The following is a 56095-nucleotide window of genomic DNA, read 5'->3' as shown; positions in this document are numbered from 1 at the left end:
ACGCGCGCTGCGACTGCTGCGCCGGGCCGATGAGGACGACGCGTGGCGACTGCTGCGCGCCGACAACGCGCCGTTCGCGGTCGCGCTCCTCGCGGAGCACCTCGGCGGTGACGATCGGCGAGTGGATGCCGACGAACTGGCCGAGGCGATCGACTCCGACCTCGATGAACTCCGCTCCTACGGGCATGAGCTGCCACTGAGCGCCCGTGGCTACCTGACGGCGTGGCGCACGTCCGGGCTGATCGCCCGCCGCCCGTCGGAGGGCGTTCGCGGCGAGACCTACGAGCTGACTGTCGACGCGCTGGCCGCACTCCGCTTCCTCGACGCTCGCGAGTCTCCGCGGCACGCGGCCACGGAATCCCGCCTGGCCAGCCTGTCGATGCAGCTCACCCAGCTCGCCATCGACACCGATCCGCAGGCGGCCCGGCGCCTGGATCGTCTGCGTGCGGAGCGCGACCGGATCGTCGCTCAGATCGAGGCCATCGAGAGCGGGGAATCCGACGATGTGCTCACCGGGCCGCGTGCCGTCGAGCGGCTGCGGGAGCTGTTGTCGCAGGCATCCGAGGTTCCGGACGACTTCACCCGGGTGCGAGGCGTGTTCGAGGAGCTCAGCTCCACGCTGCGCGCCAGCATCCTCGAATCCGACGCCACACAGCGGGCCGTGCTCGATGAGGTCTTCCGCGGGGTCGACCTGATCGGCGACTCGGATGCCGGCCGCAGCTTCTCCGCGTTCTCGTCGCTCGTGCTCGACCCCGCACTGGGCACGGCGTTCGAGGAGGACATCCGCCAGGTGCTCGATCGCGACTTCGCGCGGGAGCTCACCATCACCCAGCGTCGGCGCCTTCGGAGCTTCCTCGACGAGCTGAAGACCCGCACCGCCGAGATCCATGACGTCATCACCGTGTTCGCACGCGGCCTGCGACGATACGTGCAGTCGCAGGACTACCAGCGCGACCGGGTGCTGCGCGGCAAACTGCTCACCGCGATGTCGACGGCTCACGCGGCCGCACAGGTCACAAAGCCGTACGCGTCCGTCGGCATCGACCTCGAGCTCAGCTCGGTCGTGATCTCCAGCGCCGGCGCCGTGCACCTTCACGACCCATCCGAGTACGACGCCGCGACCGAGATCGTCACGCACGGGGCGGCGGCAGTCGATTGGGAGGTCCTCCGCGCCCTCGCACGCGAGACCGAGATCGACTTCACCGAACTCAGCGCGAACGTCAACGACGTCCTGACGGGCATGCCGGAACCCACCGTCGGCGACGTCCTGCAGGCGCATCCGGCATCGCAGGGCGTCGCCAGCGTCGTCGGCCTGCTCAGCCTGGCAGGCGACTACGGGCGGGTAGAAGACGGAACCGAGCGTCTCGCATGGACCACGCCCCGCGGCATCCGCAGTTCCGCGCTGGTGGCGACCCACCGATTCACCGAGAGGATCCCATGACCGACGATGAGCCGCAGGTCGAGAACCGCGATGCCGAGCACGAGCTCTGGCGCGGTGACACCGGCACCCTGCACGAGCGCTCTCGCCGTGCGCTACTGGAACTCGTGCGCGGGCCGTACCTGTCGCGATCGCGCTCGCCGCAGAACTGGTCATCCCTGCTGGCCGATGAGACCGTCATCCGGTCGCGGCTCAACGACCTCTTCCTCGAACTGGTGCTCGACCGCGACAGCGAGTTCGCTTTCGTCCGCAACGCGGAGTCGGCCGAGATACAGGTGCCGCGTGCCGTGCGGTCGGAGTCGCTGACCTTCATCGACACCGCCATGCTGCTCGCCCTGCGCCACACGCTGCTGAATGAAGAGGGGCGCGGACGCGTGATCGTCGGGCAGGACGAGCTGTATGAGACCCTCGACGTGTACCGCACGGCGGACCGCGACCAGGCCGACTTCCGCAAACGGCTCAACGCGGCCTGGTCGAAGATGGTCAACAAGCTGCGGGTGCTGCATCCGATCGGCGACGACCGTGCCGAGATCTCGCCGGTGGTGCGGATGCTGATCGACGCCGACCAGGTGGACGCGCTGCAGGCCGTGTACAACGGGCTCGCGACGGGGTCGCAGAGAGCGGATGCCGGCGGCGCGGCCTCTCTGGACGAGGAGACGGTCGGATGACGCTTCTGGACGGACTCGAGGCGATCGATCCCCGGCATCCCGGACAGTGGCGGCTGAGCCGCGTCGAACTGCTCAACTGGGGCACGTTCCACGGCCACCACGTGGTGCCCATCGCCCGCCAGGGTCATCTGATCACGGGCGCTTCCGGGTCGGGCAAGTCGTCGTTGCTCGACGCGATCGCCGTGGTGCTCACGCCCGACAAGTGGCTGAAGTTCAACGCCGCGGCGCTCGACGGCTCGTCCCGCACCGGCGACCGCAACAAGGTCAGCTACGTGCGCGGCGCGTGGAGTAAAGAAGCGGATGCCGCGTACGACCGCGCCGTGAGCACCTACCTGCGCAGGGCTGCCACCTGGAGCGGCATCCTGTTGCGCTTCGACGACGACCACAGCGACCCGGTCGTGCTCGTGCGCCTGTTCCACCTGAGGGGGACGACCACCGACCCTGCCGACCTCAAGGACACCTGCATCATCCTCCGACACGACGTGTCGCTGCCGGATCTCGCACCGTTCGCCGCGCACGGCCTCGACGTGCGGCGGCTGAAGGCGGAGGTGGAGCCGGTCGTCGCCACCTCCGGGGCGCACGGACCGTTCTACACGCGCATGCGCAGTCTGCTGGGCATCGGCAGCGACAACGCTCTCAACCTGCTGCACAAGACACAGGCCGCCAAGAACCTCGGCAGCCTCGACGCGCTGTTCCGCACGTTCATGCTCGACACTCCGAACACCTTCAAACGAGTCGAGAACGCCGTCGACCAGTTCCGCGAGCTCAACGAGTCGCACAGCCATGTCGTGGATCTGCGCAACCAGGCCGAAGCGCTGGGTGTCATCGACGAGGCCGCCGTGCGGTTCGACGCGGCCGAAGCCGACGCGGGCGCCGCCAGGCGGCTGGGCGACTGCGCCCTGCCGTTCACCGCGCAGTGGAAGCTGCGGCTCGCCGAGACCGAGTTGCACGATGCGAGGCAGGAGCATGCTCGCGCCCAACGCGCGGCCGACGCCGCACGGCTCGCGAGCGACGAGGCCGAGGGCCTGCATCTTGCGGCCGGGCAGCGCCTCGACCAGCATGGCGGCGCCGAGCTGAACCACCTGCGTGCGCGCATCGAGGAGGCGCGCTCTCGTGTCGACGAGGTCTCCGCGGCGCGCACGCTGCTCGGAGACCGACTCGAGCGCGTCGGCGTGCCGATGCTGTCATCCGCAGAAGAACTCGACGAGCTCGTCGCCGCGGCGCAGGACGAAGTGGCGAAGCAGGCTCCGGATGCCATCGACTTCGCCGTCAACGATGCACTGTCCCAGGCACAGGCTGAGGTGCGCAGACTCCAGAGCGAGATCGACGCACTGCGGGGGCGGAGCACCAACATCCCGGCCGACCTGCTCGCCGCTCGGCGCGCGATCGTCAGCAGGCTCGACCTGCCCGAGCAGGCGCTCCCGTTCGCCGGGGAGCTGATCGACGTGCGCGGGGAATTCGCCGAATGGAACGGGGCGATCGAGCGGGTGCTGTCTCCCGTCTCGACTGCGCTTCTCGTGCGTGACAACCTGCTGGCGCGCGTGCGGCGCGTCGTCGACGGCATCCATCTCGAGACGCGGCTGGTGCTCGACGCGGTGGCGCTGCAGGTGGACGCTCCCGCACCGGTCCGCGATGAACGCAGTGTGGTGCACCGCGTCCGCGTCGCCGACGGACCGTTCGCCGCCTATCTGAACCGGCGCCTCAGCGACGAGTTCGACTACGCCTGCGTTGACGACCCCGACGACCTCGATGACGTGGAACGCGGCGTGACGATCACAGGGCTGCTCAAGCGCTCCCGCCGCCGGTACGAGAAGAACGACCGGTTCCGCGTCGATGACCGTCGACGATGGGTGCTCGGAACTGACAACGCCGACAAGCTCGAGCATCTGCTCACGGCTCTGGGCACCGCGAAACGGGCGGAGCAGGGAGCGCGCGGGCGCTTCGAGCAGGCGCAGGGAGCCCGTGACGCGGTCATCAGGCGTCGTGAGGTGTTCGCCGACATCGCGCGCGTCACTTGGGCGGGTATCGACATCGAGTCCGCAGGCCGGCGGGTGGCCGGTCTGGAGGAGGAGTTGCGCATCCGCACCGCACCCGACAGCGAGATGGCCGAGGCCGTCAAGGCGGAGCAGCAGGCGCGGCATGAGGCCGACCGGCTGCGGCAGGAGCGCACGGATGCCGAAGTCGCAGCGCGACTGGCCTCTGCGAAGCAGCGACGCATCAGCGGCCTGATCGACGAACTGCACGGCCAGTCGACCACCCTGGTCGACGAAGCCGACGCGGATGAGCTGGAGAGGCGCTTCCGGGAGGTGCGCCGCTCGATCGCGCTGGCGAACATCGACGAGGTCAGCGCCCGGGTGCTGCGTCGGCTGAACGACCAGGTGCAGGAGGCCGACGCGCGTGCGCGCGAGGCGCAGGCCGATTTCGTCGGCCGTGTGACGCACTTCGTGGGCACATGGGAAGCGGCATCCGTCGAGCTCACCCCGACCATCGAGGACCGTGCGGGCTTCCGTGCGCTCCGTGACGGCATCCTGGCACGCGGACTGCCGGAGTACGAGGCGCAGTTCCTCGCGCTGCTGAAGGACCGCTCCCGCGACATGATCATCCACCTGCGCGACGAGCTGCTGTCTGCTCCGCGCCGGGTGGCCGAGCGCATCGACCCGGTCAACGAGTCGCTCGGGCGCTCCCCGTACGATCGTGGGCGGTTCCTGGACATCTTGGTCAAGACGCGGCGCAGCGGCGAGGTCGACGAGTTCCTGAACGATCTCAAGCGCATCGTCGAGGGCGACTGGGTGGACGAGGATCTCGCCGGCGCCGAGCAGCGCTTCGCCGTGCTCTCGAAAGTGATGCACCGTCTGGACTCCAGCGACAGTGCCGACCGAGCCTGGCGCTCTCGCGTGCTGGACACTCGCGAGCACGTCTCCTTCCTCGCGCAGGAGAAGGATGCCTCCGGGCGCGTGGTGGCCGTTCACGATTCCAGCGCGGGGCTGTCGGGCGGGCAACGGCAGAAGCTCGTGATCTTCTGCCTGGCGGCCGCGCTGCGGTTCCAGCTCGCAGACCGGGATGACCTCGTGCCCTCGTACGGCACCGTCGTGCTCGACGAGGCCTTCGACAAGGCCGACGCGCAGTACACGCGCATGGCCATGGACATCTTCCGCGAGTTCGGATTCCACATGATCTTGGCCACGCCGCAGAAGCTGCTGCAGACCCTGGAGCCGTACGTCGGTGCGGTCACCAGCGTGTCCAACCCCACCAGGGACCAGTCGATGCTCGCCAACGTCGTCATCGAGCGCGATTCATGACGGTGTCTCCTGCGGATCTCGGCGCGCGGGCGCGCCGGATGTATGAGCGCTCGGCACGGCTGTGGGTGGTGGATCCGGGTGTCGAGGTCGTGATGGACGTTCCGCTGCATCCGCCCACGGAGCGGGAGGCGCTCGCTGACCTGGACGGGGCGCGCGCCTGGGCGCACTCCTGGCGCCGTGCCGAGGCCGAGCTGCCGGTGCACGTAGTGTGGGAGGAGCGCAACTGGTCCCGGATCGGTCGGCAGAGCCTGCCGGTGCGGGTCCGCGTCGAGGGATCGGACGCCGTCGCCGCGGCCGCCGCGAAGAGCCGTGAGTGGCGGGCGTGGGTGCGTCGGGTCAGGACGCTTCAGGATGCGGTGCTGGGCGCTGCCCATGCGGGTTCGGACGCCCGCGCGAGGACGGATGCCGCGCTGCGCACGCACTCGCGCGCGATCGCACAGCTGGATGCCGCCGATGCCCGGATTCTGCAGGACATGACGGTCTGGCTCATCCAGCATCCGGCGTCGGGCCTGCGCGTGCGGCAGGTGTCCGTGCGCGGCATCCACACGAAGTGGCTTGAACGGCACCGCTCGATCGTCGAGGCGCTCGTCACCGCGGTGACGGGTGTCGATGGACTGGGACTGGTGGCGGGGCCGGAGCGACTGCGGATCAGCATCCTGGATCCTGCGCTGCGGCCGGCGGGCGTTCGCGACCTGGCCGCCCCCCTTGCCGAGCTCGCCGCGCTGCCCTTCGGCGAGCGGCTCGAGGTCGTGGTCATCGTGGAGAACCTCGAGACGCTGCTGGCGCTGCCGGATGCCGAGGGCGTCGTCGCGATCCACGGCAGCGGCTACATCGGCCACCTCGTCGCGCAGCTGGCCTGGGTGATGTCGCGGCCCGTGCTCTACTGGGGCGACCTCGACTCGCACGGGTTCGCGATCCTCAACCGTGTGCGGGCGGCCGGGGTGGAGGCGCAGAGCGTGCTGATGAATCGGAGCACTCTCGAGGAGTTCCGCGACCTGTGGGTGGACGAGCCCACGCCGTTCCGCGGAGAGCTGTCGCGGCTCACGGATGACGAACGTTCGACGTTCGTCCTGTTGCGCGAGTACGGCGATGTACGACTGGAGCAGGAGCGCATCGCGTGGCCGTACGCGTGGGAGGTGCTCTGGAAGGCGATCGAGGCTGTGCGCTGAGAGCTGGAATCATCGAGATCGACGGGCATGTTATCCACATGCCCGTCGGATGACGGTGGTCGATGCGATGATGGGACGCATGGCGGTCTCGATGCTCGATCGGAAGATCTACTCCTTTACGGACGTGGATCGCCTTGTCGGCCTGTCTTCGGGCACGACCCGCAGATGGCTGGAGGGACACACCCGTGCGGGGAGGTTCTACGAGCCGGTCCTCAGGGAACAGCCCACGGGCGATGAGGCCGTCACATGGGGAGAGATGGTTGAGGCGCGGCTGCTGGCCGAGTTCCGCAGCAAGCATGTATCGGTGCAGCGTCTGCGCCCGGCGATCGATCTGCTTCGCGAAGAGTTCGGACGGTACCCGCTGGCGCAGGCTCGGCCGTTTCTGGATGTGGAGGGGCGTGAGCTCGTTCGCGTGCTTCAGGAACAGGTGGGACTCGAGCGTCCGCTTCAGCTCGTCGTCGTGCGTAACGGGAAGAGCATGGTCGGTGCGGCGACCGCGCGGTTCCAGAACGCCGTCGAATACTCCGGCGGGGTGGTGGGCAGTTTCCGACCCGATGTGCGGACGCCTGCCGTCCTGATGAATCCGTCCCGATCCTTCGGGCAGCCGTCGGTGAGGAATGTGCGAACCGAGGTGCTCGCGGAGGGCTATCGCGCCGGCAGCAGTCGCGAAGAGCTCGCCGACCTGTACGACTTGTCCGCAGCGCAGGTGGACGAGGCCATTCGGTTCGAACTCATCGCGGGGACCGACCGGGCGGCGTGATGAACGGCGCATTCTCACCGGTGTACTTCGCCGACGAGAACGCGCTGGGAATGGCCAAGATTCTGCGACAGATCGGTCGCGACGACGTGCTGCATCCGGGCCATGAAGACCTCCCCGAGGTGCCGCTCGGTGCGTTGGATCTGGAATGGATGCCGATCGTCGGGCGCCTCGGGCTCATAGTGGTGACACGGGATCGGCGCATTCGTACTCGTCCGGCGGAGCTCGAGGCATACCGCGAGTACGGAATCCGTTCGATCTGGATCGGGACCAAGCGAGACCTCAGACCGCAGGAGCAGGCTGAGCTCTTCTTGAAGCACGAGGATCGGGTCCGACGCCAGATCATCAAGCTGGGCAGCGGGCCGTGGGCGTTGGCAATGTCGCAGTCGGGGGTGCGGCCGTTATGGCTGGTGGAGTGAGTCGACCCGTCGACATGACACCTGTCGTCTAGGTGGCTGCCGCGCTGGTGATCGTCCATGGCTTTTCGCGGGTCGACGCCGCGTCCCTACGAGACCTACCGGGGAAGCTCACCGTCGGATTCGAAGGATCCCAGAAATCATTATGCTGAGTTATAAGTATGGTCTGTATGTTTTCTGCATGTCTATTCACATCAATGGCTTGTCACTGTAATCTCAGATTTTGAGTGAGATCGGTGTCGGGCGGATACTCGACCCGGTATGAAAACCCCCTCCGAACCCTTCGACACGACCGTCACCATCATCGGTGCCGGCCGTCTCGGCGGCGTGCTCGCCCGCGCCCTGAAGAGCGTCGGATTCGCGGTCACCGGACCGCTGCACCGGGAAGAAGAGGTCCCGGCATCCGACATCGTCTTCCTCTGCGTTCCGGATGCCGAGATCGCGGCCGCAGCGCTGACAGCCCGCCCGCATGCTCGACTGCTCGGCCACGTCTCCGGGGCCACCGGCTTGGACGACGTGGACTTCAGCATCCACCCGCTGCAGACCTTCACGGGCGGGGAGACACCTGACGTGTTCCACGGGATCGGAGCGGCCGTCGCCGGCCGCACCGCAGAGGCGGAGAAGACAGCCGTGCACCTCGCCGAAGCCCTCGGCGCCCGCCCGTTCCACGTCGACGACGCGCACCGCGCGGGCTACCACGCCGCCGCGTCCATCGCGTCGAACCTGCTGCTGGTCGTGCTGGATGCGGCCGAGCAGGCAGCCGTCGCCGCCGGCATCCGCTCCGACCAGGCCCGTGAGCTGCTGGCCCCGCTCGTCACCCGCACCGTCGAGAACTGGGTCGCGAAGGGTGCGCACGACGCGCTCACCGGGCCCATTGCCCGCGGCGACGAGCAGACCGTCCGTCGCCAGCGCGACGCGATCTCCCAGCAGAACCCTGCGCTTCTCCCGCTGTTCGACCAGCTCGCCGACGGCGCCCGCGCACTCGCGCGAGCGCAGAATTGAAGACGGAGAGTCGCATGAAGATCATCCGCACCGTGGACGGCATCCGACAGTCCGTCCGTGAATCCCGAGCGCAGGGAAGCACCGTCGGCCTCGTGCCGACCATGGGCGCCTTCCACGCCGGGCACCTCTCTCTCATGCAGGCCGCTCGCGAGGCGAACGACCTCGTCATCGTCTCGCTGTTCGTCAACCCCACCCAGTTCGGGCCCGCCGAGGATCTGGACGCCTACCCGCGCGACGAGGCCCGCGACGCGGAGCTCGCCGAGAAGCAGGGCGTCGACATCCTCTTCGCCCCCGAGCCTGCCGAGATCTACCCCGACGGCTTCGCCACCAGCATCCATGTCGCAGGGCTCACCGACGTGCTCGACGGTGCTTCCCGCGGCGCATTCCACTTCGACGGCGTCGCCACCGTCGTCACCAAGCTGTTCGGCATCGTCGCACCCGACGACGCGTACTTCGGGCAGAAGGACGCGCAGCAGGTGCTGGTCATCCGCCGCGTCGTGCGCGACCTGAACCTGCCGGTGCGCATCCACGCCTGCCCCATCGTGCGCGAGCCCGACGGCCTGGCCATGAGCTCGCGCAACGTCTACCTCGACGCGGATGCCCGTCAGCGGGCCACCGCGCTGAACCGGGCGCTCGACGCGGCGGCATCCGTGTACGAGGCGGGGGAGCGGGATGCCGCGACCATCGTCGCTGCCGCCGAGCAGGTGCTCGCGGATGCCGGCATCCGCCCCGACTATCTCGAGCTGCGCTCGAATGACGATCTGCACGCGCTCGAGACCGTCGACGGCGATGCGCTGCTGGCGGTCGCCGCTCGCGTCGGCGCCGCACGACTCATCGACAACCACGTCCTGAAGGGAACCCGCTGATGCGACGCACCATGCTGAAGTCCAAGATCCACCGCGCGACCATCACCGGAAGCGACCTGAACTACGTCGGCTCGATCACCATCGACGCCGACCTGCTCGACGCCTCCGACATCCTCGAGCACGAGCAGGTGAGCGTCGTCGACGTGAACAACGGCTCGCGCTTCGAGACGTACACGATCGCGGGAGAGCGCGGCACCGGCACCATCCAGGTCAACGGCGCGGCCGCCCGCCTGGTGCACTCCGGCGACACGATCATCATCATCTCCTACGGCGAGTACTCGGCGAAGGACCTCACCGTCTACGAGCCCACCGTCGTGCACGTGTCGCGGACGAACGAGATCATCAGGATCGACGACGCCGTGGACCAGTTGCTGACCGAGGCCGTCGGATGAGTGTCGCGGGCGTGCCCCGCCCGCTGACCCTGGGCGACCTGGCGGCGAAGAAAGATGCCGGTGAGCCCATCGTCATGGTCACCGCCTACGACCACCCCAGCGCGCAGATCGCCGACGAGGCCGGCGTCGACATGGTGCTGGTCGGCGACTCCGCCGCCATGACCGTGCTGGGGTATTCGTCCACGGTGCCGGTCACCATGGACGAGATGCTCATGCTCACCCGCGCGGTGCGGCGCGGGCTGACGCGGGCACTGCTGGTCGGCGATCTGCCGTTCGGCTCGTACGAGGCATCCGACTCTCTGGCGGTGCAGACCGCACAGCGCTTCGTGAAGGAGGCCGGCTGCGACCTGGTCAAGCTCGAGCGCGGCGGTACGACCGTCGATCGCGCGCGGGCCATCGTCGCCGCGGGCATCCCCGTGGTCGGGCACGTCGGCCTGACTCCGCAGAGCGCCACGGCTTTGGGTGGCTACCGTGCGCAGGGCAGGACAGCGGATGCCGCGCTGGCCGTCATCGACGACGCGCTGGCGCTGCAGGATGCCGGCTGCTCGCTGATCGTGCTCGAGGCGATCCCCTCCGAGGTGACCTCTCTTCTTCAGGAGCGGCTGACGATCCCGACGATCGGGATCGGCGCAGGGGCGGATGCCGACGGCCAAGTGCTGGTGTGGCACGACCTGCTGGGGATCTACGACGGGCCCGCGGCCAAGTTCGTCAAGCGGTTCGCGGAGGTGCGTTCGGCGTCTGTGGCCGGTGTCTCGGAATATGCGCGCGAGGTGCGGGCGCGGGAGTACCCGGCGCCCGAGCACGCGTACGGGATGCCTGCCGACGAGGCCTCGCGGCTGAAGGAGCTGCTCGCGCAGTGGTGAGGCATCGGCGTCCGCCAGCGCGCTCGATGCCCGATGCTCAGGGCGAGACGACCTCGATCGCGCAGTGCTTCTTCGCGGCCTTCGCGAGGTGCTCGTCATAGGTGAGCAGCGGGCATCCGAACGTCTCGGCGAGAGCGACGTAACTCGCGTCGTAGGCGGAGAAGTTGTGACGGAGCGCCATGGCTCTCGGTATCAGCGAGAGCGACGGATGCAGATCCACGCGGAGCAGTCGGAGGAAGCTGACGGCATCGCTGAGGTCCCTGTCGGCGAGCTTTCCACCGAGATTCATGCCGCGCAGGCCGGATGCCACCTCGACGGGAAGAAAGTCCGGCGCGAGCAGCCGGTCGCCGGACAGTCGATCACGCAGAGGGTTCCTCCGCCCGATGTCGGCGATGAGATCGATGACCGCTGACGCGTCTGCGACTATCACCGGCCCTTCCTGCCCTCGTGGATCGCGCGGACGATGTCCTGAGGGTCGATCCTCGGCCGTGGCGGTCGAGCCTCTATCTCCGCGAACAGTTCGGCCAGGGTCGGCTTCGCGGCGAGCTCCGTAAGTTCTTCGGTGAGGTACTGCTGCAGTGACTGACCGCGCGCCTCGGCCCGTGCGGTGAGCACGGAGTGCACCTCGGGGTCCAGGTTCCGGATCAGTACGTTCGGCATGCTTACAGTATGCATGCGCGATCTTCGTTTCGATAGTGGGCGTAGCTCATAGCATCCAGCGTGCAGTGGGCCACCGACCTCGGGGAGAGGGGATTCCAGCAAGTGTGGAGAGCTCACGGGAATGTCGAGATGTGCAGGAACAGGTGTGTCTCTTCTGCACATCGGGTGCTCACCCGCGACTTCTTCACAGCCACCGTGATCGGCGGGCTCTGGCGTCGGCACCCGCTCTTAGCGTTGCCGGCATGAACTACAGATCTCACATGAGGACCCCGTCTGCGGTGCGCGTCGACGTGACCGTCGCGGATCACCCCGAGTACGACCGCACGCTCGAGCTGCCGTCGGATGCTCCGCGCTCCTGGCTTGCGGAGGCGTACCTGATGAGCGTCGGCTACGAGCCGCCGTCAGAGATGGAGTCGGGCGATGAGGAGCGCTGGGCGTATCCGGAGGCCCGATGGGATCCCTATGGCCAGGTCACGCGTCAGACGGAGGAGGAGCGTCGGCTGCATCTGCCGTCGTTCCCGCATGAGGCCGTCATGCGGAAGGGGTACCCGTACGATGCAACGCTGGGCGATCAGTCCGTGGCCGTGCTGGATGCCGAACGCGGGACCGCTCTGGGGCAACCTGCGAGCGCGGAGTGGCAGACGGCTGCGCCGCCGTTCCGCATCGATCGGGTGAACGAGGAACTCGCCCGCAAGTATGGGATCGTACTGCCGTACTTCAGCAGATCCTCTCTCGACGGGGTCGAGCGCGGCATCCGCCCCTCGTCGCTGATCCGGTCGCTGTTCTCCAGGCTGACACCGGTGCGCAGACTGGCGCTGCACGCGCACCTGGAAGACGGCGGGATGCTCGACAACGTCGCACTCGCACAAGCGGATGCTCTGTCGGCCACCGAAGCGGTGCGCACACTGCTGCACCGCGTCGGTGACGGGGTGGCGCAGGACGCCGAGAGCGGTTGGCTTCCGACGGCGTTCACGGCAGATCTCGCAGGGGACCTCGGCTGGAAGGCTGCTGATGTCGACGCGCTGGTGTCGTTGGTGCGGGAGGCCAGGATGCTGCGCCGTCTGCGCGGCGAGGTCATCGTGACCGCACTGGGGAAGAAGCTGCTCACGGAGCCGGCGCGTGGGGCGAGCGCGGTAACCGACTTCGTCGCCATGGGCAACAGGCGCTCGTACTCGTACACGAGCAGGGCGCTGCCGCACTTCGAGACTGCCGCAGCGCTGCTGGCCATCGCCGACGGCTCGGCACTCACTCTCGCGGATCTGCCTGGGCTGGTCGCAGCCGTCTCGAGCAGGGAGGACCGCGATCGTGAGGATCGCTGGGACGGGTGCATGTTCGGCGGGGCATCGGATGCGGGCACCATCGACGCGCAGATGGAGATCCTGGCCGAACGGCTCCGGATGCTGTCCGCGCCCGGGGCCTACGGCGAGATCAGCCCAGCGATGCGCGCCGTGGCGCGGGCAGCCCTGATGTGAGCGGGGAAGCCCAGCGTCAGCCCCTCTGCCGGGCCTTCTTCGCCCGCCGCAGGGCGTGCAGGATCGGCTCGGTATAGCCGCTGGGCTGGGTCGCGCCCTCCATGATCAGCCGACGTGCGGCGGTGTAGGCGATGCCGGGCTCGCCGTCGCCGAAAGCGAGCGGCTCGTAGGCGGCATCCGCTGCGTTCTGCGCGTCGACGACCGGCGCGAGGCGGCGCAGGGCGTCGTCGACCTGGTGCCCCGTGATCACGCCGTGCAGCAGCCAGTTCGCCAGCAGCTGGCTGGAGATGCGCAGCGTCGCGCGGTCCTCCATGAGCGCGACGCCGTGGATGTCGGGCACCTTCGAGCATCCGATGCCCTGGTCGATCCAGCGCACCACGTACCCCAGGATCGACTGCACGTTGTTGTCGAGCTCCGTGGTCACGACGTCGTCGGTCAGCTCGCCGGGAGCGGCCAGCGGCGGCTGCAGCAGCACGTCGAGCGATGCGGAGTCGTACTCGGGCAGCGATGGCCGCACGGCGAACGGATCGACCTGATGGTAGTGAAGCGCGTGCAGGGTCGCGGCGGTCGGCGACGGCACCCACGCCGTGGAGGCGCCCGAGCGCACGTGCCCGATCTTCTGCTCGAGCATGTCGTGCATGAGGTCGGGCATGGCCCACATGCCCTTGCCGATCTGCGCACGTCCGTCCAGTCCGGCGGCGAGGCCGATCTGCACGTTGCGGTCCTCGTAGGTCTGCATGAACGGCTGCGCCTTGATGCGCCCCTTCGGCAGGAATGGGCCGGCGTGCAGAGAGGTGTGGATCTCGTCGCCGGTGCGGTCCAGGAATCCGGTGTTGATGAACACCACCCGATCGGATGCCGCGGCGATCGACGCCGCGAGGTTGGCCGACGTGCGGCGCTCCTCGTCCATGATCCCGACCTTGAGCGTGCACGCGGGCAGGCCCAGCAGCTGCTCCACCCGGGCGAACAGTTCTGCGGCGAACGTCGCCTCGGTCGGGCCGTGCATCTTGGGCTTGACGATGTACATCGAGCCGGTGCGGCTGTTCGCACCGCGGTTCGCGCCGACGAGCTCCGGCAGTGCGCCGAGGGCGGTCATGATCGCGTCCAGGATGCCCTCGAAGACCTCCTCGCCGTCGCGGTCGAGCACGGCATCCGTCGTCATCAGATGCCCGACGTTGCGGATGAACAGCACCGAACGGCCCGGCAGCGTCAGGTCCTTGCCGTCGCGGCCCGTGTAGACGCGGTCGGCGGCCAGGCGACGGATGAAGGTGCGTCCGCCCTTGCTCACCTCCTCGGTGAGCGTGCCGTCCATCAGCCCGCGCCAGTTGGCGTAGCCGAGCGCCTTGTCCTCGGCATCCACCGCCGCGACGGAGTCCTCCAGGTCGACGATGGTCGTGATCGCCGACTCCAGCACGATGTCCTGCACGCCCGCGGCATCCGTCTGCCCGATCGCGCCGCCGCGGTCGATGGCGATCTCCAGGTGCAGGCCGTTGTGCACGAGCAGGATGACGGTGGGTGCGTCGGCGTCGCCGGTATGTCCCACGAAGACGGCCGGGCTCGACAGACGACGGATGCCGGTGGCGGTCTCCACGGCCAGCCCCTCGGCGTCCACGCGGTAGGCGGTGGCGTCGGCATGCGAGCCCTCGGAGAGTGGGGCGACCTGGTCGAGCAGCGCGCGACCGCGGGCGATGACCTCGGCACCGCGCACGGCGTTGTAGCCGCGACCGGGGGCGAGCTCGCCGGTCTGGTCGATGGCGTCGGTGCCGTACAGCGCGTCGTACAGCGAGCCCCACCGGGCGTTCGCGGCGTTCAGCGCGAAGCGGGCGTTCAGCAGCGGCACCACCAGCTGCGGGCCCGCCATGGTGGCGATCTCGGGGTCGACGTTCTCGGTCGTGATCTTTGTGATCGGCTGCGGGTCGGGCGTCAGGTACCCGATCTCGGTGAGCAGCACGCGGTACTTCTCCGGATCAGGCTGCCCGGGGTTCTCGCGGTGGAACGCGTCGATGCGCGCCTGCAGCTCGGTGCGCGTCTCGAGAAGCGAGGCGTTGCGCGGGCCGAGGTCGTGCACGATGCCGGAGACGCCTGTCCAGAACGCGTCGGCGTCGATTCCGGCATCCGTCAGCGAGGTCTCGGCGAACTCGACGATCTCGTGAGCGACCTTCAGATCTGCCCGGTCGAGGTAGGTGGTGGTCGAGGTCATGGTGGCTCCTTCGGATCGGGTGGCGCACTGATCACGGTAGAGAACGCGTCGAATTCTGGAGCGTGGTTTCCGTATGGTGGAAGCCATGACCACTGCACCCGTGCAATCCGTCGCCCGTGCCTTCGCCCTGCTCGAGGCGCTCGCCGCATCCGGTGGTGAGGCTGCGCTGGCATCCCTTGCCTCGCAGACCGATCTCGCCGTGCCGACAGCGCACCGGCTGCTGGGAACCCTGCACCACCTGGGATATGTGCGGCAGCTGGAGGATCGCCGCTACGCGCTCGGTGCCGGGCTGATCGGCCTGGGAAGGCAGGCGGTGCCGCAGGTCGCGGAGGCCGCGATCCCGCTGCTGACCGGGCTGGAGGAGGCGTTCCACGAGACCGCGAACCTCGCCGTGCTCGACGGCGACCTGGTGCTGTACGCCGGGCAGGTGGCGTCGCGGCAGCGCATGCGCATGTTCACCGAGGTCGGCCGCCGGGTGCTGCCGCACTCGACCGGCGTCGGCAAGGCCATGCTCTCGACCATGCCCGAGCCGCACGTGCGCGCGCTCATCGAGCGCACCGGCCTGCCGCGATTCACGCCGCAGACCCTGGTCGATCCGGACGCGTTCATCGCCGACCTGCGCCGGTCGCGCGCCCGCGGCTTCGCCGCCGACGACAGCGAGCAGGAGGTCGGCGTGCGGTGCATCGCCGTCGCGGTGCCGGGCCTCGGGCAGCCCACCGCGCTCTCGGTCTCGGGGCCGGCCGCGCGGATCACGGATGCCGTGGTGCCCGACGTCGTGGCCGCGCTGACCGCCGCTGCCGCGGAGCTCGCCGTCGCCGGGCGCTGACGGTTCGACCCACGAACGGAGCCCTGCTGCAGATTCAGCGTCAGATCGTGTGGCCGTTCCGGTGCCCGCTCGGCGGCGTCTGAGAAGCCGCATGCTCGACCGGTCGTGAGTCCGCTAGCGACCGGGTCGGGAGGTTGCAACCCCCTCCCTGCCCGGCACTCGACTGGTTACTGTCGGCGCGTGGACGGCACCAGGATGAAGGCCATCACGTGCGTGGAGATCGACGGACGACCGTTCCTCCTGCGCGGGGACCGCGCACTGGGCGAGGTGATGGCCGACATCGAGGCAGCCGCAAGCGGAGACGATCCGAAGTTCGTGCAACTCATCGGCGGGGAAGACGCAGTGAGTGTGCTCGTATCCTCCCGCACCAGGGTCATCGTCACAGTGCGGCATGACAGGGTCGACCACATCGCGCCCGATGAGTCGACGCATCTGCAGACCGAGGACTGGGACCTCTGAGGCGAAGCGCGACTCAGGTCAGCTGATCCAGCACCAGCTCACCGCGGGAGTTGAGCAGTTCCATCATGCGCTTGAGTCGCTCGGCGTCGACGGCAGGTGCTTCCTTGCCGTCGAAGGCGATGATCAGGGGGATGCTCGGATTCATCCAGATGGTGAGGCGACCCGTGCCGGCGTCGGTATCCGGCACCCACGTCATCATGAAGCTCTCATGGCGCCGCAGCTTCGTGCCGATGATGATCTTGAGGTGCGCCAGAGTGGAGTCGTCCACGTCGATCGGCGGACGCGAACTGTTGTACTCGAGGGTTCCCATGACAGAACACTAAGCCCGTCGAAGCCTCGCGGATCGGCGACTTCGCGTCTGGTGTTCGGAGCGGCACTCCGTACCGGAGCAGCCCTTTGCTGAAGCTTCAGAAACGTCTTGCTCAACGATGCCTACCGACATATCGTTAAGCATCGTTCACGTCTGAGGAGGCATCATGAACGGATCATTCCCGCAGGGTGGATTCGGGTTCGGATCGGGCGACCGATCGGGTGGCCCGCTGGGCGGCATCTGGGAGGCCATGGATCAGCTGCGCACGCAATTCGAGCAGCGCACCGGCAGCCCTCGCATGGCGCGCGGCGATGTGCGCGCGGCGGTCATCAGCCTGCTCGCCGAGCGGCCCATGCACGGCTACCAGATCATCACCGAGATCGCCGACCGGTCCGGCGGTGCATGGAAGCCCAGCGCGGGGTCGGTGTACCCCACGCTGCAGCAGCTCGCCGATGAGGGCCTGATCACGGCCGAGGAGCAGGGCGGGCGCAAGACCTACTCCCTCACGGATGCCGGCATCACAGCATCCGAGGAGGCCGCCGCCAAGCCGGCGCCCTGGGAGTCCGCCGGCGCACGCCCGACCAGCCATGTCGGCGCTCTGCCCAAGGCGGGGATGGAGCTCGCCAGCGCCACCGCGCAGCTGGCCCGCACCGGCAGCCCCGAGCAGGTCGAGGCCGGTGTCGAGATCCTCGAAGACGCCCGGCGTAGGCTGTACGCCATCCTCGCCGAGGGGTGACTGATCGAGAAGAGGGCGCCATGACGGATGCGGCCCTTCACGAGGCTCAGGGGCCCGGCGGGGGAAGCCCTCACCGCGCCCGCTACCGCCGCATCCTCGCGTTTGCGGCGCGGGCGTTCCTGCAGACCTGGTGGTTCGAGCTGTTCCTGCCGCGTCTGGGACTGGGGAGCGTCGCCGAGCGCGGCCGCGGCCAGCGGACGCTTCGCCTCGTGCGCAGGTTCCGCGACCTGGCGGTGGACCTCGGCGGCCTGATGATCAAGGTCGGGCAGTTCATGTCCTCGCGCCTGGACGTGCTGCCGCCCGAGATCACCGACGAACTCGCGGGCCTGCAGGACGAGGTGCCTGCGGTGCCGTTCGCGCAGATCCGATCCTCCGCCGAGGCCGAGCTCGGCATGCCGCTGGAGAGGGCGTTCGCGTCGTTCGACGAGGAGCCGCTGGCTGCGGCATCCCTCGGCCAGGCGCATCGCGCGACCCTGTCCGAGGCGGATGCCGCCGACACCGGCCTGCGCGACGTCGTCGTCAAGGTGCAGCGCCCCGGCATCGACGAGATCGTCGCGATCGACCTGTCGGCCCTGCGTAGGGTGGCCCGCTGGGCGGCGCGCGTGCGCGTGGTGCGCGATCGCGTGGACGCCCCCGCGCTGGTCGAGGAGTTCGCGCAGACCTGTCACGAGGAGATCGACTACCTGCATGAGGCCGCCAGCGCCGAGCGCTTCGCGGCGTGCTTCGCCGACGACGACCGGGTGGCGGCCCCCGCGGTCGTGTGGGAGCGCACCACCCCGCGCGTGCTGACGCTCGAGGACGTCACGGCCATCAAGATCAACGATGTCGGGGCGCTGCGGGATGCCGGCATCGACCCCGCCGAGGTCGCCGCGGTGTTCGGGGACGTGATGCTCGACCAGGTCTTCACGCACTCGTTCGTGCACGCCGACCCGCATCCGGGGAACATCTTCGTGACGCCGATCTCCGGCGATCCCGGGCCGGGCGGCCGGAAGTGGCGCCTGACGTTCATCGACTTCGGCATGATGGCGGAGGTGCCCGACGGCATCCGCACAGGTCTTCGCACCTTGGTGATCGCCGTCGCCTCGCGTGACAGCCACGGACTGGTCACGGCCGCCCAGCAGATCGGCATCCTGCTGCCGTCAGCGCGCACCACCGAGCTCGAGCGCGCGCTGACCGTGCTGTTCGCCCGCTTCGGCGGCATGGGATTCAACGAGCTGCGCGACGTCGACCCGCGTGAGCTCGCCGACTTCGGCACCGAGTTCGGCGAGACCATGCGGTCGCTGCCGGTGCAGTTCCCCGAGCGGATGCTGCTGCTGATCCGCGCCGTGTCGCTGACCTCCGGGCTGTGCAGCGCGCTGGACCCGGCGTTCAACATCTGGGAGCCCGTCGAGCCGTATGCGGACCGGCTGATCAAGGACCAGAGCGCAGGGCTGCTGGCCGACCTCGGCACGCAGACGGTTTCGAACATCGGTGCGCTGTGGCGGCTGCCGGCGCGCGTGGATTCCACGCTCGACAAGCTGGATGCCGGCGCCCTGACCTTCGACGTCTCGACGCTCGAGAACCGTCTCGACCGCATCATCCGCGTCGCGTACCGGGCGGTGTCGGCGGTGCTGTTCGGCGGGTTGCTGATCGGCGGCGCACTGCTGCTGGCATCCGCTCCTCCGCTGGGGATCGTGCTGATGTGCGTCTCGGTGGTGCCGCTGCTGCACGCCGTGTTCGGGCGGCGGTGACGGCGGGCGCTACGGTGTCCACTCAGAGGGGCGCAGCGCATAGCGGTGCAGGGTGACGCCGTCGGCGTACTCCGCCTGCTCGATCAGCTCGAGGTCCATCGGCGCGGGCATCCCGTCGAAGAGCGGGCGCCCGCGGCCGAGGATGACGGGGTGCGTGAACAGCATGATCTCGTCGAGCAGGCCGGCATCGCGCAGCTGCGTCGCAAGCGTCGCGCCGCCGACTCCGATGTCTCCGGAGGCTTCGCTGCGCACGCGGGCGAGCTCGTCGATGGCGCCGTCGCCCACGATGCGGGTGCCGTGCGATGCCGTCGTCCGCGTGCGGGAGACGAGGATCTTCGGCATCGATGTCCAGATCTCGCCGTACTCCTGCAGGTAGGCGGGTAACGCGGGGTCCTGCGCGGCCGCCGGCCAGAACGACTCCATGATCTCGTAGGTCGTGCGCCCTTCGATCGACATCGTCATGGCTCGGGCTCGCGCGTTGAATTCGCGGTGCAGCGGCTCGCCGATGCGCATCCAGTCGCCGCCGCCGTTCTCGCCCGGCTCGGACTCGATCATGAGATCGAGCGATACGTTCATCCAGTACACGAACCGTGCTGCCATGGCGGGGACACTACTCCTCGGGCTTCTGCGCTGCCAGCGCGGCCTGAACCATCGCGGGTGCTCTTGACACGGGCATTCGCCGCGCATAACGTACAACCAAATGGTTGTACAAGGTGAACTCAGCGAAGCGGAGATCGACCGTGTGTTCCACGCACTGGCGACGGCGACCCGGCGCGACATCCTGCGCCGGACCATCGAGCGCGAGCAGTCGGTCTCGGCCCTGGCCCGCGACTACGAGATGTCGTTCGCCGCGGTGCAGAAGCACGTCTCCGTGCTCGAGGAGGCGCACCTCATCGTCAAGCGCGCCGAAGGACGCGAGCGGCTCGTCCGCGCGGATCCTCAGATGATCGCCCGCGCGCGGGCGCTCCTCGCCCGCTACGAAGAGCTGTGGCGTGCGCGCGTCGCCCGGCTCGACGATCTGCTGGCTGCCGACGCCTCGAGCGAGGCGACGCCGCCGGCATCCGACTCTTTCCCAGCTTCAGAAAGTCAAGGAGACTGACATGCCCGTCATCGACATCGACGCCGACACCGAGAACCTCACGCTCACGGTCACGGCCGAGTTCGCCGCACCGATCGAGCGCGTCTGGGCCGCCTACAGCGACCCGCGCCAGCTCGAGCGGTTCTGGGGCCCTCCCGGGTGGCCCGCCACCTTCTTCACCTGGGATCACACGGTCGGCGGCCGCGCCGACTACGGCATGACCGGACCGCACGGCGAAAGCCATCGCGCGTACTGGGAGTTCCTCGAGATCGACGAGCCGCGTGCGTTCAGCGTGCTCGACGGCTTCAGCGACGAGGACGGCAATCCGAACCCGGGTATGCCCGCCATGCGCATGGACTTCACGTTCGCGTCGACCGACGGTGGAACCCGGATGGTCACCTCCAGCCGCTTCGACTCGATCGAGGCGCTGCAGACCGTGCTCGACATGGGCGTCGTCGAGGGCACCCGCATGGCCATGTCGCAGATCGACGCGGTGCTGCGCGACCTGCGCGAGTACGCCGAGGGCAAGGGCACGCAGGTCGAGCTCCTGGACGACACGCACGTGCGGATCACCCGGCTCGTGAACGGCCCGCGCGACCTGGTGTGGCGCGCGTACACCGAACCCGACCTGATCCGGCAGTGGATGCTGGGCCCCGACGGCTGGGAGATGACGGAGTGCGAGGTCGGGCTCGAGGCCGGCGACCACTACCGCACCTCGTGGGCTCCGGTGGGCGACACCGAGGGCGAGCCGTTCGGATTCGAGGGCGAGATGCTTGTCGTCGACGCTCCTCGCCGGGCCGTGCAGCTGGAGCGGATGCAGGGCACCGACGGCCCCGACGTCCTCGACGACGTGAGCTTCTACGAGGAGGACGGCGCCACCCTCATCACGGTGCTCATGGAATTCCCCGACCTGGAGACCCGCGATGCGATCCTCGCCACCGGCATGGCCGACGGCATGGAGGAGTCGTACAAGCGCCTGGAGTCGACAGTGCTTGCCTGAGCCCGACCGTGCTCGCCTGAGCCGCGTCCATAACTCCGGAGAACCCGGACTATTCGCCGCCGAATAATCCGGGTTCCGCACTCTCGCGCGCGGATCTCCGGAGTTATGAACGGCGAAGGTCCACCTGCTCAGTCATCGCTGGAGCTGAGGCCGCGATGCGCGGAGAGCAGCGTGATCTCGGGATGCTGGTCCACCAGCATCCGCTCCGCCTGATCCAGCACCTCGTGCACGTGACCGGCGTGCGCGGCCACCACGGAGATGCCGATGCGCGTGCGGCGATGCAGATCCTGCGCGCCGACTTCGGCCGCGGCCGCCTCGGTGCGCCGACTGAGGTCGGCGATGATCGGCCTGATCACGCCGCGCTTCTCCTTGAGGGAGCGCACGTCACCGAGCAGGATGTCGAACTCGACCCAGCCGATCCACATGCGGTCAGTCTGGCACCGTTCAGATCAGCCGGCGCAGCGCCTCCGCGAGCGAGATGTTCTGCGCCTCGGCGCGGTCGCGCAGGCGGGCGTGCTCCGCGCCGGTCAGGGAGACGGTCAGGTCGATGGGTTCGGGCGTTGGCTGCTCATCGAGTCCGTCGAGCAGATCGGATGCCGCGGCCCAGAGCTGTGTGGAGTTCTGCGGTGCGGGTGCCTGAGGTACGGAGGTGGGAGCAACAGCGGCGGCGTCAGGTGTCGGCGCGGCCTCCGCAGCCACGGTCATCGCGCCCGCAAGGGCCGCGCCGCCGTCCGCGACCGTCGCGTATCCCGGCCCGCGCTTCGGTTCCTGCCTGTTCTTGTACGCCGTCGCCGCCGCGTTCGCGCGCTCGTCGGCGGCCTCGTTCAGCGGATGTCCGGCATGCCCCTTCACCCAGGAGAACTCCACATCCCGCCCCTGCATGGCATCGTCGATGCCCTGCAGCAGATCGCGGTTCAGCACGGGGGCCCCGTCGGACTTGCGCCAGCCGCGCCGCTTCCAGCCCGGCATCCACTTGGTGACCGAGTCGATCACGTACCGGCTGTCGCAGTGGATCAGCAGCTTCTCGTCGGTGCCGGCGGTGGCGCGCAGCAACTCCAGCACGGCCTGCAGCTCGCCCTGGTTGTTGGTGCCGTGCGGGGATCCGCCGGCCGCCCAGTGCTGGTCGTCGATGTACCAGGCCCAACCGTTCGGGCCGGGATTCCCGAGGGCGGAGCCGTCTGCGGCGGCGGTGATCGTCATCCCTCCACAGTAGGGCGTCGGCCCGACACCGCCCGCCAGTCGGTATCGTCGAGGGGTGTCCGGGTTCGTCGCCAAAGCCGTGATCATCGCGATCGTGATCGCGCTGATCCTCGTGGTCGTCGCCCGGTTCTTCCGCCGCGTGACACCTGCGAAGCAGGTGGTGAGGCGACAGCGGATGCCGTTGCTGGTCGTGCTGGCGGGCGCTGTGCTGCTGGTCGCCGGAACCGTGCTGGGCGTGGTGACGTTCGCCACCCGCTTCACCGCAGAGCTGCTGCCGGCGCGCATCGCCTCGGTCGCGGTGGGGCTGATCGGCCTGGGCCTGATCGTCGCGTACCGCAACTGGTATCTCGAGGTGAGGGCGGATGCCGTGCGCTTCCGCACCGTGCTCGGGCGGGAGAAGCGCATCGCCTATCGGGACATCGCCTCGTTCCGCACGGTGAACTCAGGACTGCGCACTCGCGTGCGCGTGCGTTCGAACGACGGCGTGAAGCTGTCGGTCGACACCGGCCGCTACGCCCTGGGGCCGCTCATCGAGGCCGGCCGCAGCGCGGCATCCTGAGACCACACTCCCGTCGTTGCCTCGACTGCTTGGCGCGCCACGAATCGTTCGGCGTTGCGCAGATCTGCACTGTGATGTATCTGGTCATGGGTGACGGTTTTGGATCAGGACTTCGGTGACGGTTGGTGTCTCAGGACTGAACCGTCCCAGGTTCTGTGCCGCTTCTATGCGGGGAGCGGCTCTGGTGTGAGTGCCGCGTAGTAGGCAGCCTCGTATTCGTCGGGGCTGACCATTCCGAGGCTACCGTGGAGGCGGCGGTGGTTGTACCAGTTGACCCATCCGGCGGTCGCGAACTCGACGTCCGCGATCGTCTTGTACGGGCCGTCGTGGAACACGGTGGTGCGGACGCACTCTGCCTTGTAGACGCCGTTGATCGTCTCCATCAGGGCGTTATCGTATGCGTCGCCGACGGAGCCGATCGAGGGCGCGATCTGCTCGAGCGCGAGGTGCTCGGTCAGCACGATGGACGTGTACTGGCTTCCCGCATCCGAGTGATGGATGAGCTGGCGCGGGCCGACGGCGTGGCCTTGCCGGTCGCGTTCCCAGAGCGCCATACGCAGCGGGATCATGACCAGGTCGACGTGCTTGCTGGTCTGCGCGTGCCAGGCCACGATCCTCTGGGAGAACACGTCGAGGATGAACGCGACATACACCCACCCCGCCCACGTCCGCACGTAGGTGAAATCGGTGACCCAGGTGTGATCCGGGCGTGGGGCGGTGAAGTCCCGGTTCAGCAGGTCCCCGGCACGGACCCCGTCCTTGGCGGGGATCGTGGTGCGAATCGCCTTGGCCCGCGTGATCCCGGCGAGGCCGAGGGCCCGCATCGCCCGGTCCACGGCCCCGCGCGAGGCGTCGGTGATGGCGGTGCGGCGGATCAGCGCGGTCATCTTCTTGCGCCCGTACAGACCCTCCGGGCTCATCCTGCGGCGCGTGGTCCCATCGGGGAGGACCTCGACCACCAGGCGGCGTCACGGACGGCGCCTTCGACGAGTGCGTCAGTCACGGTTCGGGCGGACACGCGGCCCGCCCGCCAGGCCCGGTAGGTGCGTGCCGCGATCTTCACGCCCTGCTCACGCAGGACCCGCACGATCGACGCGACGGCGAAGCCCGCCGAGCGCGCAGCTGATCGATGAAGCCCATGATCAACGGTTGCGGGGGTCGAACTCCCCCACGAAGAAAGCCGTCGCCGCTTTCAGGATCGCGACGTTCTCACGCAACTCCCGATTCTCGGCCTTGAGCCGGCGGATCTCCGCATGCTCTTCACTGGTCTGCCCGACACGCTCCCCGGCATCAATCTCGGCTTGGATCACCCACCGGCGCAGCGACTCCGCACCCACGCCTTCCTGACGGGCGACGGCCGCGATGGCCTTCGCGTTCGAGGGATACTCGGCCCGGTGCTTGAGCACGAGCCGCACGGCACGCTCCCGAACCTGGGAATCAATCTTCTTCGGCATGATGACATCCAATCAACTCAAAAGGATGCGGCACCAAACCTGGGACGGTTCAGTGTGCCCATGCCCAAGCAGCCCGCAACCCTGCCCGTACTCGCGCCTCTGCCGGAGCGCGAGAGCGCGCACGATCGCTCGGTGACTAGCGACCTGCGCGATGCCCTTCACGCGCTGGTGGACGCCCTGGGTGCGAGCGTCACGGCCGCGATCATCGGCAAGGACCCGAACACGCTCACACGCTGGCAGGCGCCGGCCGCCTGGATCAGCGTCGATGACGAACGCCGTCTTCGCAACGCGTTCCACATCTTCACGCTCGTCGTCCAGGCGGACGACGAGGACGTTGCGCGAGCGTGGTTCCTGGGTATGAACCCGCAGCTGGACGACGACTCGCCCGTCGAGCGGCTGGCGGCAGACGACGCCCGCGCGGTGCTCGCCGCGGCGCGGTCGTTCGTGAGCGCCGGATGAGACGCGGACGTCGTCAGTCCCCGGGAGAAATAAACAAAATAAACACGGTTTGAGTGCTCGGGCGCTCCAGCGGCCGGTTCCACGAAGCGTGATCTCCAGTGCCGTTCAAGTGTCAATCTAGTGTCTTTTCGGTTCGGTATCCGTGGATATTTGAGGCACCCGAGCGTAGGGCTTGGGCCCACGAAACCAGATCGAGGTGAGACCACAATGGTCCCGAATACCCCTGTCGACATGGCGGCGTTTCAACGCACGATCCGCTTGGATGTGCGTGAGGTCACCCGCCGGCTGAATGCCGCGCTCGGCGGCACCCTGGTCTCGGCGCTGGCTGGTTCCAAGGACATCAAGGCCTCGCACAAGTGGGCGAAGGAGGGTGGCCCCCAGCCCCGCCCCGAGGCCGTGAAGCGCCTCACGTTCGCGTACGAGCAGTGGCAGAAGGTCACCGACGCCGAGGGCGAGCACGTCGCCCGAGTCTGGTTCATCGGCGCCAACCCCTGGCTCGAGTACGACACCCCGGTGAACTCGATCCGCGAGGGCAGGTTCCGCGAGGTGGGCCACGCAGCGCAGGCCCTGGTCGATGACTCGTTCAGCGGATGATGACCGGACGGCCGCTCTCGACCTGAGGGGCTGTTGCTTTCATGCACCTCATCGTGCACAATTATTGTTATACGACAACGATTGTGACGCCATGATCTCGGTTCAGGAAGCAGCGACCCGACTGCGGGTGAGCCCGCAGCGGGTACTCGTCATGCTTCAGCAGAACCTGCTCGCGGGGCAGCGGGTCGGGCGAGCATGGATCCTCGATGAGTCCTCTGTCGCTGCGCGTGCTGCGGCGGCGACCAAGGCGGGTCGTCCTCTGACTACGCGCACCGCACGCGCCCTCATCGACGCTTTGACGAATCCCGACGCGCCACTGACCGCCCGGGATCGCAATCTCCTCGTGCATTCGGACGCGATGATGATCGCGACGAAGATCCGACAGGCCTGCCGTATCACCCGATACTCCTCGAGGTGGATGGAGAAAGTCGCAGAGCATCTGGATCTGACCGGCGACTCCGCAGTGAACCGCATCGCCACGGATGCCGGATCACAGCTGCTCCAAGTCGAGCCCGCGATCCACGGCTACGTGCGCGACGAGAACGAGCGCACCATGCTCATCCGAGACGCGCGACTGGTGGAGGATGTCGCGGGTGCTGTGCACGTCTACTCGTTCAAGGACGACGTCTTCCCCTGGGAGCAGACGCCGCTGGCACTGGTTGCCGTCGACTGCGCACTCTCGATGCGAGCGCGCGTGAAGAGCGCAGGGCTTGCCGCGCTGGAGAGGATGCAGACCTCGTGGGTCTCGTCCACCAGCTGAACGACGTCACCGTCGATGAGCCACCGTGGCCGTTGCTGCTGGAGGTGGTTCGAGCCACTCCACCTGGTAGCTGGGTCCTCATGGGCGGCATGATGGTCCATCTTCACGCCCTGCGCGCGCGGGTGACGCCTTCCCGGCCAACCACCGACGTAGACGTGCTCCTGGATCTAAAGGGCATCGCCTCCAGCGTCAGCGCCGTGGCTAGTCCGCTCCTGGGGATCGGGTTCGAACCCGTCGAACCGGGCGAGCACTTCCACCGCTTCACACGCGGCGACGACGTCGTCGACATCATGGTGGCCAACAGTGCCGGACGCGCGCGCTGGGCACAGCGTCCGATCATGCGCACCGCCGGCGCGGGCTACGCGCTTCAGGATCCCGACACCTACCTCATACCCACCGCAGCCGAACCGATCGAGATCCGCGTCCCGAGCATCATGGCAGCACTGGTCCTCAAGGGCGCTGCTTATCGCGACGACCAGCGCGATCGCGATCGTCACCTTGAGGACCTGACGGTCCTTCTCGCCTGCGATGACCGCACCGACCTGCACGACCGCTATGCGCAGATACCCAAGAGCCAGAAAGCCCATCTGCGCCCTGCAGTTGACCGCTTGTCCGCGTCGGGGCATCCGGCATGGTTGATCCTGGACCCCTACGACCGGGCGCTGGCAGAGCAGGCCTTCGCAGCCCTGGTCGCCGCACTCTGAACGAAGCCGCGTCGCCGTGCTCAGGGTCCAGGAAACTACCGATCCCCACTGCCCAGGCCGGCGAAGGGGGCTCGACACCCGCGATCCCTTTAAGTCGAGGTAGGCCACCGGCCTGGTGCGCGATCAGGCGCAGCAGGACAGTGTCGATACGTCTGTGGTGTAGGCCTTCGCGACGATCCGGATCCCCTCGGCCATGGTCAGGTAGGGCGCCCAGGTGTCGGCGACCTCCGCGATGGTCTTGCCGATCACGTGCACACCGGTCGCGGCGAGCTCGCCCGCATCCGCGGTGACCGCGGTGAGGCCGAGGATCTCACCGGTGTCGACGCTGGCGACCATCTTGATGAACCCGCGGGTGTCGCGGTTAACGAGCGCGCGGGTCACGTAATGCAGGGGCAGGACCCGGCAGTCACAACGAATCCCCGCGGCGATCACCTCCTTCTCCGTCATCCCGACCGCACCGATCGCAGGGCTGGTGAACGTCACCCGCGGAAGACGCGTGTAATCCACCGACCGGTCGGTGCCGTCGAACGCGTTCTCGGCGACCAGGCTGCCGTGATAGCTCGCGACATAGACGAACTCGGGATGCCCGGTGACGTCGCCTGCCGCCCAGATCCGCGGGTTGGAGGACCGCAACTGCTCGGTGACGACGATCTGCCCGGCCGTGCCGATGCTCACCCCTACCTGGTCCAGGTTGAGGCGCTCGGTAGCCGGACGGCGCCCGAGCGCGACCAGAACCTGATCGGCCCGGAAATCCTGCTCCCCACCGGACACGTCCGCTGTCACAACGACCTGACCACTGGCCGGGTCGCGGGTCACGTGCGTGGGAATCGCGCGGCGGACGACCCGGATTCCCTCGTCAGCGAAGACCTCCTGCAACGACCTGGAGACTTCTGGCTCCTCCTTCGAGGCCAGGCGGGAACGCACCAGCATGGTCACTTGCGAACCGAGCCGGGCGAAGAGCTGTGCCATCTCGAGGGCGACATAGCCTCCGCCGAGCACCAGCAGCGACTCGGGCACCTCCTGCAGTTCCATCGCCGTGGTCGAGGTCAGATAGCCCGACTGCTCCAAGCCATCGATCGGCGGAACCCAGGGCTCCGCGCCCGTCGCGACGAGGTACTGATCCGCCTCGATTATCTCAACGCCTCCGTCGGTGGCGGTGACCCGGAGCGAGGGAGCATCCGGTGTGCCGGTGAAGGCTGCATCGCCGTGGTGGGTCTGCCACCGATAGTGCTCGGCGACGTCCACGTACTTCTCGCCCCGCAGACGATCAACGAGATCCTGCTTCCCACCGATCAGCCTGGGCATGTCCACGATCCCGGCCGTCGCGGCGACTCCAGGGAACCGGGTGCTCGCATCCCCGGCGACATGCCGAGCCTCGGCTGCCGCGATCAGCGCCTTGGATGGCACGCACCCGGTGTTCACGCACGTGCCGCCGAACGTGGCCCGCTCGATCATCACCACCGTCTTGCCCAGCGTTGTGGCGCGGATGGCCGCAGCGAACGCCGCCCCACCGGACCCGATTACCGCAAGGTCGTACGTCGACTGCATTCCGATTCCTCCATGCCCGATGGGAAGCTCCCCTGATACAGTCATCATCAACCTTCCAGTCAAGGGGAAGGTCAAGTACTTTTTCCGTACCATGTCGGAGGTCAGCATGCGGATCGGTGAGCTCGCCCAACGGGCTGGCACGACGACGAAGACGCTGCGGTTCTACGAGAAACAGAGGCTTCTCCCTCCGGCTGAGCGCACACCCGCCGGCTACCGCGAGTACGCCCCCGACGCTGTCGCGCGGATCGACTTCATCCACCGTGGTCAGGCAGCCGGGCTGGCCCTGGCTCAGATCCGGCAGATCCTCGAGATCCGTGACAGAGGACAGGCGCCCTGCGCGCACGTTCGCGACCTCCTCGCGGAGCGACAAGCCGAGATCGACCAACAGATCCGACAGCTCCAGGAACTCCGCGAGAGTCTCGCGCTGCTCAGCGGCCGCGCCACCCCCATCGAACCCGACACGTGCCGTCCTGACCAAGTCTGCCGCTACCTCTAAGCCGGGCCTTGGCTCCGCACTGGAGGCCCTAGAAGCCCCAGCCGGACGACCGGATCTATGGCTTTCGCTTCCTACGGCAGGGAGCCAATGATCCTGACTGCCGCTTGGAGCGCATCCATGTGTCTAAGTCCGGTCCTGCCCACTCAAGGCCGTACCGAAACAAGGAGCCCTCCGGCATCTGCCGGAGGGCTCCCGAAGTATTCGCGCCGCCCCTTGTCGAACGCTCCGGTCAGTGTGTCAGTACCTCAGCCCCGAGCCGTCGCGGCGATCAGGGCGTGTGCTCGCCGATTTCGCTCTGCACGCACCTGTTCGCGGGCTTGCTCCATGGCCTTCTTCGGATCAGCGACAGAGCGCTCGATGTAGTTCGGCCGGGGTTCATTCAGCTTGATCTTGCCCATGTCGTCACCTCCTCTGACGTCTTCATGCTATCGCGAACCTCCCCCATTTCGGGTTGCCTCTGCGAAGAACACACCGAGAGCAGAAGCGAAGAGCGCGAGCGTCGAGGCGTGCCGCGCGTCCAATGACTCCGGCTTCGGAGCGTCGATCGTCAGCAGCCCGAATCCATCCTTGGATGAGCGGATCGGCGCGGTAATGAACGTCGAATAGCCCTCGCCCGTGCCAGCCCACATCCCCGGCGTTGTCTTCGCCAGATCTTCGACGATCACATACGGGGCCGCGCCCTCAAGAACCTCGAAGGCTTTGTCGCCCCGAGCGGTGCCACGCACGAAGGGATGCGGGCGCACGTGGCGGCCAGCCGGAGGGAGTGGTGTCATCGCGTTGCCGTCGTCGTCAACGGTGAAGCCCACGACGCGAACATCAGCCACGTCGTCGAACGCATTGCGCAGATCGCTGAGCACTCGCTCGAACGCACTCTGAGCTGCACGTACGCGCTCGGTCTTGGATTCCGACATCGTTCCGGCTGCGAGCTCGAGCAGCGCCGGCAGGTTGTTCTCCATCAGCAGCTCGCGGGCGTCAACCTCAACGTCGGCTCTCTCCTCGCGGCGGCGCCAGAAAGCACCGGGCACTGGAAGGAGTGCTGCTCCGACTATCAGGAACCACCACCATCCGGAGTGCGTGATCCCGAACGCACCGCCAATCGTCCCCAGAGCCGTGAGCGCCGTGACGATCGGCGCGCCACGATCGCCCCAGTACCCGAACCACAGCCAGGTAGCGACGACGGGGTTCTGAGGGCGGTCGTTAGGCACGCCATCACCTTACCGAGGCGGTGCCCAACGCTCTCTCGCCAACGCAATGCGATGCGACCTCGTCGCATCGCTCTGATACGCGCAGAACCGACCGAACCTCGCATCTTCGCGTACGAACGTGTTAATCTGCAACTCAGCCCCTTCTCACTTCAAGGGGGTGTTTTCTAACCGCCGATAATCACAGTTATCCGCACTATCGGCGCGAAGCCCTGTTTCCCGGGGTTGAGAGCGAAACGGCCGGGAATCGGCGTGGCTCCGTCCGGCGGAGTGGTGACGGCCGAACGGAGACCGAGGACACTACCTCCGATTACGTGCTCGGGGAGTCGATCGACAACCAGCCGGGGGTACTCGGCGATGCTGTCTGGCAGGTCGTTCCCGAAGTGCCGCCGCGCAGCGGAGGCGAAAAGGGCAGCATAGACGTTTGCCATCATCCACGCCTCGGCCAGCACGATGGGTAGGTCAACACGAAGTGACACAGCCTCGACACCCTGGCGAGGGGTGCCGTGAGGTCTGCACAGATAAGTCAACATCGCCCGGTCGAAGAGAGAAACAGATTTCCCTTCTCCAAAGGCGCTCGCTGGGAAGGTGCCGTCGGCGTCTGGAGGAGTAGTCACGAACTCTATGCGCACATCACCCCGAGCGGATACGGCGAGTCCGTGCTTGACCTTATTATTCGCAGCGTTTACGGACAGCTCGTTGTCTGACAAAAGAAACGCCGCATGGTTCAGCCAGGCGATAGCAGTGTCGGCGGCTCGGATCGCTGTGTGATCGATAACGGCACCAGGTGGGAAGAACAGATCGAGGAACCTGCCTTCGGTGTTGAGAGCGTCGACGTTCGCATGCAGCACGTCGATCATCTTCGTCGGGCTATCGGCGATCGCTAGCCACACGCATCGAGCATCCCTGCCGTTCGGTGTTGAAGCCGCCACTGCATAGGTGAAGCGGGTCAGCGCCTCCGCAGCATGATGGCGCAATGCGAGTGCGTCAACGGCTGCCTGCACGCGTCGCTCTTGTTCATCGAAGTCGATCAAGAACTCCGACTCGGTCACACCGAGCGCGTTGAAGAACTCCGGATGTGACTCAGCGGTCGGATGCGACGATGTCCGCTCTGCCCCCAAGAGATTCGCGATCTTCGACGAGAAGTGGCCGAGCGGGTTCGAACGGAAGAACTCATCATCCAGCATTCTCGCCTGATCTGACGTCAGCGAAGGGCCGTGCGCACGTAACGGAAGGTACATGTTCATAGTCTGCGGCAAGCGCTGTCAGCTGTCTCTCCGTCCGGAGTGACCCTTCCCGGTTCGATGTACCGTGGCCTCAGCTGGCTCGGGGCTGCGAACCTCAGCGGCGCGGTGATCGCACCGCTCATCGTCGCGATACCGGCAGGGGCCGTCGCGGTGATGTTCGTTGGAACTCGTCTGCTGCGAGCAGATCGTGCCTCCGCAGTGTCTGCGACCTGATCCATCATGGGAGCATGACTGATCTCGATGCCCTCGTCCCGCCGCATGAGCCCGCAGAAGACACACTCGCGTTCGCAGGGAAAGCAGCCCTGTCTATGGTCCCGGTCGTCGGGTCGCTCGCGGCCGAGACTCTCGCGCATGCGCTCGAGAGCCGGCAGGTGCAGCGGCAGCACGAGTTCAATGTCGCGATCGCTCGCGCGCTCACAACCGCGCTCGAGCAGCTCGACAACACGGCCACGCTCGAAGACATCGCGGGTTCCGATGAGTTCATCGCCGCCGTCACCCGCGCGCAGCGCGCCGCGGCGGAGACAGCGAGTCAACAGAGGCGGGAACGGCTCGCCGCCGCAGTCGCGAACTGCGGCGGCTGGGCACCGTTCACCGCGACCGAGCGGGAGCAGTTTAACCGCCTGGTCGAGGAGTTCGACGCCCTGCACGTCTGGTTGTTGCACTACTTCACAGACCCAACTGGCTGGCTCCAGGCGCGGGGCCTCTACCAGCAGCACGCGAACATCATGATGGGCGGAATCGACGGACCCCTCGGGTCCGCTCTTAACGTCCACCCGACTGTTTGGGAGGGCCCCGTCAAACAGGCCGCTGCTGATCTCGACCGCAATGGACTGGCGTCCATCCCACTGACGACGATGATGAGCGCGCAAGGTATCTTCGCACCACGCACCTCGAGCAAGGGCCAACGATTCCTCAAATTCATTAGCGAGACCGCCTCCATCGCCGCTGACGCACCCACCGAGCTCTGAACATGGCCGAGCCGCTGCCTCGAAGACCAGAACACCAACACATGCGAGGCGTGTAGAAACATGCCTGCAGATCGCGCTCCACGTGTGGATCTGGACCCTCCGCAAGACCGAGAGCTGTCGCACCTGAACAGCAGACAATGCTCACCTCATTAATTCGCTGCACCGGCACGACCGATGAGCTCGTACGCGAGTTCGTTGCCGAGGGTGGGGAGACCCGAGGACTGGTGGAAGTCCTGGCACGGCTCTTACAGCATCGCTCCGACCGACTTCATCCCGACCATGCGCGATCGCGGTGCAGGGAGGTTTCTCGAGCTCGTGTCTTACGTTACCCACGCCAAAGTGAACCGTCCCAGGTTTGGTGCCGCATCACGCACCCGCGAACCGTCACCGATGTCCTGATCCAAAACCGTCACCGAAGTCCTGCAACATAACTGCGCAGATCTGCACCGCGCTGAACGAGAACTGCAGCGCGAAGACAGCGGGAGTGCGAGAACTGCCGCGCGGGGTGCGGTTGGATTCAGTCCGCGGAGGCTTCAGCGGCGGCTGGAGTCTCACCCTCGGGTTCGCCGGATGCCTCGGGTTCGGCACTCGGGATCGTGATCACGGTGCTCGTCCCACCCAGGCCCAGCCCGATCAGATCGACCGGCGGAGCCTCGTCGAGGCGCTCGTTGGGGTTGGTCTCATCGAGCGGTTCGCCCGGCAGAGCCGCCCACGCGGCCGGATCCTGCTGCTTCTGCGAGAAGAGTCCCATGGCTCCATTGTCACCCCTGTTCGCGCCGAGGTGTCAGAAGTCCGCGATCACCAGCTTCTTCATGCCCAGCATCCGGCCGTAGGCGCCGGGGCGCTTCAGCAGCTCGCCCACGTTCTCGGGCACCACCTGCCAGCTCACGCCGAAGCGGTCGACCAACCAGCCGCACTGCTCGGCGTCCGGAACCGCCGACAGCGCCTCCCACAGCCGGTCGATCTCGGCCTGGTCCGCGCAGCGCGCCTCCAGCGAGACGCCGGGCGTGAAGCCGAACTCATGCGCGATGTCGGAGTCCATCATCGAGAACCACTGCTCGCCGACGCGGAACTCGCCGAACATCACTCCGCCCGCCGGTCGTGGGATCACGGTGCCGAGCCCGGCATCATCGAACAGCGACGTGTAGAACTCGGCCGCCTCGGCGGCGCGCCCCTCGACGTCGTTCGCGAACATGAGCTGCGGGATCACGAAGGGGCGCGGGTCACCCTGGGGATTCGTCAGCATGAGCTGCCAGCTGACCCCGTACCGGTCCTGCACCCAGCCGTAGTGCGGGCTGAACGGGTACTCGCCGAGCTCCATCAGGGCGGTGCCGCCGTCGGACAGCGCCTCCCACGTCGCGTCGAGCGCCACGCGCGCGGCCTCCGCGGAGCCGCTGAACAGCAGCGGATCGAAGTTCAGGATGAACGAGATGGCAGGTGTCGGATGGAACGTGTCGTCGGAGTTGATCAGCGTGAAGCGGAAGCCATCGACGTCGACATCCACTACGAGCGGTCGGCCCTCGAGCCCCTTCTGGAACTCCGGCACCTCCTGCGGATAGCGCATGGCGATGTTCGCCTTCGTTCTCGGCAGTGCCGTGGCGTAGAACTCTCCGGCTTCGCCGGCACCGCCGTCGAACCACAGGTTGGGGACGATCTTCTGGGTCATGCGCTCCGCTCCTTCGTGGCGTGCGGCCAGTGGGCGTGGTCAGTCCGAGTCGGCGGCGCGGACGGCATCCACCAGTTCTCGCCAGGCGCCCTGCAGCAGGGCATCCGGCACGACCTGCTCGCGCTGCTCGTCGGGGAGGATGGCGTGGATGCTCCACACATAGCGATCTGTGCCGGTCTGCTCGCCGGCATCCATCCGCTGATCCCACGGACAGCGCTCCACGAGTGCGACCCACTCGGGGGCCTCCGCCGGCTCTCGCTCCACGCGCCAGCGCCGCCGCAGGCCGGCGATGCCGCCGGTGCGCACGACGGCGATGACGATGCGGGAGTCCGCGTCGCCGTTTTGGGAGGTGATGGCATCCGATCCATCACCGGGGGTCTCGTACCTGGGCATCCTCGATCACTCCGACGGTGATCCACGCGTCGCGAACCGCCTTCTCCACGCTATCCCCGATGTCTGCGGCGGCGGCGATGGTCTGCTCGGCGAACTCTGTGAATGTGGCCGTCTTGGACACTCCACTGGTCAGCGCGCGGTACCAGACCAGCCCGGCACCCTCCCACGCCTTTCCTCCGATGGTCGTCGCGGCCAGCGCGAAGGCGCGGTTCGGGATGCCGGAGTTGATGTGCACGCCGCCGTTGTCCTCGGTGGTGGTGACGTAGTGCGCCATGTCGGCGGGCTGCGGGTCCTTGCCGAGCTCGTCGTCGTCGTAGGCGGTGCCCGGATGCATCATGTCGCGCAGCGCCCTGCCCTGCACCTGCGGGGTGAAGATGCCTGCGCCGATCAGCCAGCTTGCCTGGTCGACGGTCTGATCCAGGGTGAACTGCTCGGTGAGCGCGCCGAACACGTCGGCGCACGACTCGTTGAGTGCACCGGACTGGCCCTGGTACTCCAGGCCCGCGGTGGTCTGGATCACGCCGTGGCCCAGTTCGTGCCCGATCACCGTGACCGAGCTCGTGAATCCGGTGAACACCTCGCCGTCACCGTCGCCGAACACCATCTGCGACCCGTTCCAGAACGCGTTGTCGTACTTCTGCCCGTAGTGCACGGTGGCGTCGAGCGGCGCGCCCTTGCCGTCGAGGGAGTCGCGCTGGAACGCCTGCAGCAGCAGCTGGAACGTGTCTCCCAGCCCGTCGAACGCCTGATTGACCGCCTTGTCGGCCACCTCGGGATCGTCCTCGCCGCGGACCTTGTCTCCAGGCAGCTGCTCGGTGCTGTGTGTGTCGTAGATGGTGCGGGTGGGCGCAGCCTGCACGTCGGCGATCAGATCGCCGTTCGCGTCGACCGACAGCTGGAGCGTGGAGTGGTACTCCGGACGTCCCTTGATGAGGGTCTGCCTGGCGGCTTCGGCAGCGCGCGTGTACTGGCTCGACCGCGCCAGCTTCGCCAGCAGGTAGCCGGGCACGATCCCTTGGTGGATGGACGCTTCTACGACTCCGGTGGTGCTCATGTGGCCGACCCTACGCCGGGGTCCGGACAATGGTCAGTCCCACTCCGGAACGCCCAGGTCCGGCCGGTAGAATCGGCACAATGAGCGAGTTCCCGGCATCCGGCATCGACCCCGACGATCTCGCCACCACCATCCGCGTGCTCGCGGAGCTCGATCAGATCGATCAGCAGCATCCGGACTACCTCGCCGTCCGCCGCGCCACCTCGAACATGTTCAAGGCCGTCAAGCGCGCGCGCCGCAAGGAGATCCGGGATGCCGTGTCCGAGGCCGACCGGGCCGTCGTCGCGCGCACGGCCACCGGCGCGCCCGACCGCATCGATGACGAGACCCGTGGGATCGACCTGGCCACGAGCGTGATCGACGCCCCCATCGCGGGGGAGCTGCTCAAGCCCCGCAACTGCTACATCTGCAAGAAGCCGTACACGCTCGTCGACGCCTTCTACCACCAGCTCTGCCCGGAGTGCGCGCGCTTCAGCCACGCCAAGCGCGACGCGCACGCCGACCTGACCGGCAAGCGCGCCCTGCTCACCGGCGGGCGCGCCAAGATCGGCATGCACATCGCCCTGCGCCTGCTGCGCGACGGTGCGCACCTGACCATCACCACCCGATTCCCACGGGACGCCGTCAGGCGCTTCTCGTCGCTGCCGGATTCGGCGGACTGGCTGCACCGGCTGCGGGTGGTCGGCATCGATCTGCGCGACCCGGCGCAGGTGATCGCGCTGGCCGACTCGGTCGCCGCCCAGGGCCCGCTGGACATCCTCATCAACAACGCCGCGCAGACCGTGCGGCGCTCGCCGGGTGCGTATTCTCTGCTGACGGATGCCGAGCTGCAGCCGCTTCCCGACGGCCCGCTGCCCGAGATGGAGACCTTCGGGCACACCGCCGATCCGCATCCCGAGGCGCTGCAGGCGTCGGTGCACGCCAACCCGCTGCTATCGGTCGCTGCTCTGGCCGGCACCGTGGCGGAGCGCCGCGGGCAGGCGCTGACCGCCGAGGAGCTGACCCGGCTGTCCATGGCGCCGGGATCCTCGTCGCTGGCGAAGCACGCCGACGGCACGGCCATCGACGCCGGTGGGCTGGTGCCGGACGTCAAGCGCGTGAACAGCTGGGTGCAGTCGGTCGACCAGGTCGACCCGCTGGAGATGCTCGAGGTGCAGCTGTGCAACACCACGGCGCCGTTCCTGCTGATCAGCCGGCTGCGGCCTGCGATGGCGGCATCCGATGCGCGGCGCAAGTACATCGTGAACGTGTCGGCCATGGAGGGCCAGTTCGGCCGCCGGTACAAGGGTCCGGGGCATCCGCACACCAACATGGCCAAGGCCGCACTGAACATGCTCACCCGCACCAGCGCCGGCGAGATGCTCGAGACCGACGGCATCCTGATGACCGCCGTCGACACCGGCTGGATCACCGACGAGCGGCCGCACTACACCAAGGTGCGCCTGGCCGAGGAGGGCTTCCACGCCCCGCTCGACCTGGTCGACGGCGCCGCCCGCGTGTACGACCCGATCGTGCAGGGCGAGGCCGGTGTCGACCTGCACGGCGTGTTCCTGAAGGACTACAAGCCCAGCCCCTGGTGAGCGGGCGGCGGTCGGGCGGTCGTCGTACCTCGGCATCCGTGTCGGCCCTCGATCTGTAACGGGAACGGATGCCGAGAAAACCGGATGCCGGGGAGCAGACGCCAGGCAGCGGATGCCGGTGAGCCGGGCTACAGCCGATCCACATCCGTCACGTGGATGACGGCGGCGCCCTCCTCGTCGGAGGCGGCCAGGTCCACCGTGGCCGAGATGCCCCAGTCGTGGTCGCCGGCGGGGTCGTCGAGGATCTGGCGCACGCGCCACTCCGCCGCGCCCTCCTCGATGATCAGCAGCGCCGAGCTGCGGGCATCCGCTCCGGTGACGATCTCGTCGTGCTCGGCGAAGTAGGCGTCCAGCGCCGCGTCCCAGCCGTCGAATGACGGGTCGAGTTCTGCAAGCGTGGAGACGTCCTCGCGGGCTGCCAGCTGCACGCGGCGGAACAGCTCGTTGCGCACCAGCACGCGGAACGCGCGGGTGTTGCCGGTCAGCCGCTTGGGCGCGGGCGGCACGACGGGCTCGTCGTCGGGGTCGACGAGAACGCCGCTGACCAGTTCGGTCCACTCGTCCAGCAGTGACGAGTCGACCTGCCGCACCAACTCGCCCAGCCACTCGATGAGATCGTGCAGCTCCTCGGTCTTCAGATGCTCGGGGATGGTCTGCGACGCCGCGCGATAGGCATCCGAGAGGTACCGCAGCACCACGCCCTCCGACCGTGCGGTCTTATAGAACGCGACATATTCCCCGAACGACATGGCTCGCTCGTACATGTCGCGCACGACGGATTTCGGATGCAGCTCGAAGTCGCGGATCCACGGCTGCGCAGCGCTGAACGTGCTGAACGCGGCCGACAGCAGCTCTTCCAGCGGCTTCGGCCAGGTGATCTGCTCGAGCAGCTCCATGCGCTCGTCGTACTCGATGCCCTCGGCCTTCATGGCGGCGACGGCCTCGCCGCGGGCGATGAACTCCTGCTGCGACAGGATCGCCCTGGGGTCGTCGAGCGTCGACTCCACGATCGAGATCATGTCCAGTGCGAACGTGGGCGACTCGGGGTCCAGCAGCTCGAACGCCGCCAGCGCGAACGGCGACAGCGGCTGGTTCAGCGCGAAGTTCGGCTGCAGGTCGACGGTGAGGCGGATGCCCTGCGCGTCATTCTCCACGACGCCCGACTCCCGCAGTGTGCGGTAGATCCCGAGGGCGCGCAGCGCCAGCATCCGCTGGTTCGAACGAGGTTCGTGATTGTCGTATACCAGCGCACGCATATTGGCGAAGACATCGCTGCCGCGGGCGATGACGTTGAGCATCATGGCGCTGGTGATCTGCATGTGCGAGGTCAGCGTCTCGGGCTCGGAGTCGATGAGCTTGCGGAACGACGGCTCGCCCCACGACACGAATCCGTCCGGCGCCTTCTTGCGGATGATCTTGCGCTTCTTCTTCGGGTCGTCGCCGGCCTTGCGGATCGCCGCGAGGTTCTCGGTCTCGTGCTCGGGCGCCTGCGCGACCACGGTACCGGCGGTGTCGAATCCGGCGCGGCCCGCACGCCCCGCGATCTGGTGGAACTCGCGGGCGTTCAGCTGCCGCATCCGCTGCCCGTCGAACTTCGTGAGAGCCGTCAGCAGCACCGTGCGGATGGGCACGTTGATGCCGACGCCCAGGGTGTCCGTGCCGCAGATCACCCGGAGCATCCCGCGCTGCGCGAGCTGCTCCACCAGGCGGCGGTACTTAGGCAGCATCCCCGCGTGGTGCACGCCGATGCCCATCCGCAGCAGCCTTGACAGGGTCTTGCCGAACGCGGTGGTGAACCGGAATCCGCCGATCAGCTCGGCGATCGCGTCGCGCTGCTCGCGGGTCGCGACCTTCGCGCTGGCCAGCGCCTGCGCGCGCTCCATGGCCGCGGCCTGCGAGAAGTGCACGATGTACACCGGCGCGCGGTCCGTGTGCAGCAGATCGTCGATGGTCTCGTGGATGGGCGTCGTCTCGTAGAAGAAGTGCAGCGGCACGGGGCGGTCGACGCCGGTCACCACCGCCGTCTCCCGCCCCGTGCGGCGGGTCAGATCGGATGCCAGTGACGTCACGTCCCCGAGGGTGGCCGACATCAGGATGAACTGCGCCTGCGGCAGCGTGAGCAGCGGCACCTGCCAGGCCCAGCCGCGATCGGGGTCGCCGTAGAAGTGGAACTCGTCCATCACGACCTGGCCGACGTCGGCATCCGGCCCCTCGCGCAGTGCGAGGTTGGCGAGGATCTCGGCCGTGCAGCACACGATCGGGGCATCCGCGTTGACCGACGAGTCGCCGGTGACCATCCCCACGTTCGCCGCACCGAAGATGTCGACCAGGCTGAAGAACTTCTCGCTGACCAGCGCCTTGATGGGTGCCGTGTAGTACGTGCGGCGACCAGAAGCCAGCGCGGCGAAGTGCGCCCCGACGGCCACGAGCGACTTGCCCGTGCCCGTCGGCGTGGACAGGATCAGGTTCTGGCCAGAGACGATCTCGATGACCGCCTCGTCCTGCGCGGGGTAGAGGCTGATGCCGGTCGACTCCGCCCATTCCACGAACGCCATGTACACGGCATCCGGATCGGCGTCACGGACAGGAGCGGGATCGAGAAGCATGATGCCTCGATCCTTTCACGCCGTGCTCCCCGCATCCGGAGGGGGGCCCGGCGCCGGACACTCACACGGAACTGTCGACGGTCGCTTTCAGGCCTCGTGGCGCAGTTCGTCGTGGATGCGGCGCAGATCCTCCATGAGCGAGCCGACCAGGATCCAGTGATCGGATGCCGGAGGGCGCACCGTCAGCGGGGTGGTGAGTGCCGGGATCACCGACGTCATCGCCTCGGGTTCGGGCGCGGCGTCGGCGGTCTGCACGGCTAGTCGGGCGTCGTGCCCGGCACGGCGCAGCTGCTCGGCGATCGCGGCCACCGCGGGATCGACGGCGAGCGAATCCTCGTAGTGGTCGAAATAGGCGCGGGTCATGCCGATCACCTGGGTCACCACGGGGGAGAGCCGGTCGAACAGCTCGCGCAGCTCGACCAGATCGTCGCGGTGCTGTCCGCGGCGCGGGTTGAGGGCGAGAGAGTCCTCGGCGGCGGTGAGAGACGCCTCGGCTGCATCCTTCATGGGCCGCAGCAGCCGCGCCTCCAGCATCAGCTCCTGCAGCTGCGGCGCGGTGCGCGCGACGGGCAGCGCTGCGGCGAGGCGGTCCAGGGATGCGGCGAGCTCACGGCCCAGCATCCCGACGTCGCGCCGTGCCGGGGCGGTGAGCACCGGCGGCACGATCGCCACGTTGATGATGAACCCGACCGCGGCGCCGATCAGCGTCTCGATGATGCGGTCGAGAGCGTAGTCGGGGTTCGAGGCTCCCAGCGCGAGCACCAGCACGGCCGAGATGGCGACCTGGTTGGCGGTGCCGGTGGAGGCGCGCATGGCCCACGCGATCAGCAGTGCCACGACCACGGCGGCCAGCACGACCCAGCTCTGCGCGCCCAGCACCAGCGTCAGCAGCACCGCGATGATCACGCCGATGATCACGCCTGCGCTGCGCTCCAGCGCCTTCGACAGCGACTGGTTGACACTCGGCTGCACCACCAGCAGTGCGGCGATCGCCGCGAACACCGGCAGTGGCCCCGGGATCAGCCAGCCCGCGAGCAGCCAGGCCGTGATCGTGGCCGCGGCCGACTTCAGCACCTGCAGCAGCGGGGCGCGGCGTGCGGAGCGGATCGCGGTGGGGAAGCGCATGCGTCAACGGTAGTCGCGCAGCCCTCGCGGGCGGTGCGAGACGGGCATGAGCCACCTGCCCGAGAGCAGAGCAGGCTACCCGTCAGGCGGTCGCCGCGCGCAGCGCGATCTCGATCATGTCGCCGAAGGTCTGCTCGCGCTCCTGCGCGGTGGTCTCCTCGTGCGTGACCAGGTGGTCCGACACCGTGCAGATGCTCAACGCGCGGCGACTCCGATAGGCGGCCAGCGTGTACAGCGCGCTGGTCTCCATCTCCACGCCCAGCGCGCCGTGCGCGACCAGCGGCTCGGTGAGCTCGGGCCGGGTGGTGTAGAACTGGTCGCTCGAGTACAGCAGGCCGACGTGCACCGCAGCATCCAGCGTCAGCGATTCCGACGCCTCCACAGCCGCCCGCAGCAGCGAGAAGTCCGCCACCGGGGCGTAGTCCAGCCCGTGGAAGCGCTGACGGTTGATGCCGGAATCCGTGCAGGCGCCGTTGGCGATGATGATGTCGCGCATCGCGACCTTCTCGGTCAACCCGCCGCACGAGCCCACGCGCACGATGGTCTGCACGTCGTAGGAGTCGAACAGCTCGTTGGCGTAGATCGACATCGACGGCTGCCCCATGCCCGAGCCCTGCACCGACACCGCGTGCCCGTTCCAGGTGCCGGTGAAGCCCAGCATCCCGCGCACCTCGCTGTACAGCGTCGCGCCCGAGAGGAAGTTCTCGGCGATCCACTTCGCCCGCAGCGGGTCTCCGGGGAACAGGACGATGGGGGCGATCTCACCCGGCGCGGCGGCGATGTGCGTGCTCATGATCCCAGCGTATGTCGCCGGGTGGTGGTTGCATGAAGTCGTGGACGTCGAGCGGATGCTGCGCGAGCAGGAGCGGATGCTGTGGGCGACCGCCGTGTGCTTCGCGGTCGGCCTGCTCGCCGGCACCGCCGTGCTGTGGGGCGCGGCGCGGCCGTTCAGCGGCGACGGCTCGGTGCTGATCCCGGTGGCGCTGATGGCGGGCGTGATCGCCGCGGGTGCGTTCGTCGTCAGCGGTCGGATGCACAGATCCGGCGAGACGACGCCGATGCCGCGCTGGCAGGCGCTGGTGTCCGACATCAGCGGTGTCGCCGTGGGCGCCGCGCTCGCCGGGGTGACCGGCCTGGGCGTGCTGCTGGCCGGCGAAGTGCTGGCCACCGGGCTGCAGGGTCTGGAGCTCCCGGCCATCGGCGGCGGCGTGTTCACCGGCATCGCCGCCGCGCTCGGCGGGCGGTTCGCGTTCCGCACCGGCATCCGCCTGACCACCCGCGACATCGCGTCGCTGATGTTCGCGTTCCTGATCATCGGCACGCTGTTCGCCATGCTCACGGCATCCGATCCCGCCTGGTGGAGTCGCAGCTTCTCGGATCTCGGCATCGGCACGCACGGTTGGGCGTTCAACGGCACGGTCATCATGGCCGGACTCCTCGTCGCGACCACCGGCTCATACCTGGGGCGCGACCTGCACCGGATGCTGGGGGATGCGGCGCTGCGCGGCATCGCCGTCGTCGTCATCGCCTGGGCGGGCGCCGGGCTCGGCCTGGCCGCGGTGGGCCTGCTGCCGCTGAACGAGGTGCCGCTGCCGCACGCCGTCGCCGCGTTCGCCGCCCTGGGCATGATCCTCGCCGGAGTCGTCATGACGACGGTGCTGATGGGGGAGCTGCGGATGCTGCGCGCGCTGACCATCGCGCTGGTGGTGCTGGTGCTCGTGGCCGTGCTCCTGACGTTCGCCGCGCACGTGCTGCCGGTCGCGGGACTCGAGGCCGTGGTCGTGGGTCTCGCGCTGCTCTGGCTGTCCACGCTCACGCAGCTGCTGTGCATCCTGGCGCCCGAGGAGTCGCGGCCCTCCTCTCGCCGTTCCCCGCTTCGCTCGCGCTGATCCCGCCCGCAGAACACGGGGCTTGCGGAGTGCACCTGGGTGGATGTTAGGTTAAGTAAGGCTTACCTAAGCCTGATCCCCCGACCTCCACGAAAGGCACTGCTGTGCGCCTCTCCCGCCTTCTCGCCGCCACTGCGGCGGCCGCGCTCGCCCTCGGACTCGCCGCCTGCTCGCCCGCGGCCACCGCCGACTCGCAGGGCTCGGCGAACTCGGCATCCGACTCCGCCTTCCCCGTCACGATCAAACACGTGTACGGCGAGACCACGATCCAGAAGAAGCCCGAGCGCATCGCGACTGTCGCGTGGGCCAACCATGAGGTGCCGCTGGCGCTGGGCGTCGTGCCGGTCGGCATGAGCAAGGCCACCTGGGGCGACGACGACGACAACGGCGTGCTGCCGTGGGTCGAGGACAAGCTGAAGGACCTGGGCGCGAAGACGCCGGTGCTGTTCGACGAGACCGACGGCATCGACTACGAGGCCGTCGCCGACACGCACCCGGATGTGATCCTCGCCGCATACTCCGGGCTGACGAAGGAGGAGTACGAGACGCTCTCGAAGATCGCGCCCGTCGTCGCGTACCCGAAGACCGCCTGGGGCACCTCCGTCGACGACATGATCACCATGAACGCCGAGGCCATCGGCAAGGCCGCCGAGGGCGAGAAGCTCATCGAGGACCTGCACGCGCAGACCCAGGCCGCGCTCGACGCGCACAGCATCCTGAAGGACAAGAAGGTGCTGTTCGCCTCTCTCGACCCCAGCGACCTCAGCCAGATCGGCTACTACACCGCGGCCGACACCCGGCCCGGCTTCCTGCAGCAGGCCGGTCTCCCGATGCCCGAGATCGTGCAGAAGCACGCCGACAGCAAGGAGTTCTACCTCACCGTCAGCGCAGAGAAGGCCGATGAGCTGAACGACGTCGACCTGTTCGTCGCCTACGGCGATGACACCACGCTGGCGACGCTGCAGGCCGACCCGCTGCTGTCGAAGATCCCCGCCATCGCCGCGGGCCACGTCGCGATCCTGCCCAACGCCACCCCGCTGGCGGCATCCGCCAACCCGTCCCCGCTGTCGATCCCGTGGGGCCTCGACAGGTACTTCGCCCTGCTGGCCGCGCCGCTCGAGAAGTGAGCGTCGCCGCATCGATCGGATCGGATGCCGCCGTCGCGCGGCGTCCGATCCCGGTGCGCGTCCTGTGGGTTCTCGCGGGGTGCGCGGCGCTCGTCGCGCTCGCCGTCGTCTCGGTGTCGTTCGGCATGCGCACGGTCAGCCCTGACGACATCCTCGCCGGCATCACCGGGCACGACGCGACGCTCGCGCAGGCCGCGGTGCTCAAGCGCGTGCCGCGCACGGTGCTGGCCATCCTCGTCGGAGCGGCGCTGGCGATGTCCGGCACCGCCATGCAGGCCGTCACCCGCAATCCCATCGCCGACCCGGGCATCCTCGGCGTGACCGGCGGCGCTTCGCTGGCGGTCGTCACGGGACTGGCGTTCTTCGGCCTCACCGGGGCGTGGGGGCAGATCGCCATGGCCGTCGTCGGCGCGGCCATCGCCGCGGTCTTCGTCTACGCCGTCGGGTCGCTGGGCCGCGGTGGTGCGACGCCGCTCAAGCTCACGCTCGCGGGGGCCGCGACCTCGGCGGCCTTCGTCTCGCTGATCAGCGCCGTCATGCTTCCCCGCGTGGATCTGCTGCAGGCGTGGCAGGCCTGGCAGATCGGCGGCGTCGGCGGTGCCGACTGGGCCAAGATCGGCGTGCTGGCCCCCGTGCTCGGCATCGGCGCGCTGCTGCTGCTGGCCTGTGCGCGTGGCATGAACTCGCTCGCCCTCGGTGACGAGCTGGCCGCGGGGCTGGGCGAGAACGTGTTCCGCACCCGGTTGATCTCAGCCCTCGGCGCCGTGCTGCTGGCGGGCGCCGCCACCGCCATCGCCGGTCCGATCGGGTTCGTCGGGCTCGTCATCCCGCATCTGTGCCGGATGCTGGTGGGCACCGACCACCGGTGGCTGCTGCCGCTGTCGGCCATGACCGGCGCTGTGCTGCTGCTGGCCGCCGACGTGGTGGGCCGCGTGGTGGCCGCCGAGGAGGAGCTGCAGGTGGGCATCGTCACCGCGGTGATCGGCGCGCCGTTCTTCATCTGGATCGTGCGCAGGCAGAAGGTGCGGGAGCTGTGAGCGCGACGCTTCGACCGGCTCAGCGCCCCCGCGCCGCCGCCGTCATCATCGCCGGGCGGCGCCGTCGGCACCGCCGTCACGCCACGGCGAGCATCGTGCTGGGCGCGCTGGTGCTCGCGCTGGCGTCCATCGCACTCATGGTCGGCAACACGTTCTACGGGCCCGGTGAAGTGCTGCAGGTGATCCTGGGCCGGCAGGTTCCTGGCGCCTCCTTCACCGTCGGAGAACTGCGTCTGCCCCGCACCGTGCTGGCCGTGCTGGCCGGGAGCGCGTTCGGCATCGCGGGCGTCACCTTCCAGACCATGCTGCGCAACCCGCTGGCATCCCCCGACATCATCGGCATCTCCGAGGGTGCGAGCGCGGCGGCGGTCTTCGGCATCGTCGTGCTGTCGGCGACCGGCCCGGTGGTGGGCATCCTCTCCCTTGTCGGAGCGCTCACGACGGCGCTGATCATCTACCTGCTCGCCAACCGCGGCGGATTCGCCGGCACCAGGCTGATCCTGATCGGCATCGGCGTGGCCGCGATGCTGCAGAGCGTGGTCTCGTACGTGCTCTCGCGTGCCGCGCAGTGGGACATCCAGACGGCCATGCAATGGCTGACGGGCAGCCTCAACAATGCCTCCTGGGAGCGCGTGCTGCCGCTCGCGATCGCCATGCTCGTCGCGCTGCCGGTGCTGCTCGCGCAGTCCCGGTCGCTGAGCATGCTGCGCCTCGGCGACGATTCCGCCGCCGCACTCGGAGTGCGAGTGGGAGCGGTGCGGATGCTGTTCATCGTCGGCGCCGTTCTGCTGCTGGCTTTCGCGACCGCGGCCACCGGACCCATCGCCTTCGTGGCCTTCATGGCCGGACCCATCGCCGCACGCCTCACGGGCCCCGGCGCGAACCTGCTGGTGCCGAGCGCGCTGGTGGGCGCGGTGCTGGTGCTCGCCGGCGACCTGGTCGGCCAGTTCGCCCTCGGCGCGCGCTACCCGGTGGGCGTCATCACCGGCGTGCTGGGTGCGCCGTACCTCATCTACCTGCTCATCCGCATCAACCGTCAGGGAGCATCACTGTGACCGCCAGTCACCAGCTCGAAGCGTCGGGCGTCACCCTCGGCTACGGCGACCGCGTGGTCGTGGAAGGGCTGGACCTCACCATCGCCCGGGGGCGGATCACGTGCCTGGTGGGTGCCAACGGCTGCGGCAAGTCCACGCTGCTGCGGGCGCTCGCCCGTCTGCTGAAGCCGGAGTCCGGCGAGGTGCTGCTGGACGGCCGGTCCATCCACTCGCTCCCCACCCGCGAGGTGGCCCGCGTGCTGGGGCTGCTGCCGCAGTCGCCGATCGCGCCGGAGGGCATCGCGGTGGCCGATCTGGTGGGCCGCGGCCGGCATCCGCATCAGAAGGCGCTGGCGCGCTGGAGCACCCGCGACTACGAGGTGGTGGCTGACGCTCTGGAGGCCACCGGCATCGCGGACCTCGCCGATCGCAGCGTGGACGAGCTGTCCGGCGGGCAGCGGCAGCGCGTCTGGATCGCCATGGCGCTCGCTCAGGAGACCGACATCCTGCTGCTGGACGAGCCGACCACGTTCCTCGACGTGGCGCACCAGGTGGAGGTGCTCGATCTGATCACCGACCTGAGCCTGGAGCGCGGCACGACCATCGTGATGGTGCTGCACGACCTGAACCTCGCCGCGCGGTACGCGCACGAGCTGGTCGCCATGAGGGACGGCCGCGTGCACGCCGTCGGCACCCCCGATCAGATCCTCACCAGCGAGCTGGTGCAGCAGGTGTTCGGGCTGAGGAGCCTGGTCACCGACGACCCCGCCACCGGCAAGCCGATGGTCACACCGATGGGAAGGCATCATGTCCGCTGACACTCGTGAGAAGTCCCCGTTCGTGCTCGCGCTCGCCGAGGTGCGGCGCGTCGAGCGCATCTCGCCGAGCTTCGTGCGCGTCACGTTCGGCGGCGTCGAGCTCGACGACTTCGGCACGCCCGGAGACGTGCTCGACACCCGCATCAAGATCGTCTTCCCTCCGGCATCCGGCATCCTTCCCGCCATCGATCGGGGCGCCGACGACTGGTGGAGCGCGTATCTCGCCTTCCCCGAGGAAGAGCGCGGCTCGATGCGCACCTACTCCATCCGCGAGTTGAGGGCGGATGCCTCGGGCACGGAGGTCGTCGTGGACTTCGTGCTGCACCTGGCGCCGGGGCTCACCGGCCCCGCCTCGCTGTGGGCCAGTCGCGCCGAGCCGGGGGATGCCGTGCTGCTGGTGGGTCCGCGCCGCGGCCGTCCTGAGCGCGGCGGCATCGAGTACGCGCCGGGTACGGCATCCCGCGTCTGCCTGGTCGGCGACGAGACGGCCGCGCCCGCCATCGCGCGCATCCTCGAGGACGCGCCGCGGTCGCTGCGAGGGGTCGCGTTCATCGAGGTGCCGTCCGGTGACGACGTCCTCCCGATCGACACGCCTGCGGGTGTGGACGTGCACTGGCTGCCCCGCGGCGACGCCGCGCACGGCCTGCGGCTGATCCCCACGGTGCTTGATCAGCTGGGTTCGGGTTCAGCCGGTGAGATCGTCGTGCAGGATGCCGAGGGCGAGGACCTCGTGTGGGAGACACCGGTGTACTCGGGCCTCGGTGAGGAGCTGGCATCCGCCGGCGCCCACGACGACCGCTACTTCTGGATCGCCGGTGAGAGCGGGGTCGTCACCACGCTGCGCAGGCACCTGGTGAAGGGGATGGGCATCGACCGCACGCAAGTGGCGTTCATGGGCTACTGGCGTCGCGGCGTCGCCATGCGCGGCTGAGACCTGGGCCTCCACGGTATCCTGGAGGCTGCGACTGGCGTGGCCGGGTGACCGGCGGGGAGCAACGCAACGGCATCGACCGCCTGGGTGCCCATCACAGATGGGAGTGCCCGTGCGCTACGGGATGAATCCGCACCAGTCCGCCACTGTCACGGGAGGCCCCGCCATTCTCGGCGGTGAGCCTTCGCTGATCAACTACCTCGACGCGCTGAACGCGTACGCACTGGTGCGCGAGGCCGACGAGGCAGGCGGACTGCCCGCCGCGGCGTCGTTCAAGCACGTGTCGCCGGCTGGCGCGGCGCTCGCCGGCGCCGTCGACGATGTGGCCGTCGAGACCTGGCGCACGCCCGGCGTCGCCGCCGACAGCCTGATCTCCGCGTACGTGCGCGCCCGCGACGCCGATCCGAAGTCGTCGTTCGGCGACGTGGTGGCGCTGTCACGTCCGGTGGATGCCGCCACCGCCGACTTCCTGCGCACCGTGATCTGCGACGCCGTCATCGCTCCCGGGTACGAGGAGGGCGCGGTCGACGTGCTGCGCGCCAAGAAGGGCGGCAGGTTCCTGGTGTTCGAGGCGGGCTCCGACTGGCAGCCGCCCGCGCGCGAGCGCCGAGAGGTGCTGGGCGCGATCATCGAGCAGGACCGGGATGCCGCAGATCTGGCGGCAGCCCTCCCCGCCGGCGCCCTGGACGACGCGCACCGCCGCGACGCCCTGCTGGGCATGGCCACCGCCCGCTACACGCAGTCGAACTCCGTCGTGCTGGTGCGCGACGGTGCCGCGGTCGGTATCGGCGCGGGCCAGCAGAACCGCGTGGACTGCGTGCGTCTCGCGGGGGCCAAGGCACGCGTGTGGTGGCTGCGGCGGCATCCGTTCGTGCGCGAGCTGCCGACGCCCGACGGCATGCGGCGGCAGGACCGGCTGAACTGGCAGATCCGCTTCGCCGGCGCCGAGATGACCCGCTCGCAGCAGGTGGAGTTCGCCGGTCTCTTCGGCGACGAGGCCGCCGCGCGCTATGCCGACCCCGCCTGGCGCGAGGAGTGGGCCGCGAAGCTGGATGACGTGACGCTGGTCTCCGACGGGTTCCTGCCGTTCCGCGACAACGTCGACCACGCCGCCGAGTTCGGGGTGTCCACGATCGTGGAGCCGGGCGGCTCGACCCGTTCCGACGAGGTCGCGGCCGCGGCATCCGAGCACGGCATCACACGTGTCGAGACGGGCCTGCGCCTGTTCCACCACTGAGCGTCCGCCACTCCGTCGAGACCCCTCAGCAGCGTCGAGACCCCTCAGCAGTGTCGAGACCCCTCATCAGCGACGCGAATCATGAGGGGTTTCGGCGGGCAGGAGGGGTTTCGGCGGGCGGGTGGTTGGGGAGCGGAGCGTGATGCGTCAGCCCTGGCGGCGGACCATCTCGGCGATCCACGTGGGCGCGAACGGCGAAGTGCAGTTCGGCGGGGTCGGGTAGTCGGCCAGCACCTGCAGGCGCTCGCCGATCGCGACGGCGCGCTCGCGCAGCGCCGGGTGATGGATGCCGACGGTGGCGAGCGTCTCGTTCATGGCCCACTGCTCGCGCGACGGCGCATCCTTCAGCTCGCGCTCGATGCGATCCAACAGCGCGTCCAGGTCCAGCCCGTCCGGCTTCTTCGCCACCCGCACCGAGGTCAGCGACCATGCGGCGGCCCGGGCATCGGCATCCGCGTCATCCATCCAGCGCTCGCGCAACGACTCGGCCAGTGGCGACTTCTTGGCCATGTAGTTGACCAGCCAGTCGTGCGCCTTCGCGCTGCGGGTGGTGCGCAGCATCCGATCGATCTCGTCGGCTGACAGCTCGCGCGGCTTGGCGATCAGCAGTGCCAGCAGCTGCCCGGCCACGTCGTCCGTCTCCCACAGCGACCGCGCCAGGTCGGTCGAGAGCCCGATGTTCTTGGCCAGCCCGCGCATCTTCGACAGGTTCACGCCGTGCGCGTCGCCGTGCCGCTCGTTGACGGCGCGGGCCTTGGGGTCTTCCAGCGCTGCGAGCTCGGCGAGGGCTTCAGGGGCGGTCATCTGCGGCATCCGTCCACTGTAGAGCGGATGCCGCAGATCAGGCCATCCCGGGTAGTGTGAACGTCAACACGGACGCTCTCGAACTCGGAGAATCATGCCCTCTGCATCCCTCGCCTGGCGTGGCGGCCGGCTCTTCCGCGACGGCGCGCCGCACCGCATCCTGTCCGGCGCCGTGCACTACTTCCGCATCCACCCCGACCAGTGGGAGGACCGGCTGCGCCGCCTCGCGGCGATGGGCGCGAACACCGTCGACACCTATGTCGCCTGGAACTTCCACGAGCGCACCGAGGGTGAGATCGACTTCACCGGCTGGCGCGACGTCGCGCGCTTCATCCGCCTCGCGGGTGAGGTGGGGCTGGATGTGTACGTGCGCCCCAGTCCGTACATCTGCGCGGAGTGGTCCAACGGCGGCATCCCGTTCTGGCTGTCGGGTCGCGTGCGCGCGCTGCGCACCTCGGATGCCGCATTCCTGGCCGCCGTGGACCGCTGGTACGACGCCCTGATCCCGCAGCTCGAGCCGCTGCAGGCCGTGCACGGCGGGCCGATCCGCCTGATCCAGGTGGAGAACGAGTACGGCTCCTACGGCACCGACCAGGCCTACCTCGCGCATCTGCGCGACGGCCTGCGCAGCCGCGGGATGGTCGAGATGCTCACCACCGCCGACGGCACCACCGCCGACATGGTGCGGAACGGCAGCGTGCCCGGCGCGATGGGCACTTTCACGTTCGGCAGCGGGGTGGAGGATGCCGTGGCCCTGCGCCGCGACGATCACCACCTGATGTGCAGCGAGCTGTGGGGCGGCTGGTTCGACCACTGGGGCGAGAAGCATCACGTGCGGTCGGCCGAGAGCATGATCGGCACCGTGCAGGAGCTGCTGGATGCCGGCGGTTCGGTCAGTGTGTACATGGCGCACGGCGGCACGAACTTCGGCCTGTGGGCGGGAGCCAATCACGACGGGGTGATCCAGCCCACCATCACCTCCTACGACTCCGACGCCCCGATCGGCGAGGACGGCTCGCTGAACGAGAAGTTCCATGCACTGCGCGCGGCGTTCGCGCCGTTCCATTCCGGCGATCTGCCGGAGGTTCCGGACGACCCGGAGCACCAGCCCGCGGCATCCGCTGTGCTGACGCGGGTCGCTTCGCTGCTGGACGTCGTGCGGGCGCAGCCCGTCGTGGCGACCGCGCCGCAGCCGTTGACCTTCGAGCAGCTGGGCGCGGAGGACGGGATCGTCGCGTACGAGTCGGATGCCGTGTTCGAGCCCGACTCGATCCTGACCCTGCTCGAGCTGCGTGACCGCGCCACGGTGTTCCTCGACGATCAACGTCTGGGCACCGTCGAGCACGACGGCCCGCAGACCCTCACCCTGCCGACAGCCGGTGGCGTCGGCCGACTCACGATCATCGTCGAGAGCCTCGGACGCGTGAACTACGGGCCGCACACCGGTGGGCGCAAGGGCATCCTCGGCGGCGTGCTGATCGGCCGCCGGTTCCAGCACGGCTGGGAACACCGGATGCTGCCGCGGGATGCCGTTCCCGACGTGGGTGTCGACGACGCTTCACTTCGTCTCGCCGGCGTTCGCTCAGTGCAAGCGACGGGCTCAGCGACCCAGGAAGCAGGCTCGGCGGGGCAGGACGGTCTGGCCACGGCATCCGTCACGGTCTCCCGTCCGCTGGACGCATGGATCGCCCTTCCCGACTGCGCGCACGGCATGGTCTGGCTGAACGGCTTCCTGCTGGGCCGGTACCGGGAGCGCGGCCCGCAGGTGACCCTGTACGCGCCCGGGCCACTGTGGCGCGAGGGTGAGAACGAGATCGTCGTGCTCGACACCGACCGCCTGGGCGCCGTGGTCGAGGTCCGCGAGAGCGCGGACTACGGCGAGGTCGAGGAGTTCATCGGGTCCTGAACCCGATCAGAGGTCGGCATCCATCCCGAGCCGCAGCTGCAGATCGGCCAGCATGGCGGGGACGCCCTCGATGGGTGCGGGGCGACCCAGGTGGTAGCCCTGGGCGAGGCCCGCACCGCGGGCGACGATCGTCTCCAGCTGATGGGCATCCTCGACGCCTTCGACCAGAATCCGTGCGTCCACCTCGTGGGCGGCCGCGACGACGCCGCGGATCAGCTCGCAGGCCGGGGTGTCGTCGAATGATCGCCGGAAGAGATCCCCGTCGATCTTGACGATGTCCGGCCGCAGCTGCCGGATGCGGTCCTCGTCCGAGAAGTCCGTTCCGGCATCGTCGATCAGCAGGAAGCCCCCGAGACGATCGACCTGCTCTCGCACGGCCACGCACTCGCTCGGTGCCGAGCCCTCGAACAGCTCCAGACCCCACGAGCGCTCGGCGCGCTGCAGGACCTCGGCCAGGAACGGGTCGGTCATCGTGCCGCCCGATGCGTTCAGCGTCACGAACGACGAGACCGGGAGAGCGGATGCGGCCTCCACGGCCATCTCGATGAGGCGCAGCTCCAGATCCTCGCGCTGCCCGACCTCTTCTGCGGCGCGCAGGTGCTCCAGAGGCGAGACGCCGTCGTCGAAGCGCGCCAGCGCCTCGAAGCCGACCACGCGAGATGATCGCAGGTCAACGATGGGCTGGAAGTGCGCTGTGGCGTCCACGGTGCGTCTCATGCGGCTCCCGTGTTCGGTGGGGGTGAAGATCACGGTTCAGTGTATTCGCTGCGTGACCGGCGGAGTAGCCTTCTGTGACGACTTCCCGCCACTATCGACTTTCGTCGAAGTCGTCATCGACGTCTGTCCGGGGTGCAGGGTAATCTGACATCCAGCACGCGGAAGGGGCGCGCTGGGGAAGGGGTATTCGTCGTGGTCGAGCAGGGCATTCGGGCCGCCGACAGTCAGGAGCTGTCCTGGTTGCGGCTGGGGTGGATCCAGCGGGTGCGTCAGCGCACCTCGATCCAGTCCCTGGTGACGGCGGTCCTCTGCCTGTACTTCGCCGTGCTGGAGGGCTTCGAGCTCTTCGACCCAGACCTCGCCCGCGCAGAGGTGGCGACAGCGGCAGGGCTGATGATCGCCTGCCTGGTGCCGGTGGTGCTGGTGCTGGTGATGGGGGTGCGTCTGCCCAAATGGACCGGGCTGCTGCTGGTGGTGGCTCATGCCGTCGTGTCGGTCTATTACCTGGGCTTCTCCCACGAGCGTCAGAACGCCGTCGCGGCCATCCAGGAGCTGCCGGTCATGGCGGTCTACCTCGCCTGGTTCTTCGGCGTCCGCATCGGCCGAGCGCTGGAGCTCGTCATCGTGGCATCGGTCGCCGCAGCCATACGATTCGGCCCGTTCGGCGGCCCCAGGATCGAAGGAGTGCTGGGCACGGGGCTGTTCGGGGTGCAGAACATCGCCGGAGCAGTGCTGCTGACCTGGTTGTGCCTGGAGATCGGGTTCTTCGTGCGCCACCGCGTGCGCATCGAGGCGCACACCGATGCGCTGACCGGCGCCCTGAACCGGCGCGGCTTCACCGCGCAATTGGCCGAGGCGATGCGTCGCGCGAACCGCTCGAAGCGGCCGCTGTCGATCGCGGTGCTGGACCTGGATCGCTTCAAGGAGGTCAACGACGAGGAGGGGCATGACGCCGGCGACGCGGTGCTGAAGAGCCTCGTCGCGCAGTGGGTCTCGCTCTCGCGCGCCGGCGACCTGGTCGGCCGCCTCGGCGGCGACGAATTCATCATGATGCTGCCGGACACGCCCGCCGACGACGCCGAGCGGATGCTGGCAGGCATGCGGCAGCTCGCCGGTCACCCGTGGTCGTGGGGCGTGACCGAGATGCGCCCCGGCGAACCCATGGAGGAGGGCGTGCGTCGCGCGGATGCCGCGATGTACCGCAACAAGCGCGGAGTCTGACGGCATCCGGTCTTCCTCCTATACCCCCATAGGGTATTAGTGATACGCTGATTCACGTACCCTGCGGGGGTACTCGAACAGAGGAGAGACCATGACCACCACCGAGTTCCAGGTGACCGGGATGACCTGCGGGCACTGCGAGATGTCCGTGCGCGAAGAGGTATCGCAGATCGCCGGCGTCGAGAGCGTCGACGTGAGCGCGCAGACCGGCAGGCTGGTCATCACTTCGGCATCCGCTCTGGATTCGGACGCCGTCATCGCCGCCGTCGACGAGGCAGGCTACTCCGCGGTCGCCGCCTGATCGATTCTTCTCGAGGAGCATCGCCATGACCATCGCAGACGCGTCCCGCATCGATCTGGAGATCGGCGGCATGACCTGCGCCTCGTGCGCCATGCGCATCGAGAAGAAGCTCAACCGGCTCGACGGCGTCACCGCGACCGTCAACTACGCCACCGAGAAGGCGCAGGTCACGGTCGACGGTCCGCTGGATGCCGCGCTGCTGATCACCACGGTCGAGAACGCCGGGTACACGGCATCCGTTCCGAAGGCCGAGCCCGACCCGGTCGATTCCCGGGTCGATGAGGATCCGGAGCTGCGCTCCCTGCGGCAGCGGCTGGTCGGCGCGATCGTGCTGAGCGTGCCGGTGATCCTGCTGGCGATGATCCCCGCGCTGCAGTTCACGTACTGGCAGTGGGCCTCGCTGGCACTCGCCGCACCGGTGATCGTGTGGGCGGCCTGGCCGTTCCACCATGCGGCCTGGGTCAACCTCCGCCACGGCGCGGCCACCATGGACACCCTGATCAGCCTGGGCACCTCGGCGGCGTTCCTGTGGTCGCTGTACGCGCTGTTCCTCGGCACGGCCGGGATGCCGGGGATGACCCACGAGTTCTCTTTCGCGATCACGCGCACTGACGGCGCGGGCAGCATCTACCTCGAGGTCGCCGCCGGCGTGACCATGTTCGTGCTGGCCGGGCGGTACTTCGAGAAGCGCGCCAAGCGACAGGCGGGAGCGGCGCTGCGCGCGCTGATGGAGCTCGGTGCGAAGGACGTCGCGGTGCTGCGGGCGGGCGCCGAGGTGCGCATTCCGATCGCCGAGCTGCGCGTGGGCGACGAGTTCGTCGTGCGCCCCGGCGAGAAGATCGCCACCGACGGCGTCGTCGTCTCGGGGACCTCCGCCGTGGACCAGTCGATGATCACCGGCGAGTCCGTGCCGGTCGAGGTGGCGGCGGGGGATGCCGTGACCGGCGCCACCGTGAACGCCGGCGGTCGGCTCGTGGTGCGCGCCACTCGCGTGGGCGCCGACACGCAGCTCGCGCAGATGGCGCGCCTGGTCGAGGACGCGCAGACCGGCAAGGCCGAGGTGCAGCGCCTGGCTGACCGCATCTCGGGGATCTTCGTGCCGATCGTGATCGGCATCGCCCTGGTGACGCTGGCCGCGTGGCTGCTGCTCGGCTTCGGGCCGTCGATGGCGTTCACCGCCGCGGTCGCGGTGCTCATCATCGCCTGCCCGTGCGCGCTGGGACTGGCCACGCCCACCGCGCTGCTGGTCGGCACCGGGCGCGGCGCGCAGCTCGGCATCCTGATCAAGGGCCCGGAGGTGCTGGAGTCCACCCGCCGCGTCGACACGATCGTGCTCGACAAGACCGGAACCGTCACCGAGGGGCGGATGTCGGTCGCCTCCGTCGTGCCCGAGGCGGGGACGGATGCCGGTGAGCTGCTGCGCCTGGCCGGCGCCATCGAGCACGCCAGCGAGCACCCCATCGCCCGGGCCGTCGCTGCTGCGGCGTCACGGATCACTGACGGTGCGACCACCGGGCGGCGTGTCGATGCTGGACACGCCGTCGGCGAACCGGCCCGTCAGGAATCCGTGACAGCCCTGCCGGCCGTGGAGTCGTTCCAGAACCACGAGGGCCGCGGTGTCACGGGCGTCGTCGAGGGGCACGCCATGGTCGTGGGGCGGCTGTCGCTCCTGGAGGAGTGGTCGCTGCATCCGTCGGCCGAGCTGCTGCAGGCGAAGGCGGACGCCGAGTCCGCCGGCCAGACGGTCGTGCTGGTCGCCTGGGGCGGCGAAGCCCGCGGCCTGATCGTCGTGGCTGACGAGGTCAAGGCCACCAGTGCCGAGGCCGTCGCGCGGCTGAAGGCGCTCGGACTCACTCCTGTGCTCCTCACCGGCGACAACCAGCAGGCCGCGCGGCACATCGCCGCGCAGGTCGGGATCGACCGCGTGATCGCCGAAGTGCTGCCCGCAGAGAAGGTCGCCGTGGTCTCGCAGCTGCAGGGCGAGGGCCGCGTCGTCGCGATGGTCGGCGACGGCGTCAACGACGCTCCCGCGCTCGCGCAGGCCGACCTCGGCATGGCCATGGGCACCGGCACGGATGTCGCGATCGAAGCATCCGACATCACTCTCGTGCGCGGCG

56 protein-coding genes and 1 pseudogene (2 of these 57 running past the window's edge) are annotated in these 56095 nt (G+C 68.5%); 36 read left to right on the top strand and 21 right to left on the bottom strand.

Annotation, left to right across the window (positions count from 1 at the left end; all coding sequences use genetic code 11):
* The 10 genes from Q0568_RS05490 to panB all read left to right on the top strand — a co-directional run.
* Window positions 1-1441: the 3' portion of a DUF3375 domain-containing protein gene (locus Q0568_RS05490; protein ID WP_298863475.1), read on the top strand. 14 nt of this gene lie to the left of the window's left edge; only the last 1441 of its 1455 coding nucleotides appear in the window; the start codon falls outside the window, past its left edge; its stop codon occupies window positions 1439-1441.
* Window positions 1438-2106, top strand: a complete 669-nt coding sequence (locus Q0568_RS05485) for a DUF4194 domain-containing protein (protein ID WP_298863472.1) — start codon at window positions 1438-1440, stop codon at window positions 2104-2106. The genes Q0568_RS05490 and Q0568_RS05485 overlap by 4 nt, the downstream gene beginning before the upstream one ends.
* A complete protein-coding gene (locus Q0568_RS05480) occupies window positions 2103-5405 on the top strand; it encodes an ATP-binding protein (RefSeq protein ID WP_298863469.1) in 3303 nt (1100 codons plus the stop codon). Before Q0568_RS05485 ends, Q0568_RS05480 begins: the two co-directional genes overlap by 4 nt.
* Complete coding sequence (locus Q0568_RS05475) at window positions 5402-6574, top strand: DUF3322 and DUF2220 domain-containing protein (RefSeq protein WP_298863466.1); 1173 nt, start codon at window positions 5402-5404, stop codon at window positions 6572-6574. The genes Q0568_RS05480 and Q0568_RS05475 overlap by 4 nt, the downstream gene beginning before the upstream one ends.
* Window positions 6575-6623: 49 nt before the next feature.
* Window positions 6624-7334: a DUF433 domain-containing protein gene (locus tag Q0568_RS05470; protein ID WP_298863463.1), complete on the top strand. Its 711-nt coding sequence runs from the start codon at window positions 6624-6626 to the stop codon at window positions 7332-7334.
* Window positions 7334-7750 carry a hypothetical protein gene (locus Q0568_RS05465; protein ID WP_298863460.1) on the top strand — a complete coding sequence of 139 codons (417 nt, stop codon included), beginning with the start codon at window positions 7334-7336 and terminating at the stop codon, window positions 7748-7750. The genes Q0568_RS05470 and Q0568_RS05465 overlap by 1 nt, the downstream gene beginning before the upstream one ends.
* A 258-nt stretch (window positions 7751-8008) precedes the next feature.
* Window positions 8009-8749, top strand: a complete 741-nt coding sequence (locus Q0568_RS05460) for a Rossmann-like and DUF2520 domain-containing protein (RefSeq protein ID WP_298863457.1) — start codon at window positions 8009-8011, stop codon at window positions 8747-8749.
* A gap of 14 nt (window positions 8750-8763) precedes the next feature.
* The gene (panC, locus tag Q0568_RS05455; RefSeq protein ID WP_298863454.1) at window positions 8764-9615 is read left to right on the top strand and encodes a pantoate--beta-alanine ligase; all 852 of its coding nucleotides are present in this window, start codon (window positions 8764-8766) and stop codon (window positions 9613-9615) included.
* A complete protein-coding gene (gene panD / locus Q0568_RS05450) occupies window positions 9615-10007 on the top strand; it encodes an aspartate 1-decarboxylase (RefSeq protein WP_298863451.1) in 393 nt (130 codons plus the stop codon). Before panC ends, panD begins: the two co-directional genes overlap by 1 nt.
* A complete protein-coding gene (panB, locus tag Q0568_RS05445) occupies window positions 10004-10870 on the top strand; it encodes a 3-methyl-2-oxobutanoate hydroxymethyltransferase (protein ID WP_298863447.1) in 867 nt (288 codons plus the stop codon). Before panD ends, panB begins: the two co-directional genes overlap by 4 nt.
* Window positions 10871-10907: 37 nt before the next feature.
* Here panB and Q0568_RS05440 read toward each other — a convergent pair whose 3' ends face one another.
* A complete protein-coding gene (locus Q0568_RS05440) occupies window positions 10908-11300 on the bottom strand; it encodes a type II toxin-antitoxin system VapC family toxin (RefSeq protein ID WP_298863444.1) in 393 nt (130 codons plus the stop codon).
* Window positions 11297-11530, bottom strand: coding sequence for a hypothetical protein (locus Q0568_RS05435; protein ID WP_298863442.1), 234 nt, complete (start codon window positions 11528-11530; stop codon window positions 11297-11299). Before Q0568_RS05435 ends, Q0568_RS05440 begins: the two co-directional genes overlap by 4 nt.
* Window positions 11531-11790: 260 nt before the next feature.
* On the opposite strand from Q0568_RS05435, the gene Q0568_RS05430 reads away from it, so the two are divergent.
* On the top strand, window positions 11791-13002 hold the full coding sequence (locus Q0568_RS05430) for a hypothetical protein (RefSeq protein WP_298863440.1): 1212 nt from the start codon (window positions 11791-11793) through the stop codon (window positions 13000-13002).
* Between the two features lie 16 nt (window positions 13003-13018).
* Here Q0568_RS05430 and Q0568_RS05425 read toward each other — a convergent pair whose 3' ends face one another.
* Window positions 13019-15202 (bottom strand): malate synthase G, encoded by a 2184-nt coding sequence (locus Q0568_RS05425; protein WP_298863437.1) that lies wholly within the window; start codon window positions 15200-15202, stop codon window positions 13019-13021.
* An 85-nt stretch (window positions 15203-15287) separates the two neighbouring features.
* Between Q0568_RS05425 and Q0568_RS05420 the strand changes: the two genes are divergently transcribed.
* Both Q0568_RS05420 and Q0568_RS05415 read left to right on the top strand, forming a co-directional pair.
* The gene (locus Q0568_RS05420) at window positions 15288-16028 is read left to right on the top strand and encodes an IclR family transcriptional regulator (RefSeq protein ID WP_298863434.1); all 741 of its coding nucleotides are present in this window, start codon (window positions 15288-15290) and stop codon (window positions 16026-16028) included.
* A 180-nt stretch (window positions 16029-16208) separates the two neighbouring features.
* Window positions 16209-16487: a hypothetical protein gene (locus tag Q0568_RS05415; RefSeq protein WP_298863432.1), complete on the top strand. Its 279-nt coding sequence runs from the start codon at window positions 16209-16211 to the stop codon at window positions 16485-16487.
* 13 nt (window positions 16488-16500) lie between these two features.
* Here Q0568_RS05415 and Q0568_RS05410 read toward each other — a convergent pair whose 3' ends face one another.
* Window positions 16501-16797: a hypothetical protein gene (locus tag Q0568_RS05410; RefSeq protein ID WP_298863430.1), complete on the bottom strand. Its 297-nt coding sequence runs from the start codon at window positions 16795-16797 to the stop codon at window positions 16501-16503.
* 166 nt (window positions 16798-16963) lie between these two features.
* On the opposite strand from Q0568_RS05410, the gene Q0568_RS05405 reads away from it, so the two are divergent.
* Complete coding sequence (locus Q0568_RS05405; RefSeq protein WP_298863427.1) at window positions 16964-17533, top strand: PadR family transcriptional regulator; 570 nt, start codon at window positions 16964-16966, stop codon at window positions 17531-17533.
* Between the two features lie 20 nt (window positions 17534-17553).
* A complete protein-coding gene (locus tag Q0568_RS05400; protein WP_298864137.1) occupies window positions 17554-19263 on the top strand; it encodes an AarF/UbiB family protein in 1710 nt (569 codons plus the stop codon).
* A 9-nt stretch (window positions 19264-19272) separates the two neighbouring features.
* Here the strand turns inward: Q0568_RS05400 and Q0568_RS05395 are convergent, their stop codons facing one another.
* Window positions 19273-19863, bottom strand: coding sequence for a dihydrofolate reductase family protein (locus Q0568_RS05395; protein WP_298863424.1), 591 nt, complete (start codon window positions 19861-19863; stop codon window positions 19273-19275).
* Between the two features lie 100 nt (window positions 19864-19963).
* On the opposite strand from Q0568_RS05395, the gene Q0568_RS05390 reads away from it, so the two are divergent.
* Window positions 19964-20362: a winged helix-turn-helix domain-containing protein gene (locus Q0568_RS05390; RefSeq protein WP_298863421.1), complete on the top strand. Its 399-nt coding sequence runs from the start codon at window positions 19964-19966 to the stop codon at window positions 20360-20362.
* A gap of 1 nt (window position 20363) precedes the next feature.
* Window positions 20364-21341 (top strand): SRPBCC family protein, encoded by a 978-nt coding sequence (locus Q0568_RS05385; protein ID WP_298863418.1) that lies wholly within the window; start codon window positions 20364-20366, stop codon window positions 21339-21341.
* A 128-nt stretch (window positions 21342-21469) separates the two neighbouring features.
* Here Q0568_RS05385 and Q0568_RS05380 read toward each other — a convergent pair whose 3' ends face one another.
* Entirely contained in the window at window positions 21470-21766 is a 297-nt protein-coding gene (locus tag Q0568_RS05380; RefSeq protein ID WP_298863415.1) for a DUF503 domain-containing protein, read from the bottom strand.
* Window positions 21767-21785: 19 nt separating this feature from the next.
* Window positions 21786-22541 carry a ribonuclease H gene (locus Q0568_RS05375; RefSeq protein ID WP_298863412.1) on the bottom strand — a complete coding sequence of 252 codons (756 nt, stop codon included), beginning with the start codon at window positions 22539-22541 and terminating at the stop codon, window positions 21786-21788.
* Window positions 22542-22596: 55 nt separating this feature from the next.
* Between Q0568_RS05375 and Q0568_RS05370 the strand changes: the two genes are divergently transcribed.
* Complete coding sequence (locus Q0568_RS05370) at window positions 22597-23100, top strand: hypothetical protein (protein ID WP_298863409.1); 504 nt, start codon at window positions 22597-22599, stop codon at window positions 23098-23100.
* Between the two features lie 164 nt (window positions 23101-23264).
* Here Q0568_RS05370 and Q0568_RS05365 read toward each other — a convergent pair.
* Window positions 23265-24554, bottom strand: a pseudogene (locus Q0568_RS05365) (IS3 family transposase).
* Between the two features lie 60 nt (window positions 24555-24614).
* Between Q0568_RS05365 and Q0568_RS05360 the strand changes: the two are divergent.
* From Q0568_RS05360 to Q0568_RS05345, 4 genes are all read left to right on the top strand, one after another.
* Window positions 24615-25013: a hypothetical protein gene (locus Q0568_RS05360; RefSeq protein ID WP_298863401.1), complete on the top strand. Its 399-nt coding sequence runs from the start codon at window positions 24615-24617 to the stop codon at window positions 25011-25013.
* Window positions 25014-25244: 231 nt separating this feature from the next.
* Window positions 25245-25607, top strand: coding sequence for a hypothetical protein (locus Q0568_RS05355; RefSeq protein WP_298863399.1), 363 nt, complete (start codon window positions 25245-25247; stop codon window positions 25605-25607).
* Window positions 25608-26025: 418 nt separating this feature from the next.
* The gene (locus Q0568_RS05350) at window positions 26026-26367 is read left to right on the top strand and encodes a hypothetical protein (RefSeq protein ID WP_298863396.1); all 342 of its coding nucleotides are present in this window, start codon (window positions 26026-26028) and stop codon (window positions 26365-26367) included.
* A complete protein-coding gene (locus tag Q0568_RS05345) occupies window positions 26346-27071 on the top strand; it encodes a hypothetical protein (RefSeq protein WP_298863390.1) in 726 nt (241 codons plus the stop codon). Before Q0568_RS05350 ends, Q0568_RS05345 begins: the two co-directional genes overlap by 22 nt.
* 123 nt (window positions 27072-27194) lie before the next feature.
* Here Q0568_RS05345 and merA read toward each other — a convergent pair whose 3' ends face one another.
* Window positions 27195-28619 carry a mercury(II) reductase gene (merA, locus tag Q0568_RS05340; protein WP_298863388.1) on the bottom strand — a complete coding sequence of 475 codons (1425 nt, stop codon included), beginning with the start codon at window positions 28617-28619 and terminating at the stop codon, window positions 27195-27197.
* A 106-nt stretch (window positions 28620-28725) separates the two neighbouring features.
* Here merA and Q0568_RS05335 point away from each other — a divergent pair, with 106 nt between their 5' ends.
* The gene (locus tag Q0568_RS05335) at window positions 28726-29115 is read left to right on the top strand and encodes a heavy metal-responsive transcriptional regulator (protein ID WP_298863386.1); all 390 of its coding nucleotides are present in this window, start codon (window positions 28726-28728) and stop codon (window positions 29113-29115) included.
* A gap of 245 nt (window positions 29116-29360) precedes the next feature.
* Here Q0568_RS05335 and Q0568_RS05330 read toward each other — a convergent pair whose 3' ends face one another.
* From Q0568_RS05330 to Q0568_RS05320, 3 genes are all read right to left on the bottom strand, one after another.
* Window positions 29361-29513, bottom strand: coding sequence for a hypothetical protein (locus Q0568_RS05330; protein ID WP_298863383.1), 153 nt, complete (start codon window positions 29511-29513; stop codon window positions 29361-29363).
* Between the two features lie 27 nt (window positions 29514-29540).
* The gene (locus tag Q0568_RS05325) at window positions 29541-30320 is read right to left on the bottom strand and encodes a hypothetical protein (RefSeq protein ID WP_298863380.1); all 780 of its coding nucleotides are present in this window, start codon (window positions 30318-30320) and stop codon (window positions 29541-29543) included.
* Between the two features lie 164 nt (window positions 30321-30484).
* Window positions 30485-31504, bottom strand: a complete 1020-nt coding sequence (locus Q0568_RS05320; protein ID WP_298863377.1) for a hypothetical protein — start codon at window positions 31502-31504, stop codon at window positions 30485-30487.
* A 287-nt stretch (window positions 31505-31791) separates the two neighbouring features.
* On the opposite strand from Q0568_RS05320, the gene Q0568_RS05315 reads away from it, so the two are divergent.
* On the top strand, window positions 31792-32532 hold the full coding sequence (locus Q0568_RS05315) for a hypothetical protein (protein ID WP_298863375.1): 741 nt from the start codon (window positions 31792-31794) through the stop codon (window positions 32530-32532).
* Between the two features lie 517 nt (window positions 32533-33049).
* On the opposite strand, the gene Q0568_RS05310 is transcribed toward Q0568_RS05315, so the two are convergent.
* From Q0568_RS05310 to Q0568_RS05295, 4 genes are read right to left on the bottom strand one after another with little or no spacing between them, the layout of a single operon-like run.
* Complete coding sequence (locus Q0568_RS05310) at window positions 33050-33283, bottom strand: hypothetical protein (protein WP_298863372.1); 234 nt, start codon at window positions 33281-33283, stop codon at window positions 33050-33052.
* A 33-nt stretch (window positions 33284-33316) separates the two neighbouring features.
* Window positions 33317-34198: a VOC family protein gene (locus Q0568_RS05305; RefSeq protein ID WP_298863369.1), complete on the bottom strand. Its 882-nt coding sequence runs from the start codon at window positions 34196-34198 to the stop codon at window positions 33317-33319.
* Between the two features lie 39 nt (window positions 34199-34237).
* Window positions 34238-34591 carry a protealysin inhibitor emfourin gene (locus Q0568_RS05300; protein WP_298863366.1) on the bottom strand — a complete coding sequence of 118 codons (354 nt, stop codon included), beginning with the start codon at window positions 34589-34591 and terminating at the stop codon, window positions 34238-34240.
* The gene (locus Q0568_RS05295) at window positions 34566-35645 is read right to left on the bottom strand and encodes a M4 family metallopeptidase (protein ID WP_298863363.1); all 1080 of its coding nucleotides are present in this window, start codon (window positions 35643-35645) and stop codon (window positions 34566-34568) included. The genes Q0568_RS05300 and Q0568_RS05295 overlap by 26 nt, the downstream gene beginning before the upstream one ends.
* 80 nt (window positions 35646-35725) lie before the next feature.
* On the opposite strand from Q0568_RS05295, the gene Q0568_RS05290 reads away from it, so the two are divergent.
* Complete coding sequence (locus Q0568_RS05290; protein ID WP_298863358.1) at window positions 35726-37225, top strand: SDR family oxidoreductase; 1500 nt, start codon at window positions 35726-35728, stop codon at window positions 37223-37225.
* Window positions 37226-37353: 128 nt separating this feature from the next.
* Here the strand turns inward: Q0568_RS05290 and Q0568_RS05285 are convergent, their stop codons facing one another.
* From Q0568_RS05285 to deoD, 3 genes are all read right to left on the bottom strand, one after another.
* Window positions 37354-39831, bottom strand: a complete 2478-nt coding sequence (locus tag Q0568_RS05285; RefSeq protein WP_298863355.1) for an RNA helicase — start codon at window positions 39829-39831, stop codon at window positions 37354-37356.
* An 87-nt stretch (window positions 39832-39918) separates the two neighbouring features.
* Window positions 39919-40956, bottom strand: coding sequence for an FUSC family protein (locus tag Q0568_RS05280; RefSeq protein ID WP_298863352.1), 1038 nt, complete (start codon window positions 40954-40956; stop codon window positions 39919-39921).
* Between the two features lie 82 nt (window positions 40957-41038).
* On the bottom strand, window positions 41039-41749 hold the full coding sequence (gene deoD / locus Q0568_RS05275; protein ID WP_298863349.1) for a purine-nucleoside phosphorylase: 711 nt from the start codon (window positions 41747-41749) through the stop codon (window positions 41039-41041).
* Between deoD and Q0568_RS05270 the strand changes: the two genes are divergently transcribed.
* The 7 genes from Q0568_RS05270 (at window position 41748) to Q0568_RS05240 (ending at window position 49029) form a co-directional block, all read left to right on the top strand.
* Complete coding sequence (locus tag Q0568_RS05270) at window positions 41748-42845, top strand: DUF998 domain-containing protein (RefSeq protein WP_298864135.1); 1098 nt, start codon at window positions 41748-41750, stop codon at window positions 42843-42845. The two genes, deoD and Q0568_RS05270, sit on opposite strands and share 2 nt — an antisense overlap.
* A gap of 104 nt (window positions 42846-42949) precedes the next feature.
* Window positions 42950-43972, top strand: coding sequence for an iron-siderophore ABC transporter substrate-binding protein (locus Q0568_RS05265; protein WP_298863346.1), 1023 nt, complete (start codon window positions 42950-42952; stop codon window positions 43970-43972).
* A complete protein-coding gene (locus tag Q0568_RS05260; protein ID WP_298863343.1) occupies window positions 43969-45009 on the top strand; it encodes an iron ABC transporter permease in 1041 nt (346 codons plus the stop codon). Before Q0568_RS05265 ends, Q0568_RS05260 begins: the two co-directional genes overlap by 4 nt.
* Window positions 45006-46064 (top strand): iron chelate uptake ABC transporter family permease subunit, encoded by a 1059-nt coding sequence (locus Q0568_RS05255; protein ID WP_298863341.1) that lies wholly within the window; start codon window positions 45006-45008, stop codon window positions 46062-46064. The genes Q0568_RS05260 and Q0568_RS05255 overlap by 4 nt, the downstream gene beginning before the upstream one ends.
* On the top strand, window positions 46061-46861 hold the full coding sequence (locus Q0568_RS05250; protein WP_298863336.1) for an ABC transporter ATP-binding protein: 801 nt from the start codon (window positions 46061-46063) through the stop codon (window positions 46859-46861). Before Q0568_RS05255 ends, Q0568_RS05250 begins: the two co-directional genes overlap by 4 nt.
* Window positions 46851-47792, top strand: a complete 942-nt coding sequence (locus tag Q0568_RS05245; RefSeq protein WP_298863333.1) for a siderophore-interacting protein — start codon at window positions 46851-46853, stop codon at window positions 47790-47792. Before Q0568_RS05250 ends, Q0568_RS05245 begins: the two co-directional genes overlap by 11 nt.
* Window positions 47793-47904: 112 nt before the next feature.
* Window positions 47905-49029 (top strand): hypothetical protein, encoded by a 1125-nt coding sequence (locus Q0568_RS05240; RefSeq protein ID WP_298863330.1) that lies wholly within the window; start codon window positions 47905-47907, stop codon window positions 49027-49029.
* 147 nt (window positions 49030-49176) lie between these two features.
* On the opposite strand, the gene Q0568_RS05235 is transcribed toward Q0568_RS05240, so the two are convergent.
* Window positions 49177-49842, bottom strand: coding sequence for a DNA alkylation repair protein (locus tag Q0568_RS05235; RefSeq protein WP_298863327.1), 666 nt, complete (start codon window positions 49840-49842; stop codon window positions 49177-49179).
* A gap of 85 nt (window positions 49843-49927) precedes the next feature.
* Here Q0568_RS05235 and Q0568_RS05230 point away from each other — a divergent pair, with 85 nt between their 5' ends.
* Window positions 49928-51739: a beta-galactosidase gene (locus Q0568_RS05230; protein ID WP_298863324.1), complete on the top strand. Its 1812-nt coding sequence runs from the start codon at window positions 49928-49930 to the stop codon at window positions 51737-51739.
* A 6-nt stretch (window positions 51740-51745) separates the two neighbouring features.
* Here Q0568_RS05230 and Q0568_RS05225 read toward each other — a convergent pair whose 3' ends face one another.
* The gene (locus tag Q0568_RS05225; protein ID WP_298863321.1) at window positions 51746-52456 is read right to left on the bottom strand and encodes an EAL domain-containing protein; all 711 of its coding nucleotides are present in this window, start codon (window positions 52454-52456) and stop codon (window positions 51746-51748) included.
* Between the two features lie 192 nt (window positions 52457-52648).
* On the opposite strand from Q0568_RS05225, the gene Q0568_RS05220 reads away from it, so the two are divergent.
* From Q0568_RS05220 to Q0568_RS05210, 3 genes are all read left to right on the top strand, one after another.
* Window positions 52649-53677, top strand: a complete 1029-nt coding sequence (locus Q0568_RS05220; RefSeq protein ID WP_298863318.1) for a GGDEF domain-containing protein — start codon at window positions 52649-52651, stop codon at window positions 53675-53677.
* 91 nt (window positions 53678-53768) lie between these two features.
* Window positions 53769-53978, top strand: coding sequence for a heavy-metal-associated domain-containing protein (locus tag Q0568_RS05215; RefSeq protein WP_298863315.1), 210 nt, complete (start codon window positions 53769-53771; stop codon window positions 53976-53978).
* 25 nt (window positions 53979-54003) lie between these two features.
* On the top strand, window positions 54004-56095 hold the 5' portion of the coding sequence (locus Q0568_RS05210) for a cation-translocating P-type ATPase (RefSeq protein ID WP_298863311.1). The gene runs 209 nt beyond the window's last position; only the first 2092 of its 2301 coding nucleotides appear in the window; it begins with the start codon at window positions 54004-54006; the stop codon falls past the right edge of the window.

The organism is uncultured Microbacterium sp. (assembly GCF_937927635.1).
Lineage (GTDB): Bacteria > Actinomycetota > Actinomycetes > Actinomycetales > Microbacteriaceae > Microbacterium.
Note: the sequence above shows the minus strand (reverse complement) of the source record. Positions and strands in the feature narration are given on the sequence as shown.

Bases quoted from the DNA above. Each gene is read 5' to 3' on its own strand.
- deoD (WP_298863349.1), bottom strand. From the start codon at position 41,749: ATGAGCACGCACATCGCCGCCGCGCCGGGTGAGATCGCCCCCATCGTC.
- Q0568_RS05355 (WP_298863399.1), top strand. From the start codon at position 25,245: ATGGCGGCGTTTCAACGCACGATCCGCTTGGATGTGCGTGAGGTCACC.
- Q0568_RS05395 (WP_298863424.1), bottom strand. From the start codon at position 19,863: ATGGCAGCACGGTTCGTGTACTGGATGAACGTATCGCTCGATCTCATG.
- Q0568_RS05300 (WP_298863366.1), bottom strand. From the start codon at position 34,591: ATGCCCAGGTACGAGACCCCCGGTGATGGATCGGATGCCATCACCTCC.
- Q0568_RS05285 (WP_298863355.1), bottom strand. From the start codon at position 39,831: ATGCTTCTCGATCCCGCTCCTGTCCGTGACGCCGATCCGGATGCCGTG.
- Q0568_RS05425 (WP_298863437.1), bottom strand. From the start codon at position 15,202: ATGACCTCGACCACCACCTACCTCGACCGGGCAGATCTGAAGGTCGCT.
- Q0568_RS05485 (WP_298863472.1), top strand. From the start codon at position 1,438: ATGACCGACGATGAGCCGCAGGTCGAGAACCGCGATGCCGAGCACGAG.
- Q0568_RS05475 (WP_298863466.1), top strand. From the start codon at position 5,402: ATGACGGTGTCTCCTGCGGATCTCGGCGCGCGGGCGCGCCGGATGTAT.
- Q0568_RS05405 (WP_298863427.1), top strand. From the start codon at position 16,964: ATGAACGGATCATTCCCGCAGGGTGGATTCGGGTTCGGATCGGGCGAC.
- Q0568_RS05310 (WP_298863372.1), bottom strand. From the start codon at position 33,283: ATGGGACTCTTCTCGCAGAAGCAGCAGGATCCGGCCGCGTGGGCGGCT.
- merA (WP_298863388.1), bottom strand. From the start codon at position 28,619: ATGCAGTCGACGTACGACCTTGCGGTAATCGGGTCCGGTGGGGCGGCG.
- panC (WP_298863454.1), top strand. From the start codon at position 8,764: ATGAAGATCATCCGCACCGTGGACGGCATCCGACAGTCCGTCCGTGAA.
- Q0568_RS05460 (WP_298863457.1), top strand. From the start codon at position 8,009: ATGAAAACCCCCTCCGAACCCTTCGACACGACCGTCACCATCATCGGT.
- Q0568_RS05270 (WP_298864135.1), top strand. From the start codon at position 41,748: ATGATCCCAGCGTATGTCGCCGGGTGGTGGTTGCATGAAGTCGTGGAC.
- Q0568_RS05375 (WP_298863412.1), bottom strand. From the start codon at position 22,541: ATGACGATCACCGCCGCCGCAGACGGCTCCGCCCTCGGGAATCCCGGC.
- Q0568_RS05305 (WP_298863369.1), bottom strand. From the start codon at position 34,198: ATGACCCAGAAGATCGTCCCCAACCTGTGGTTCGACGGCGGTGCCGGC.
- Q0568_RS05465 (WP_298863460.1), top strand. From the start codon at position 7,334: ATGAACGGCGCATTCTCACCGGTGTACTTCGCCGACGAGAACGCGCTG.
- Q0568_RS05225 (WP_298863321.1), bottom strand. From the start codon at position 52,456: ATGAGACGCACCGTGGACGCCACAGCGCACTTCCAGCCCATCGTTGAC.
- panB (WP_298863447.1), top strand. From the start codon at position 10,004: ATGAGTGTCGCGGGCGTGCCCCGCCCGCTGACCCTGGGCGACCTGGCG.
- Q0568_RS05480 (WP_298863469.1), top strand. From the start codon at position 2,103: ATGACGCTTCTGGACGGACTCGAGGCGATCGATCCCCGGCATCCCGGA.
- Q0568_RS05385 (WP_298863418.1), top strand. From the start codon at position 20,364: ATGCCCGTCATCGACATCGACGCCGACACCGAGAACCTCACGCTCACG.
- Q0568_RS05470 (WP_298863463.1), top strand. From the start codon at position 6,624: ATGACGGTGGTCGATGCGATGATGGGACGCATGGCGGTCTCGATGCTC.
- Q0568_RS05400 (WP_298864137.1), top strand. From the start codon at position 17,554: ATGACGGATGCGGCCCTTCACGAGGCTCAGGGGCCCGGCGGGGGAAGC.
- Q0568_RS05290 (WP_298863358.1), top strand. From the start codon at position 35,726: ATGAGCGAGTTCCCGGCATCCGGCATCGACCCCGACGATCTCGCCACC.
- Q0568_RS05215 (WP_298863315.1), top strand. From the start codon at position 53,769: ATGACCACCACCGAGTTCCAGGTGACCGGGATGACCTGCGGGCACTGC.
- Q0568_RS05280 (WP_298863352.1), bottom strand. From the start codon at position 40,956: ATGCGCTTCCCCACCGCGATCCGCTCCGCACGCCGCGCCCCGCTGCTG.
- Q0568_RS05360 (WP_298863401.1), top strand. From the start codon at position 24,615: ATGCCCAAGCAGCCCGCAACCCTGCCCGTACTCGCGCCTCTGCCGGAG.
- Q0568_RS05295 (WP_298863363.1), bottom strand. From the start codon at position 35,645: ATGAGCACCACCGGAGTCGTAGAAGCGTCCATCCACCAAGGGATCGTG.
- Q0568_RS05410 (WP_298863430.1), bottom strand. From the start codon at position 16,797: ATGGGAACCCTCGAGTACAACAGTTCGCGTCCGCCGATCGACGTGGAC.
- Q0568_RS05335 (WP_298863386.1), top strand. From the start codon at position 28,726: ATGCGGATCGGTGAGCTCGCCCAACGGGCTGGCACGACGACGAAGACG.
- Q0568_RS05330 (WP_298863383.1), bottom strand. From the start codon at position 29,513: ATGGGCAAGATCAAGCTGAATGAACCCCGGCCGAACTACATCGAGCGC.
- Q0568_RS05350 (WP_298863396.1), top strand. From the start codon at position 26,026: ATGGAGAAAGTCGCAGAGCATCTGGATCTGACCGGCGACTCCGCAGTG.
- Q0568_RS05420 (WP_298863434.1), top strand. From the start codon at position 15,288: ATGACCACTGCACCCGTGCAATCCGTCGCCCGTGCCTTCGCCCTGCTC.
- Q0568_RS05230 (WP_298863324.1), top strand. From the start codon at position 49,928: ATGCCCTCTGCATCCCTCGCCTGGCGTGGCGGCCGGCTCTTCCGCGAC.
- panD (WP_298863451.1), top strand. From the start codon at position 9,615: ATGCGACGCACCATGCTGAAGTCCAAGATCCACCGCGCGACCATCACC.
- Q0568_RS05235 (WP_298863327.1), bottom strand. From the start codon at position 49,842: ATGCCGCAGATGACCGCCCCTGAAGCCCTCGCCGAGCTCGCAGCGCTG.
- Q0568_RS05245 (WP_298863333.1), top strand. From the start codon at position 46,851: ATGTCCGCTGACACTCGTGAGAAGTCCCCGTTCGTGCTCGCGCTCGCC.
- Q0568_RS05430 (WP_298863440.1), top strand. From the start codon at position 11,791: ATGAGGACCCCGTCTGCGGTGCGCGTCGACGTGACCGTCGCGGATCAC.
- Q0568_RS05380 (WP_298863415.1), bottom strand. From the start codon at position 21,766: ATGTGGATCGGCTGGGTCGAGTTCGACATCCTGCTCGGTGACGTGCGC.
- Q0568_RS05390 (WP_298863421.1), top strand. From the start codon at position 19,964: ATGGTTGTACAAGGTGAACTCAGCGAAGCGGAGATCGACCGTGTGTTC.
- Q0568_RS05320 (WP_298863377.1), bottom strand. From the start codon at position 31,504: ATGCTGGATGATGAGTTCTTCCGTTCGAACCCGCTCGGCCACTTCTCG.
- Q0568_RS05315 (WP_298863375.1), top strand. From the start codon at position 31,792: ATGACTGATCTCGATGCCCTCGTCCCGCCGCATGAGCCCGCAGAAGAC.
- Q0568_RS05435 (WP_298863442.1), bottom strand. From the start codon at position 11,530: ATGCCGAACGTACTGATCCGGAACCTGGACCCCGAGGTGCACTCCGTG.